The organism is candidate division WWE3 bacterium, assembly GCA_026396615.1.
Taxonomy (GTDB): domain Bacteria; phylum Patescibacteriota; class WWE3; order JAPLWK01; family JAPLWK01; genus JAPLWK01.
On the sequence record JAPLWK010000008.1, the window covers coordinates 1 to 57,671 of the forward strand.

The 57,671-nt window shown below is 44.9% G+C and carries 55 protein-coding genes, 5 tRNA genes and 3 rRNA genes (1 of these 63 running past the window's edge); 39 read left to right on the forward strand and 24 right to left on the reverse strand.

Going from position 1 to position 57,671, the window contains the following annotated elements; translation table 11 throughout:
• The first annotated feature begins 190 nt into the window (after positions 1-190).
• Positions 191-1,309, forward strand: a complete 1,119-nt coding sequence (locus NT141_01535; GenBank protein MCX6783738.1) for a protein phosphatase 2C domain-containing protein — start codon at positions 191-193, stop codon at positions 1,307-1,309.
• A 50-nt stretch (positions 1,310-1,359) separates the two neighbouring features.
• Here the strand turns inward: NT141_01535 and NT141_01540 are convergent, their stop codons facing one another.
• Positions 1,360-2,496, reverse strand: coding sequence for a S1 RNA-binding domain-containing protein (locus tag NT141_01540; GenBank protein MCX6783739.1), 1,137 nt, complete (start codon positions 2,494-2,496; stop codon positions 1,360-1,362).
• A gap of 651 nt (positions 2,497-3,147) precedes the next feature.
• On the opposite strand from NT141_01540, the gene NT141_01545 reads away from it, so the two are divergent.
• Together NT141_01545 and NT141_01550 are read left to right on the forward strand one after the other, a co-directional pair.
• Positions 3,148-3,603 carry a hypothetical protein gene (locus NT141_01545; protein ID MCX6783740.1) on the forward strand — a complete coding sequence of 152 codons (456 nt, stop codon included), beginning with the start codon at positions 3,148-3,150 and terminating at the stop codon, positions 3,601-3,603.
• Positions 3,604-3,664: 61 nt separating this feature from the next.
• Positions 3,665-4,120: a hypothetical protein gene (locus tag NT141_01550; GenBank protein MCX6783741.1), complete on the forward strand. Its 456-nt coding sequence runs from the start codon at positions 3,665-3,667 to the stop codon at positions 4,118-4,120.
• Positions 4,121-4,393: 273 nt separating this feature from the next.
• Here the strand turns inward: NT141_01550 and rrf are convergent.
• The 3 genes from rrf to NT141_01565 form a co-directional block, all read right to left on the reverse strand.
• Positions 4,394-4,498, reverse strand: a 5S ribosomal RNA gene (gene rrf / locus NT141_01555).
• Positions 4,499-4,620: 122 nt separating this feature from the next.
• A 23S ribosomal RNA gene (locus NT141_01560) occupies positions 4,621-9,706 on the reverse strand.
• 161 nt (positions 9,707-9,867) lie between these two features.
• Positions 9,868-9,944 (reverse strand) — tRNA-Ala (locus NT141_01565).
• A gap of 193 nt (positions 9,945-10,137) precedes the next feature.
• Between NT141_01565 and NT141_01570 the strand changes: the two genes are divergently transcribed.
• The 4 genes from NT141_01570 (at position 10,138) to NT141_01585 (ending at position 10,868) form a co-directional block, all read left to right on the forward strand.
• Positions 10,138-10,212, forward strand: a tRNA-Ile gene (locus NT141_01570).
• The gene (locus NT141_01575) at positions 10,182-10,685 is read left to right on the forward strand and encodes an N-acetyltransferase (protein MCX6783742.1); all 504 of its coding nucleotides are present in this window, start codon (positions 10,182-10,184) and stop codon (positions 10,683-10,685) included. Before NT141_01570 ends, NT141_01575 begins: the two co-directional genes overlap by 31 nt.
• Before the next feature lie 30 nt (positions 10,686-10,715).
• Positions 10,716-10,787 (forward strand) — tRNA-Ala (locus NT141_01580).
• Positions 10,788-10,796: 9 nt separating this feature from the next.
• Positions 10,797-10,868 (forward strand) — tRNA-Gln (locus NT141_01585).
• Positions 10,869-11,032: 164 nt separating this feature from the next.
• Here NT141_01585 and NT141_01590 read toward each other — a convergent pair.
• Positions 11,033-11,647: a class F sortase gene (locus tag NT141_01590; protein MCX6783743.1), complete on the reverse strand. Its 615-nt coding sequence runs from the start codon at positions 11,645-11,647 to the stop codon at positions 11,033-11,035.
• 155 nt (positions 11,648-11,802) lie between these two features.
• On the opposite strand from NT141_01590, the gene NT141_01595 reads away from it, so the two are divergent.
• Positions 11,803-12,822, forward strand: a complete 1,020-nt coding sequence (locus NT141_01595) for an ATP-grasp domain-containing protein (GenBank protein ID MCX6783744.1) — start codon at positions 11,803-11,805, stop codon at positions 12,820-12,822.
• Between the two features lie 98 nt (positions 12,823-12,920).
• On the opposite strand, the gene NT141_01600 is transcribed toward NT141_01595, so the two are convergent.
• Positions 12,921-13,352, reverse strand: coding sequence for a GtrA family protein (locus tag NT141_01600; protein ID MCX6783745.1), 432 nt, complete (start codon positions 13,350-13,352; stop codon positions 12,921-12,923).
• Positions 13,353-13,719: 367 nt separating this feature from the next.
• Between NT141_01600 and NT141_01605 the strand changes: the two genes are divergently transcribed.
• Positions 13,720-14,496: a hypothetical protein gene (locus NT141_01605; protein ID MCX6783746.1), complete on the forward strand. Its 777-nt coding sequence runs from the start codon at positions 13,720-13,722 to the stop codon at positions 14,494-14,496.
• Here NT141_01605 and NT141_01610 read toward each other — a convergent pair.
• Positions 14,485-15,618 carry an ATP-binding protein gene (locus tag NT141_01610; GenBank protein MCX6783747.1) on the reverse strand — a complete coding sequence of 378 codons (1,134 nt, stop codon included), beginning with the start codon at positions 15,616-15,618 and terminating at the stop codon, positions 14,485-14,487. The genes NT141_01605 and NT141_01610 overlap by 12 nt on opposite strands.
• Before the next feature lie 324 nt (positions 15,619-15,942).
• Between NT141_01610 and NT141_01615 the strand changes: the two genes are divergently transcribed.
• The 7 genes from NT141_01615 to NT141_01645 all read left to right on the forward strand — a co-directional run bounded on the left by NT141_01615 (position 15,943) and on the right by NT141_01645 (position 22,681).
• Positions 15,943-16,491, forward strand: coding sequence for a YdcF family protein (locus NT141_01615; GenBank protein ID MCX6783748.1), 549 nt, complete (start codon positions 15,943-15,945; stop codon positions 16,489-16,491).
• Positions 16,492-16,566: 75 nt separating this feature from the next.
• Positions 16,567-17,502 carry an NAD-dependent epimerase/dehydratase family protein gene (locus NT141_01620; GenBank protein ID MCX6783749.1) on the forward strand — a complete coding sequence of 312 codons (936 nt, stop codon included), beginning with the start codon at positions 16,567-16,569 and terminating at the stop codon, positions 17,500-17,502.
• 170 nt (positions 17,503-17,672) lie between these two features.
• Positions 17,673-18,011 carry a hypothetical protein gene (locus NT141_01625; GenBank protein ID MCX6783750.1) on the forward strand — a complete coding sequence of 113 codons (339 nt, stop codon included), beginning with the start codon at positions 17,673-17,675 and terminating at the stop codon, positions 18,009-18,011.
• Between the two features lie 126 nt (positions 18,012-18,137).
• Entirely contained in the window at positions 18,138-18,473 is a 336-nt protein-coding gene (locus tag NT141_01630) for a hypothetical protein (protein ID MCX6783751.1), read from the forward strand.
• A 176-nt stretch (positions 18,474-18,649) separates the two neighbouring features.
• Positions 18,650-20,020, forward strand: a complete 1,371-nt coding sequence (locus NT141_01635; GenBank protein ID MCX6783752.1) for a glycosyltransferase — start codon at positions 18,650-18,652, stop codon at positions 20,018-20,020.
• An 86-nt stretch (positions 20,021-20,106) separates the two neighbouring features.
• Entirely contained in the window at positions 20,107-20,853 is a 747-nt protein-coding gene (locus NT141_01640) for a hypothetical protein (protein MCX6783753.1), read from the forward strand.
• Positions 20,846-22,681, forward strand: a complete 1,836-nt coding sequence (locus tag NT141_01645; protein ID MCX6783754.1) for a hypothetical protein — start codon at positions 20,846-20,848, stop codon at positions 22,679-22,681. The genes NT141_01640 and NT141_01645 overlap by 8 nt, the downstream gene beginning before the upstream one ends.
• Here the strand turns inward: NT141_01645 and NT141_01650 are convergent.
• The 5 genes from NT141_01650 to NT141_01670 all read right to left on the reverse strand — a co-directional run bounded on the left by NT141_01650 (position 22,647) and on the right by NT141_01670 (position 28,399).
• Positions 22,647-23,813 carry a glycosyltransferase family 4 protein gene (locus NT141_01650; protein MCX6783755.1) on the reverse strand — a complete coding sequence of 389 codons (1,167 nt, stop codon included), beginning with the start codon at positions 23,811-23,813 and terminating at the stop codon, positions 22,647-22,649. The two genes, NT141_01645 and NT141_01650, sit on opposite strands and share 35 nt — an antisense overlap.
• 143 nt (positions 23,814-23,956) lie before the next feature.
• Complete coding sequence (locus NT141_01655; protein MCX6783756.1) at positions 23,957-25,009, reverse strand: hypothetical protein; 1,053 nt, start codon at positions 25,007-25,009, stop codon at positions 23,957-23,959.
• A 211-nt stretch (positions 25,010-25,220) separates the two neighbouring features.
• Positions 25,221-26,513, reverse strand: coding sequence for a hypothetical protein (locus NT141_01660; protein ID MCX6783757.1), 1,293 nt, complete (start codon positions 26,511-26,513; stop codon positions 25,221-25,223).
• A gap of 9 nt (positions 26,514-26,522) precedes the next feature.
• A complete protein-coding gene (locus NT141_01665) occupies positions 26,523-27,734 on the reverse strand; it encodes a hypothetical protein (GenBank protein ID MCX6783758.1) in 1,212 nt (403 codons plus the stop codon).
• Positions 27,735-27,826: 92 nt separating this feature from the next.
• On the reverse strand, positions 27,827-28,399 hold the full coding sequence (locus NT141_01670; GenBank protein ID MCX6783759.1) for a hypothetical protein: 573 nt from the start codon (positions 28,397-28,399) through the stop codon (positions 27,827-27,829).
• A gap of 584 nt (positions 28,400-28,983) precedes the next feature.
• Here NT141_01670 and NT141_01675 point away from each other — a divergent pair.
• Positions 28,984-29,223 carry a hypothetical protein gene (locus NT141_01675; protein ID MCX6783760.1) on the forward strand — a complete coding sequence of 80 codons (240 nt, stop codon included), beginning with the start codon at positions 28,984-28,986 and terminating at the stop codon, positions 29,221-29,223.
• Between the two features lie 826 nt (positions 29,224-30,049).
• Here the strand turns inward: NT141_01675 and NT141_01680 are convergent.
• The 6 genes from NT141_01680 to NT141_01705 all read right to left on the reverse strand — a co-directional run bounded on the left by NT141_01680 (position 30,050) and on the right by NT141_01705 (position 37,482).
• Positions 30,050-31,027: a PIN domain-containing protein gene (locus tag NT141_01680; protein ID MCX6783761.1), complete on the reverse strand. Its 978-nt coding sequence runs from the start codon at positions 31,025-31,027 to the stop codon at positions 30,050-30,052.
• Between the two features lie 241 nt (positions 31,028-31,268).
• Positions 31,269-31,640, reverse strand: coding sequence for a hypothetical protein (locus NT141_01685; protein ID MCX6783762.1), 372 nt, complete (start codon positions 31,638-31,640; stop codon positions 31,269-31,271).
• A 171-nt stretch (positions 31,641-31,811) separates the two neighbouring features.
• Positions 31,812-33,218, reverse strand: coding sequence for a DNA repair protein RadA (gene radA, locus NT141_01690; protein MCX6783763.1), 1,407 nt, complete (start codon positions 33,216-33,218; stop codon positions 31,812-31,814).
• 140 nt (positions 33,219-33,358) lie between these two features.
• Positions 33,359-33,682, reverse strand: a complete 324-nt coding sequence (locus NT141_01695) for a hypothetical protein (protein MCX6783764.1) — start codon at positions 33,680-33,682, stop codon at positions 33,359-33,361.
• A 734-nt stretch (positions 33,683-34,416) separates the two neighbouring features.
• The gene (locus NT141_01700) at positions 34,417-34,830 is read right to left on the reverse strand and encodes an LAGLIDADG family homing endonuclease (GenBank protein ID MCX6783765.1); all 414 of its coding nucleotides are present in this window, start codon (positions 34,828-34,830) and stop codon (positions 34,417-34,419) included.
• 299 nt (positions 34,831-35,129) lie between these two features.
• Positions 35,130-37,482: ribosomal RNA gene (locus NT141_01705) — 16S ribosomal RNA — on the reverse strand.
• Between the two features lie 380 nt (positions 37,483-37,862).
• Here NT141_01705 and NT141_01710 point away from each other — a divergent pair.
• The 5 genes from NT141_01710 to NT141_01730 all read left to right on the forward strand — a co-directional run bounded on the left by NT141_01710 (position 37,863) and on the right by NT141_01730 (position 40,221).
• Positions 37,863-38,255 (forward strand): hypothetical protein, encoded by a 393-nt coding sequence (locus NT141_01710; GenBank protein ID MCX6783766.1) that lies wholly within the window; start codon positions 37,863-37,865, stop codon positions 38,253-38,255.
• A 118-nt stretch (positions 38,256-38,373) separates the two neighbouring features.
• Entirely contained in the window at positions 38,374-38,796 is a 423-nt protein-coding gene (locus NT141_01715; protein ID MCX6783767.1) for a hypothetical protein, read from the forward strand.
• A 100-nt stretch (positions 38,797-38,896) separates the two neighbouring features.
• Positions 38,897-39,265: a hypothetical protein gene (locus tag NT141_01720; protein ID MCX6783768.1), complete on the forward strand. Its 369-nt coding sequence runs from the start codon at positions 38,897-38,899 to the stop codon at positions 39,263-39,265.
• A 180-nt stretch (positions 39,266-39,445) separates the two neighbouring features.
• Positions 39,446-39,796: a hypothetical protein gene (locus tag NT141_01725; GenBank protein MCX6783769.1), complete on the forward strand. Its 351-nt coding sequence runs from the start codon at positions 39,446-39,448 to the stop codon at positions 39,794-39,796.
• Positions 39,797-39,807: 11 nt separating this feature from the next.
• Positions 39,808-40,221: a hypothetical protein gene (locus NT141_01730; GenBank protein ID MCX6783770.1), complete on the forward strand. Its 414-nt coding sequence runs from the start codon at positions 39,808-39,810 to the stop codon at positions 40,219-40,221.
• A gap of 60 nt (positions 40,222-40,281) precedes the next feature.
• Here NT141_01730 and mnmA read toward each other — a convergent pair whose 3' ends face one another.
• A complete protein-coding gene (gene mnmA, locus NT141_01735) occupies positions 40,282-41,505 on the reverse strand; it encodes a tRNA 2-thiouridine(34) synthase MnmA (protein MCX6783771.1) in 1,224 nt (407 codons plus the stop codon).
• A gap of 78 nt (positions 41,506-41,583) precedes the next feature.
• Here mnmA and NT141_01740 point away from each other — a divergent pair, with 78 nt between their 5' ends.
• The 13 genes from NT141_01740 to NT141_01800 all read left to right on the forward strand — a co-directional run bounded on the left by NT141_01740 (position 41,584) and on the right by NT141_01800 (position 52,730).
• Complete coding sequence (locus NT141_01740; protein MCX6783772.1) at positions 41,584-42,144, forward strand: hypothetical protein; 561 nt, start codon at positions 41,584-41,586, stop codon at positions 42,142-42,144.
• Between the two features lies 1 nt (position 42,145).
• Positions 42,146-43,222, forward strand: a complete 1,077-nt coding sequence (locus NT141_01745) for a Fic family protein (protein ID MCX6783773.1) — start codon at positions 42,146-42,148, stop codon at positions 43,220-43,222.
• A gap of 92 nt (positions 43,223-43,314) precedes the next feature.
• Positions 43,315-45,129 (forward strand): ATP-dependent DNA ligase, encoded by a 1,815-nt coding sequence (locus NT141_01750; GenBank protein ID MCX6783774.1) that lies wholly within the window; start codon positions 43,315-43,317, stop codon positions 45,127-45,129.
• 140 nt (positions 45,130-45,269) lie between these two features.
• The gene (locus NT141_01755) at positions 45,270-45,578 is read left to right on the forward strand and encodes a DUF4870 domain-containing protein (GenBank protein MCX6783775.1); all 309 of its coding nucleotides are present in this window, start codon (positions 45,270-45,272) and stop codon (positions 45,576-45,578) included.
• Positions 45,579-45,586: 8 nt separating this feature from the next.
• A complete protein-coding gene (locus NT141_01760; GenBank protein MCX6783776.1) occupies positions 45,587-45,934 on the forward strand; it encodes a hypothetical protein in 348 nt (115 codons plus the stop codon).
• Between the two features lie 183 nt (positions 45,935-46,117).
• Positions 46,118-46,414, forward strand: coding sequence for a hypothetical protein (locus NT141_01765; protein ID MCX6783777.1), 297 nt, complete (start codon positions 46,118-46,120; stop codon positions 46,412-46,414).
• Positions 46,415-46,518: 104 nt separating this feature from the next.
• On the forward strand, positions 46,519-47,049 hold the full coding sequence (locus tag NT141_01770) for a hypothetical protein (protein MCX6783778.1): 531 nt from the start codon (positions 46,519-46,521) through the stop codon (positions 47,047-47,049).
• Between the two features lie 131 nt (positions 47,050-47,180).
• The gene (lgt, locus tag NT141_01775) at positions 47,181-47,939 is read left to right on the forward strand and encodes a prolipoprotein diacylglyceryl transferase (protein ID MCX6783779.1); all 759 of its coding nucleotides are present in this window, start codon (positions 47,181-47,183) and stop codon (positions 47,937-47,939) included.
• Positions 47,906-48,679, forward strand: a complete 774-nt coding sequence (locus tag NT141_01780) for a thioredoxin domain-containing protein (GenBank protein MCX6783780.1) — start codon at positions 47,906-47,908, stop codon at positions 48,677-48,679. The genes lgt and NT141_01780 overlap by 34 nt, the downstream gene beginning before the upstream one ends.
• A gap of 68 nt (positions 48,680-48,747) precedes the next feature.
• Positions 48,748-49,866 carry an FAD-dependent oxidoreductase gene (locus NT141_01785; GenBank protein ID MCX6783781.1) on the forward strand — a complete coding sequence of 373 codons (1,119 nt, stop codon included), beginning with the start codon at positions 48,748-48,750 and terminating at the stop codon, positions 49,864-49,866.
• A 117-nt stretch (positions 49,867-49,983) separates the two neighbouring features.
• Complete coding sequence (locus tag NT141_01790; GenBank protein MCX6783782.1) at positions 49,984-50,622, forward strand: hypothetical protein; 639 nt, start codon at positions 49,984-49,986, stop codon at positions 50,620-50,622.
• A gap of 1 nt (position 50,623) precedes the next feature.
• Positions 50,624-51,526: a hypothetical protein gene (locus NT141_01795; GenBank protein ID MCX6783783.1), complete on the forward strand. Its 903-nt coding sequence runs from the start codon at positions 50,624-50,626 to the stop codon at positions 51,524-51,526.
• Between the two features lie 55 nt (positions 51,527-51,581).
• Entirely contained in the window at positions 51,582-52,730 is a 1,149-nt protein-coding gene (locus NT141_01800) for a hypothetical protein (protein MCX6783784.1), read from the forward strand.
• A gap of 132 nt (positions 52,731-52,862) precedes the next feature.
• Here the strand turns inward: NT141_01800 and trpS are convergent, their stop codons facing one another.
• The 3 genes from trpS to NT141_01815 all read right to left on the reverse strand — a co-directional run bounded on the left by trpS (position 52,863) and on the right by NT141_01815 (position 54,447).
• Complete coding sequence (trpS, locus tag NT141_01805; GenBank protein MCX6783785.1) at positions 52,863-53,855, reverse strand: tryptophan--tRNA ligase; 993 nt, start codon at positions 53,853-53,855, stop codon at positions 52,863-52,865.
• 18 nt (positions 53,856-53,873) lie between these two features.
• Positions 53,874-53,948 (reverse strand) — tRNA-Met (locus NT141_01810).
• Between the two features lie 139 nt (positions 53,949-54,087).
• Positions 54,088-54,447 (reverse strand): septum formation initiator family protein, encoded by a 360-nt coding sequence (locus NT141_01815; protein ID MCX6783786.1) that lies wholly within the window; start codon positions 54,445-54,447, stop codon positions 54,088-54,090.
• Between the two features lie 259 nt (positions 54,448-54,706).
• On the opposite strand from NT141_01815, the gene NT141_01820 reads away from it, so the two are divergent.
• The 4 genes from NT141_01820 to NT141_01835 all read left to right on the forward strand — a co-directional run bounded on the left by NT141_01820 (position 54,707) and on the right by NT141_01835 (position 56,727).
• Positions 54,707-54,943 carry a hypothetical protein gene (locus NT141_01820; GenBank protein ID MCX6783787.1) on the forward strand — a complete coding sequence of 79 codons (237 nt, stop codon included), beginning with the start codon at positions 54,707-54,709 and terminating at the stop codon, positions 54,941-54,943.
• A gap of 165 nt (positions 54,944-55,108) precedes the next feature.
• Positions 55,109-55,354 (forward strand): hypothetical protein, encoded by a 246-nt coding sequence (locus NT141_01825; GenBank protein ID MCX6783788.1) that lies wholly within the window; start codon positions 55,109-55,111, stop codon positions 55,352-55,354.
• A 412-nt stretch (positions 55,355-55,766) separates the two neighbouring features.
• Positions 55,767-56,402: a hypothetical protein gene (locus NT141_01830; protein ID MCX6783789.1), complete on the forward strand. Its 636-nt coding sequence runs from the start codon at positions 55,767-55,769 to the stop codon at positions 56,400-56,402.
• A 1-nt stretch (position 56,403) separates the two neighbouring features.
• Entirely contained in the window at positions 56,404-56,727 is a 324-nt protein-coding gene (locus NT141_01835; protein MCX6783790.1) for a hypothetical protein, read from the forward strand.
• Positions 56,728-56,880: 153 nt separating this feature from the next.
• On the opposite strand, the gene NT141_01840 is transcribed toward NT141_01835, so the two are convergent.
• Both NT141_01840 and NT141_01845 read right to left on the reverse strand, forming a co-directional pair.
• A complete protein-coding gene (locus NT141_01840) occupies positions 56,881-57,639 on the reverse strand; it encodes a nucleotidyl transferase AbiEii/AbiGii toxin family protein (protein MCX6783791.1) in 759 nt (252 codons plus the stop codon).
• Positions 57,618-57,671 carry the 3' portion of a hypothetical protein gene (locus NT141_01845; protein MCX6783792.1) on the reverse strand. It continues 522 nt past the right edge of the window, so 54 of the gene's 576 nt are visible here — the last part of the coding sequence; the start codon falls outside the window, past its right edge; the stop codon is at positions 57,618-57,620. Before NT141_01845 ends, NT141_01840 begins: the two co-directional genes overlap by 22 nt.

Genomic DNA, 57,671 nt, shown 5'->3' on the forward strand with positions numbered 1-57,671 from the left:
CCGTCAAAGTCACCACAACCGTATAAATAGCTATAATGACAACCAACAGGATAGCTAATACTTTCTGCATGATTTATCTCTCCAGTATTTATGATTTGTAGCAGCATTTTAGCAACATAATCCCCATTTTTCAACTATAGGTTTCTATAAAGTCGTTGACTTTATATATATACCAGCACATAATTAAACTATGCCCTTCTGGGAACGACAAGCCGACTCAGCATCAGCCGAAAAACCTCAAACCGACGAAGGCCGACGCTTCGGGGTAGAAAGTGGTAGTTGCGCCTATGCTTATCAAAAAAAACAGGAACAGGACGAGCACCCCAGCAACCAAGATCGTTATTTTACTGCTGGTCGAGCATTTGGGGTTTTTGACGGAGTCGGCAGCCTGGCGGAAAGTGGCACCGCTGCCGAAATGGCTCGAGACGCTATAATCAACAAGTTCCAACAATATCCCCGTAAACTAAATGTTAGTGAGGCGCAAAATCTGGCGCAACAATCGTTAGAAACTGCTCAAGCGGCCGTAATGACTTTAAGAGGAGCCGGCGAAACCACCGCGGCCATCGGCGTAATTGCTTACAAAGAAAATGGGGAGCGCGCTCTTATAGTTGCCCATGCCGGTGATTCCAGAGTTTATCTACGCCGGCAAATTCAAGGAAAATGGCAAATATATTGCCTAACGGTTGATGATAGTGAAGCTTCAAAAAATATGAATCAAGCTGATGCTGTGAGATTGCAAAATAAATTAGATGAAGTTGTAGATATTGAAGAGGCAGCAAAACGGGGGCAGGTTACTCCTCAGGAATACACAGCTTACAAACAGCGACACGTAATGTCGAACTCCGTTGGACCGCACGCTAAAGGACTAAATATTTCGGGAGCTTGGGATATTTTCACCGGAGACGAAATAATTATAGCCACCGACGGGGTCCATGATAACTTAACTAACTCAGAAATTAATAAAACTTTAACTGAAGGCAAAAACTCTCAAGAACAGGCAATAGCTCTAAACAACGCCGCCTACTTACGCTCTCAGGATACCAGGCATCCCCGACATAAAGCTGATGACATTACCTCGGTTGTTACTAAGGTAGTCGCAGAAGATCTACAACCTGTTACTCCGGAAGCGCCCACAGCCCCGACAGACATAAAAGCCGGTGGGCAAATTAAAGGTTGGACGGTAATCGCAAGAAATGGCGACTTTGCTATTCTTAACAAGCCCGAATTAGATGAAGTAGGAAAAGAATATACTCGTACAAGGACAGTCTATTTACCGAACTACCTCCAAGGATTGGAACAAACTGACTGACACTGTAGGGGCCCGCCTGAGGCGGACCCGCAACAGATGTAATTTTGCCGTTACTTCAAGCTTTGTAACCTCCGTACACTCAACCCCAAGCGACGCGCGCCAGGCTCTACACTCACGACGACGACCTCCACCTCTTCCCCTTCTTTAAGAGGACCGACGGTTTCGGAAACGTGGATTAAGCCATCAACGCCCGGTTCCAAACTTACGAACGCCCCAAAGGGAGCGATTTTACTGACTATACCCTGCACGATCTTGCCTTCCGGGTATCTTTCGGATACACCGACCCAAGGATCGGATGCGAGAGCTTTAATGCTTAAAGCCAGCTTCCCGGAGGCGGCGTCGACTGTAAGAACCCGCACGGTGACGCCATCCCCTACTTTGTAGAGTTTAGATGGCATGGTTACTTTATCCCAAGCCATTTCCGAGACGTGAACTAATCCTTCCACCCCACCAAGATCAACAAACACGCCAAACGGTGTGACGCCGGAGACGTGACCTTCCAAATCGGAACCGACGGTGATCTCCAGAAGTCGTGACGCCGCGGCTTTTTTGCCATGGGACGACGAGACTTCTTTTTCGGAAAGCACCAAACGATTATTGGTCTCATTGACCTCAATCACTTTAACCATTAACGTTTGGCCAACTAAAGACTCCGCTTTTTGGGCCAGGTCCGCTTCACTGCCAGCGGCTGTGCTGGAATTGTCTTCAGCGAAATGGGCCCCGCGATCTAAATGACTTAAAGGTACAAAGCCTTGCACTCCGAGAACTTCGACGACCAGACCACCTTTATTATATTCGGTGACCTTGGCCTCAAGGATAGTGCCTAGATTTTCGTACTCTTTAAAATCGCGCCAGTGACGCTCTTTTTCGGCCCGGCGTAATGATAACACCGTGTACCCGGAATCGTTCTCCGACTGGATCACTTTAGCCAAAACCGTGTCTCCAACCTTTAAATTTTTGACGGTCCGGTTAGTGTCCTCCAGTTCCCGGCCAATAACGATCCCCTCCGACTTGCCACCAATATCAAGAAGTAATCGGTTGTGAGCCATCGAAACCACAGTGCCTTCAACGAGCGTACCATTCTTAAAAACCCGGGGCTGCACCTTCGTATGTTTTTGAAGGAGCTTGTCCATCGGATTTTCAGGATCACTAATTTTTTTTGATTTTTGAATTTTACTAATTGCCATAAAATTTAACACCTCCAGACTACCTCGACTGAGATAGAGACATCTTATCACAACAACAATAATCAATGTAGGGGCGAGGCGAGTAGATATGTCATTCCGGGCTTGACCCGGAATCCAGTAACCTGTAGAAAGATAAACTCTCGGTTACGTATATTTAACCGAGAGTTATTTGAGCAATCGTTATACTGGCTGCGCGAAGGACTCATGATAACGAATTACATGAGACTATACGGTATACAGTGAAACAACTCCGCTTGAACGATTAGCAAGTCGTAAGCCATGCCATTGTAGTTAAACCCGACTATATCATTCCTTTTTTGGATAAAGTCAACGAATAAGTTGCTTAAAAAGCAGCTTACGACTGTTGAGCCCCGGGCTATTTCGAGGATCTTGTTACTAAAGTCAGCACTCAGTCTGCCTCCACAGCAAACTACCAGCGCCTGCTGTTTTCTAAGGTCATTCATCTCTATCTCCTTGCTAAAAATCCGATTTCCCCGATTATACTCCGCTTCGCGACTGTTTGCCGATTGCCGAAAGCTGCTGGCTGGTCTATAGTGTGGCTTAAAGATTGAGAAAAGGAGAGCGAACATGATAATTTATAAAACCCTCGGAAAAATAATCGAGGCAGAAAAAGTCTTAACGAAGTAGTTGATGAAATCATCGGGCTTTTTCAGAAACTTGGCGATGATGTCGACGAATTTGCTTACAAAGCCTCTACTCGAGCTACTGAATGAAACGCAGTATCAATACGAGTACCCACCGACGAATTTAGCTCTACAGCCAGCGCTCTTCCCGCTGCCGGAAGCAACACCAGTCGTCAAAATTACTACCCGCCTGCTGCCGCCAAATAAAAGGTTTGAGTTTGACGAGAGTATTTGGACAAGAAGCTTCCCAGTTATAACAGCCACACTTGATTTACCGGCAAACTGGAAAGAACTATCGGAAGTCGACAGATACACTTATCGAGAAATCGACCAAATGTTTAATCAAAGTACCAAAAATTGGAAGAAGACTGAAGAGACTGTTGGCAACGTAATCAAAGTTACCTGGACTTATTGTTTTAAGGGTAAGCTAAACAAGTTTGACTACAGGAATCAAGAACAATAGAACCAAAAACCCCGCGAAGCTTTTTTAAGACGCGGGGATTTTCTTATGATAAAGTTAAATAGTGCGGATCGAAATAGACCAATCGTGGAAAATTGAGAAGTTTGATAAAGCCACTATTATTGCTTTCTCTAATGGCACAAAAGGATCGGTGCGAATTTCACAGCGGGCAAAACGGGAAGCCTTTGCTCTACTGGAAAGTCATTATGGTAAAAGCACTCTAAACATCTTTAGAATCTTCGCGGCTGTTATAACCCTACTACTAGAAAAATATAAGCTACAACCAAATAGGATAGTTATTGACGAAGAGTATAGCGGTAACGGTGACCTAATTATCAAGTACATTAAATCATCTTTGTCCGATGAAATTGACATCGTTTCCGGAAATATTGGAAAAAGTTCTAGGGCTCATGTTGAAGCTTATGAGGTTTTTAAGAAGAAAAGGCCGGCGGGTTTTAATATTCTCGAATCTGAAATTCTGAAATTTCTTCGCGATAAGTACCTAAGAAACAAAAAATGACCGGGAGCTTGTGACTCCGTCTCGCTTTAGCGGATGTATTACAACCCGGGTCGGCGAGCCCACGGTCATTCTTTATTATAGTTGAATTTTACAATAAATCAACTTGGATATTCGGATTAATTGGGATGCGGCGACGAAACTAAAGGCTAGATAAACTTTGTCCTAACAAGCTTTTCTAATATAAAGCATTACTACAATTGGCGCCTCGACAATTGGCAGCGAGTGAAACGAGCGTCTATTCGGATTCATTCGGACGATAAATGATTCTCACTGTGCTGGCGGTTACCTATCTTTCCCGAAAGTATTTTCGGCGACTTTGGTCTTAACTTCTCTGTTCGGAATGGGAAGAGGTGTCTCCCCAAAGCCTTAACTACCAGCACGGTAGGAACCAAGGTGGTTCTATTTAATTTTCAATTTACAATTTAAAATTTAAAATTTACCAAGTGGAATCTGAATAGAACGCTGCCGGTATTTTAACACCAACAGAAATTTAAAACGAGTAATTCAACAGATATTGGTCATTAGTACGGCTTGACTTAAACTATTACTAGCCTTACATCTACCGCCTATCTTCCCCAAAACTATCACTAGTCGTGAGGAACCACCAAATGGTGGACCAGGTAGTCTCCCTGGAGACCTTAAGTTTAATCTTGGGGTGTGCTTCGTGCTTAGATGCTTTCAGCGCTTATCACGACCCAACATAGCTACCCGGCAGTGCCCTTGGTAGGACAACCGGTACACCAGAGGTTAGTTCACTCCGGTCCTCTCGTACTAGGAGCAAATCCCCTCAAACTCTCACGCCCGTTGTGGATAGAGACCGAGCTGTCTCACGACGCTCTGAACCCAGCTCGCGTACCACTTTAACCGGCGAACAGCCGGACCCTTGGGGCCTTCTTCAGTCCCAGGATGTGATGCACATTATTCTACAATTACTTGCAGTGTAGACTATACCTTCATCCTCCGTCGCGTAAAGCTATGGAGGAGACTAGCGTTTGATAAATGGTCAAAGACCATAAATCTCACTACTTTTTCTCTCACTTAAAGAGAAATTTCGATCAGTCGTTACGGGGTCAAGCAACTTTATATCTCATAGATTCAACAACGTACGGCGAGATTAACTCCCGCAATTTTGTCATTGAACTTGACGGAATATAAATTACAAATGTCTTTTTATGATGTTGGATTCGGGCTTCCAGCGAAAGTCTTTGTAGACTTTTCTGGATCAAAAGTTGTTCCGCGTAAGAATACGCCTGAGTATTCAAGCGCAGCGCGTTACAGTCATTTCTTTTATAGCCATCATCCATCACCCAAATTGCCAACATTCGCGGATTTATAACATTTGGAAGATTCGCAGGAATTATTCGGTGACCGTTCCGATAGAATAGGTCAAAATATTCCTTAAAAATAGGGGCGGTTTTTGTTCTTAAAGTAGCATAGTGGTAACTTTTATTAGTTCGGGCGTCTAAACGCTCTGTGACAGCTAAAGTCGACGTTAAAGGTAGCAACATCTGCTGCTTCCATTTGACGTATTCTAACTGTTTTAGCGAGTGGCCCATCACCAATCTAAAGTTACGACCGTTTTTCTCTAAGAAACCGTCACCTAAAAGTGTTCCAATTATTAAATCCTGTTGCCGACTTCCCACGGTATTGTCCATAAGACCTGAGTTCAATTTTACATCTTATGGAGTCCACCGTTATGAGCTAGTTTTTTAAATCATGCTCGATTGCTCGAGCCGCGACCCTAAACTCTTCGTTCAAGCCGACATCGAGGTGCCAAACCTTGCCGTCGCTATGGACGCTTGGGCAAGATCAGCCTGTTATCCCCAGAGTAGCTTTTATCCATTATGCTCCGCCCTTTCCATACAGTTGCGGAGGATCACTAAATCCTACTTTCGTATCTGCTAGACTTGTAGGTCTCGCAGTCAAGCTACCATATGCTTTTGCGCTTACAACCTGATTTCCATCCAGGTCAAGGTAACCTTTGAGTCCCGGCGTTACTCTTTAGCCGGGAACCGTCCCAGTTAAACTGCCCACCAGACGTTGTCTCAAACCATTGTAATTGGTCTGGTTAGAGTTAAAGTTCGGAAAGAGAGGTGTTTCATTGGCGCCTTGCGGCTCCCTCCTACGCTACACAAACTAAACCTCAACTCAATGTCAAGCTACAGTAAAGCTTCATGGGGTCTTTTTGTCCTACAACGGGTAATCCGCATCTTCACGGATACTTCAATTTCACCGAGCCCACTTTCAAGAGAGCACTCCGGTCGTTAAGCCTTTCATGCAGGTCGGAACTTGCCCGACACGATTTTGTTAATCCTCGATATTTAAATCGAGTTTTGCGATCATTTCTGTCGCAATCCTTAAGTCGCCTTAAGGTCCAGACTATATCACGTTCCTCCGCCAGCCGGCGGAGGACCTTGGCGTATAGTCGTTGAGGAGCCGTTGCAAATCTTCCAGACGTCGCTTGTTTTTAGCAAGCTTGACTGGACAATTTTCTAAAAAGAAATTGGCTAAACTCAAAACATCAACTTGTTTGCCAGTTTCGAAGTGATAGAGTTTTTCGGCCGGACGATAGTATTTATGACCAAAACCGAAGTATTTAAGAAATAAATCGATAATCGCCTCTTCACGCATTAGAACACAAAAGTATGGCTGCAATCGGTCACCCGACTTTCGCCAACCCATTGATCCTTCCGCGTCAACTATCCCCGCTAAAAAATAGCCTATCTGCTTTCGATTATGCTTTTTACAGGTAAAATGTTTAGTCGCCTTTGCCGTTCTTTTGATTTCCTTAAGCCTGTCTCGCAACTTCTCTATCTCTTTAAAATCGTAAACGCTAGATAATAGCGCGACGCCATTGACCAAAATAGATATCTTCTCGGAAGTAATATCGCCAACAATTGGCGGATACTTCTGGAGAAATGTAATAGCAGTTTTGACTTTATTCTTTCCCCGAATGGAGAGATTAAAACCTCCCTTAATCGAAGTTATAACTCCATGCCCACCCGCAATCACTTGATTAGATTCTTTTAAAATATCTAAATCAGCGTTGCTAATTGTGAGGTCTGGAGTGTAGTAAAAACCACGACCGCCTTTATTTGTTGCTTTGATTAGACAAATGGAACCTTCTCCGGTTAGAAAACCGGAAAAGTAATACAACGTTTCCTGCTGATTGTCTGCACTTGACGCATTGTCACCCGACATAAATCCATGTTAATAGATTTTGCCTGGTAGCGCAAGATACACCAGATGTTCCAGCATACAGCCAAATTATTCAATCCACCTTACGGTGAAAGGTCCCCTGTTGGAGGAACTTCGCTACCTTAGAACAGTTCATGTGTGTTAGCTCATAATCGCTTATGAGATCGGACTATATCATCTACGTTCATATAACTGAATGTAGGTCGACGTGTAGTCTCTGAGGATTCCCTTAGATTTCTCTAAAGGCCTTTCCTGCTGATTGACCGCGCTGGACGCATTTTCAGTCGCTCTTCGCAACTAGCTCCAGATACTTCAACTATTTAAAGTACGGTTATTCCAGCATATGGTCGACTTTTGCAACTTACACAGATTTTTGTAAGTCGGAATCTTTAGGCTTATGTAAAGATTCTGTAACTACAATATTGTTCATAGTTACTGCTGCCGTTCACCCGAGCTTGGCTCAGAAGCGTTAACCTCCGAGTTTAACTTACGGGCACTGGGCAGGCTTCAGCCCTTATACATCCCCTTACGGGTTTAGCAAAGACCGGTGTTTTTGATAAACAGTCGCCAGAGCCTCTTTAATGTTGGCCTTACGCTTGCGCGCAGTCGCCGCCCCTTATCCCTAAGTTACGGGGCTAGATTGCCGAGTTCCTCAAAAGTGGTTATCTCGTTCGCCTTTGTATATTCAACTCGAGCACCAGTGTCGGTTTGCGGTACGAATACAAATGGTTCTCGCTAGAGGTTTTTCTGAGAAGTCTAAATTGATTACGTTGGCCTTGCGACCTTCCCCGTAGCTCATATAAACGAATTGGCGGATTTGCCTACCAACTCTGACTTGCTACTTAGATGACCAACCATGCGATCACGTAAATCTTCAAACTTCGTCACCCCATTGCTGTAACGAACCACCTGTAGTAACGGAATATTAACCGTTTGTCCATCGCTTGCGCCTTTCGGCCTGGGCTTAGGATCGACTAACCCGCCAACGATTGACGTAGTGGCGGAAACCTTGCTCATTCGGCGGGCGCGCTTTTCACGCGCCTTACGTTACTCATCCCAGCATTCTCACTTCTAATCGCTCCAGCATGCTTCACAACACACCTTCGCAGCAATTAGAACGCTCCCCTACCAGACAGCGCTAATAAATTAGCACTGAATCCATAGCTTCGGTTTATAGTTTGAGCCCCGTTTATTGTCGGTGCAGAACCGTTAAATTAGTGAGCTGTTACGCACTCTTTAAAGGATGGCTGCTTCTAAGCCAACCTCCTAACTGTCTTAACAATTCCACTTCCTTGTCCACTTAACTATAAATTTGGGACCTTAGCTGATGATCTGGGTTGTTTCCCTTTAGAACCAGGCGCTTACCGTCCAATTCTCACTCCTAAGAAGTACGCCCACGTATTCGGAGTTTGGTTAAGCTGAGTACCCTTGCGGGCCTCGGGCTCATCCAGTATCTCTACCCCGTGGGTTTAACGCTTAGAGCTGTACCTAAATACATTTCGGGGAGAGCCAGCTATCGCCGAGTTCGATTGGCATATTACCTCTAACCACAAGTCATCCGAGCATTTTGCAGCATACACCGGTTCGATCCTCCTCCCGATTCTCATCGGGGTTCAATCTGCTCATGGTTAGGTCACTCGGCTTCGGGTCTAATGTTGGCAACTAGGCGCCCTTTCAGACTCGCTTTCGCTACGCCTTGGTCGCAAAGCGACTTTGGCTTGCCACCAACAATAACTCGCTGGGTCATTCTTCAATAGGCACGCCGTTACCCCACCTCTTGCGAGGAGGGCTCCGGCCGGTTGGAGGTGTGCGGTTTCAGTATCTATTTCACTCCCATTCCCTGGGTTCTTTTAACCTTTCCCTCACGGTACTAGTTCACTATCGGTCACTAAAAGTATTTAGCCTTACCTGATTGGTCCAGGTAGATTCACGCAGGATTGGAGCCCGCGCTACTCAGGTAGAAAACAGAAGGTCGATTCTTTTAATTTACGGGACTGTTACCCTCTATGGTCAGCCTTTCCAGGCTGTTCTGCTAAGAATCAACTTGATAACTTCTTCACATTAAAGTGAGTCTTCCCCTACAACCCCCTCCATAGCTCCTTACGGAGCGACGGAGGGTTTGGGCTTGGCCTCTTTCGCTCGCCGCTACTAAAGGCATCATTATTATTTTCTTTTCCATCAGTTACTAAGATGTTTCAGTTCACTGAGTACCCTTCCCAAATTACAAAGATGGGATTTACCGGTTTTACCGGTAAGTGTTTCCACATTCGGAGATTCCAGACTATAACGCTTCTATGCAGCTCATCTGGACTTATCGGAGCATTGTCCGTCCTTCATCGGCTTTTAGTACCAAGGCATCCACCACACACCTATTCGTATCCGTTGAATTACCCTAATTTTAAATTATTTTTCATTCTATTCAGATTTCAAAGGGCAAACTCGGAAATTTACAATTTGAAATTCGAAATTTTAAATGTGTTTAAATTTTTGATCATTTAAACATTTCAAATTGATTTCAAATTTTAAATTGAAAATTTCAAATTTTCGGCTGGTGGACCAGGTGGGATTTGGACCCACGGTCTCTTCGTTGCAAACGAAGCGCATTAGACCACTATGCTACTGGCCCGTAAGGCCGTAGTATAAATTATTTTTAGGAAAGTTAAAAGAGGATTTGATATCCTCATGCGTCACAAGAGGAAACAAAGTGTTTCATTGGACTCGAAGTGTGTTTTTTATACGTTAAAAACGGTCGCTTGTCAACTACTTCTACGAGGGATTGAAATTTGTAGCTTTTACCCGTAAACTGCATGGGAAACCACGGGCGGTTAGCTCATCGGTAGAGCACTTCTCTGATAAGGAAGGGGTGAATGGTCCAACTCCATTACCGCCCACCATATTTATAATGATCATTCGCAACGCCACCACTAAAGACTGGAAAACCCTCAAGAAGATTAAGCCTGGCCTTACCGACGCCGCCATTGAACACCGTCTCAAAGAACAGAGTGACGGACTGGCGGATTTTATAGTGCTGGAAGACGGGGGCCTAAAGAGCTGTGTCGTTTTGACGTATTACGGTAAACCCACTCACCCCGAGTACCCCGATATTGTGGACCTGTTTACGACGGAAGCATCGAGACATCAAGGTTACGGTCGCACTTTAGTTAACGAGTGTTTAAAAAGAGCCCGTGACCGGGGCGCAAAGAAGATCGGACTGAGTATTTATAAAGACGCCGACCCCAGAGTACAGAAATGGTACGAAAAGCTTGGTTTTAGAAGATTGAAGGAACTTCCATACTATTATATAGTCAAAGGAACTAAAAATTGGGCCAGGGATTTTACCCTTGACATCAAGCCATCTAACTCATAAAATGACAACCTGATTGAAATTGAGAGAGAACGGGGTGAAGCACAGTGGTAATGCGGCGTCTTTGCGTGACGTTAATTGAAGGTTCAAATCCCTCCACCCCGATAGTAGTTAGAGCCCGTAGCACAATGGTAATGCGAGAAACTTTGAATTTCTAGATTAGGGGTTCAAATCCTCTCGGGCTCTTCGTCAGATCCTGTTCTGACACGATTCTTGCGGCCGACGGTAACTGTATTCCCTCCTGTACAGTTACCGTCTTTTTTGATTGGCTACTTAACGAGCAAAGCGAGTTTAGGAGCCATCAATCCTCCGAAGCCTTGGCGTAGGAGGATGTTTTGAATTGATTTGAGTTAAGAAGAAACTAAGATAGCCTTAACAAGCAGACGTTCACTATAGTTATGCACAATAGGATTCCAGACCCCACCGCAAGTCACCAACATTAAACCCGGTTTACCAAGATTTTCCATTAGCGGCTCACCGGAACCGTCAGGAACGTAGGCTGACCCAATGACGCGGTAAGTAAAGATCCGATGCCCATCGCTAACGTTAATCTCGTCTCCGACGGTGAGTAATTTTATATTCCAAAAAGCCGCCGGCCGGCCGTAATTATCATCCAAATGACCTACTATAATAGTATTGCCAGTTTCTCCCGCTTTAGCGCTACCGTCATAATAGCCAATCCCCATCCAGCCACTGGGCACGCCAATCCGATCATTCACAACGCCCACTTCTTCTAAAGCATCATTAATCCCCAATTTTCCAATCTGAATCGTTTTGGGAGCTAAGTAAATTGGAGTTAACATGGAGCTAAACTGGCTGACCGGTTTGATAGACTCCTGCTTATAAGTTAGTCCAGTACTAGTATGACTGTAAGTATCAATAGCCGAAACCACTTTTGGCGCCACCAAAATCATGACCAAAGTGGCGATTGTTGAAGTAATAAAAATCCGGATAGATTGATTCATAAATAATGTTGAGCTATTATATCTTATAGTCGCCTATATGTCTACTGGCATTGTCTTTGTCATTCCGGGCTTGACCCGGAATCCAGTAACTTCGATCCAACCAATCATAAATCCCCTCTTGACGCTAAGGCCTCTTTTGTTAATCTAAGTTTTACATGAACATCGCCTTCGTTTACAACGTCCGCCACCTTAAGCCGGCCTTAAATGACCCCAAAGCTCAGGCCGAAGCCGAATACGATACCCCGGAAACGATTGCCTGGATGAAAGAGTCACTAGAAAAATTAGGGCATACGGTGCACGAGGTAGAGGCTACAACTGCAACGTATGAGAAGCTTAGGGCCCTTAAAAAGTCCTACTCTGACCTACTAGTCTTTAATTATTCGGAGGGAATCGGAGGTAATGACCATGAAGCCCAAATCTCGGCAATTTGCGAAATTCTTGACCTCACTTACACCGGCAGTAGCGTTTTAACCTCGGCGATTATCCTCAACAAAGCCCGCACCAAAGAGATTCTAAAAAATTACCACATTCCCACCCCGGAATGGATTATTATTAACCCTATCTCCCTTATCACCCCTATCGCCCTTAGCTACCCACTTATCGTAAAACCGAATTCGGAAGGCAGCAGTAAAGGGATATTTAATAATAACGTGGTAAATAATCTAGAAGAATTAACAAACGTAGTTACCAAGATCCGTGACGGTCTACAAGGCTCCGTACTTCTGGAAACCTATTTGCCCGGCCGCGAATTCACCGTCGCTATGCTGCGTGATCAAGATGCCTGGCGAGTGCTCCCAATTATCGAAGTTAAGTTCGATGAGCTTCCCGATGGCATGTATCCCATTGATTCCTATGAAGTTAAGTGGATCTACGACAGCCCCGAAAACAAAATCGAGCCCCTAGAGTGCCCAGCGAAAATTGACGATAAATTACGACAGAGAATCAAAGATATCTGTATTCGGACTTGTGAGGCATTAGAGGTGCGCGATTACTGCCGCATTGACGTTCGTCTGGATGCTAACGACAATCCCTACGTACTAGAAGTTAATTCACCACCGGGAATGGCTCCCAACCCCGCCGAGAACTCTCGCTTCCCGTATGCTGCTAGGAAAGCTGGAATGACGTATGAAGAGTTGCTGGACAAAATCATTCAATCTGCCCTTAGGCGACGTTAATCGCCATCGAGGACGGGGCATGCCCCGTCCCTACAGCCGTGTTTCAGGAGGCCTCCTTAAGATCATGTAGGGACGACGCATGCGTCGTCCTCATTCGATTATTTAAATACCCAAAGTTTGAAAAGAGGAAAATTGTTCCCCACCACCACGAACATAATCAAAAACTTCGCCACCACAAAGTTAAGGTGAAAAACTTGGACCAGCAGAAAAAGCCCCAGTGACGTAATCAAATTGTTCTCAACGATAATACAAGCGTAGCGAAATAATTGCTTTTTCGTAAACGTCCGGTTCCTAAAAGTAAAATATTTTTGGACTAAAAAGGCGTAGGTAACGACGACGGGCGCTTGAACGATTGGCGTTAGACCGGCCGGTACGTGTAGATAGTGATATAGCAAGTAGCCGGTGGTTAAATCTAAAACGTAGGCAGACAAGCCGCCAATAATGTACCGCACTAGCTGCCAGGGATGATGCCAGGTCTCGATGATGAAGCTCATCAGCTTCCCCCAAACTTTTTTAGCAACAGAAATCACAGAAGTGAGTATACAATAAATTAATCCGTCATTCTGAACTTGATTCAGAATCCAGTAAATCAAAACTAATTTTCAATTTGAAATTCGAAATATACGCTCGCTCGGCTCGCTACCAATTATCGTGACGATAATTGTTGAAAATGCTTAAAAATTGAATTCAACAATTTGCCACAAATTGGTAGTGAACAAAGTGAACGTTTATTTTAAATTGTAAATTTCAAAAAATTGGTAGTGAACAAAGTGAACGTTTATTTTAAATTGTAAATTTCAAATTATAGCAATTACTGGATTTCGGCTCTGAGGCCGGAATGACTTGTAGCCCATAACCATTTGACATCTAACCTCTAGTACTGTATAGTGCCCCCATATGAAATTAAACCCAACCACCACCAAAGTTTTAACCTACGTCGTTCCGGCTTTACTGGCCGTGCTTTTGGTTGGTGGCGTTTCCTACTTTTTAGGCCTATGGGGTCCTAAAGCCGTCACTAATCAAACCGATAACACTACTCAAGTGGTTAATAAAATCGACGGTGCTGGTATCGCCGTTGCCGGTTTAAAAGCCGGTCTACCCTACGGTTACAAGGGAGCGCCCCAAATTTACACCGCCAAAACCGATAATATTAGCGTTAAAGTCGATTTTGCCAATCCCAATAGCAACGAAAACATTACTAAGAATTTAGAGACTCGAGTCTATAAATTTACCAAGATTATTGACGGTAACTTGGATTTGACCAAAAACGCCGCTTTTGACGAAGCGACGCTTCAAAAAATCATCAATAAGACCGAAGGCACGTTCGAGTTAGATTTGTACCCGGTTTACTCTAAAGAGTTTAAGGGGATCACTTTTGGACCAAGTGAAACTAAGACTTTTGAAGCTAGCTTTACGCCCACCGAAAACGGTTATTACGAAGTAGTAATTGCCGAAAGCGATTACTTTACGACTGGTACTGGTGCCAAATCGATCGGCTTTGTAAGGATTGGTGAGAAGTCTGCTTTAGCCGTAGTAACAACCCCAACGACCAAAGGAGCCGCCACTACCTCGGGAACGCTTCCCAAGACCGGCGCGTCAGATATGATTGTGACCGTTCTCGCCAGTATTTTAGGCCTCTTCGGCGTGACGCTGAAGAGCAAGTCAAAGAAATAAAAGAAAATCGGTAAAGTTATTGCGGTTTATTACCTTTACTTCAGAATCAGGGTAAGCTCGCACAAATTCGTCCGCGGGGTGAACGTGTTCGTCTTTCCACTTAAATTCCACTCCGTGAAGTTTTCCGCAGTACTCTTCCACCAGATCAACTTCTTTCCCGTCGTAGGTCCGCCAAAAATAGACGTTAGCGTAAATTTTTTTATACTCGCGGGTTTTAAGGCGCTCGGCAAACACGAAATTTTCCCACAGTTGCCCTATATCGTTACGATCTGCTAGGTCGTTAAATTGTGAAATCACGGCGTTGCGGATGCCATTATCTAAAAAGTAGTATTTTGATTTACTTTTGACTTCGTCTCGCAAGTTCCGGCTTAGAGCACCCACTCGCTTTATTACAAAAGACTTTTCCAAAAGGTCCAGGTACTTCTCCACGGTTTTTCCGCTTATAGCTAAAGCGCTGGCCAGTTCATTAATGGAAACTTCGGAGCCGATCTGGAAAGCCAGTAGTTTAACTAGATCTACCACTACTTTAGATTTGCGCAAACCATCCAAGGCTAAAATATCTTTAAAAAGATAGGAGTTAGAAATTTCTTCCAGTTTGCGGATTTTGTCGGTTCGGTTTTCGGTGGTCAGCACTTCCGGATACATTCCTAAAACCAGGAAGTCATTAAGCTGCCGCATTAGCTCCAAAGGAGTAAATTTTTGGGATAATTCCAAGAAAGATAACGGATAAAGAGTGAGGGTGTTCTTACGGCCGGTTAAGGGTTCGCCCACTTTATCGGCAATGTCAAAACTGGAAGAACCGGTGGCAATAATTTTAAGGTTGGGAACGTAATCGGCTAAAATTTTTAGGCCTTGACCAACGTTTGGAATCAGCTGCACTTCATCCAGGGCAACTAAATCATAACCTTCCACATATCTTTTAATGTCGTCTAGCCGTCCCGAGCCTAAAAGCTCGGCAAATTTAATGTTATCGCCGGTTTCAAGCAGGTATTTAAAGGTGGTTTCGGCCAGATAGGACTTAAGAATAGTGGTCTTACCTACCCGCCGCGGACCGTAAATCACCAGAACGCGGTTAGGCTCTAGATATTTTTCCAGATTATCGTAAATTCGGGGATAGAGCATGGTTTAAGGGTAGCATAGTTTAAATATTATGTCAAATATTAGTACTTGTGTGTGAAACTTTTAGGTTAATTTTAGCATTATTGCGGAGTTTTAGTAACTATCTAGACAATCCCTGTCGAGGTTCCCAAATTAATCGCTTCGATCCTCGGCCTCTTCGGTGTGACCTTGAAGAGTAAGTCTAAGAAATAACCCCACCACTTTGTCATTCCGGGCTTGACCCGGAATCTAGCAACAAATAAAAATAATAGTCCAACCCCTCCCCCGCTTTGACTATAGGGCCATATTATGCTATAACCTCCTCACAAATATCAAGGAGAAGAAAAATTGAAAAATATACTAGTCGTTCTTGGCTGCGGAGTGAATCAAGACGGTAACCTCTCCAGAAGGCCTCGTGCTTCAATGAACGAAGCGCTGTCATTACTTGAAGATGATTACAATTTCCTCTTCCTCACCGGCGGCGGCAGTATCCACGGCACAGCAGCTTTGGCAATAACTGAAGCTGCGGCTATGAAGAACTACGCCATAAATGAGAGCGTTCATGAGGCGATGATTATCATTGATGAAACGGCGCTAGACACTCTTGGTAACTTCCAAGCCCTAAGATTGAAGTTTCCCGGCAGTGATTACAACTTCACTGTCGTAGTGAGTAACTCTCAAATGGCTAGGGCTAAGCTAGTCGCCCACCAAGTGTTTGGTGGTACCAACAATTTCTATTTCGTGGGTGTTTCGGAGAATTACTTGACGGAATGGCAACGGTTAAAACGAAATAGCTACGAGACTATCGCTTACCTACTGCAAATATGCCCGTCGCTTTACAAAATTGCGACAGGAATTGTAAAGATCGCGACTCGTCCCTTCCGCAACTACGATTGACCGCCAAAGACTCTCCACGTTTCCCGGAAACTACGAGAGTCTTTTTGTTTTATCTATAAAACGTATAATAAAAACATGCGCATCCTCATTACCGGCGGGGCCGGCTTCATTGGCTCTCACCTTCAAGATAAATTAATTACACTTGGCCACACTGTCAGCGTGCTTGATAACTTCCGTTCCGGCAAAAAAGAAAATGTAAACCCCAAAGCCTCGTTACTAGAAGTTGACGTTAGAGATGCGCAAGGCGTTCTTAAAGCCTTTGAAGACTTTAAACCGGCCGTGGTTTTTCACTTGGCGGCCCAAAACGAAGTGCCCTACTCCATGAGTCATCCCGAAGAAGATATCAATATCAATATAAACGGCATGTTTAACATTCTGGAAGCTTGTCGCCAGACAGGCGTCAAAAAGTTGGTGTACTCTAATACCGGCGGCGCTTACTACGGCGAGGTGGCCGAGGACCGCTTGCCTATTACTGAAGACGAACCGGTCGCTCATCCCTCTTCTTTCTACGGCGTCTCCAAAGCCTGTGCAGAGCAGTACTTAAAGCTTTACGGCACTGTCTATGGCCTTAAGTGGGTTGCTCTTCGCTACGCTAACGTTTATGGACCGCGCCAGGACGGCAACAAAGAGTCCGGCATCATCGCCGTGTTTACCAACAAAATGCTTAAAGGCGAACGGCCGACTATAAACGGCGACGGTTCTCATACTCGCGATTATGTGTATGTTGACGATGTGGTAAAAGCCAACCTTTTAGCCCTATCGTATAACCAAAACGACTACTTTAATATTTCCAATGGCGCCGAAGTGACAAATCGGGAGGTTTACGACACCCTGGCTAAAATCTTAGACATTAAAGCTGACCCCATTTTTGGACTCGCTCGACCCGGCGACGTCCTCCGTAACGTGCTTGATAACACCAAGGCCGCCAGACTTCTAAACTGGCAGCCGGAAGTGAGTTTGGAAGAAGGCATCCAAAAAACCATCGCCTACTACAAAGAAAACGAGTCCTAAATTATTTTTTCGTCTCAATCTAACTTCGCCGTAGCAAGTTTCGCCCAAGCGAAGCGACGGCGAACGAAGCGGAGGCGAGTTGACTATAAGATCATATTTAGCTATAATCCAAAAGTTAATTAACCAATGGCCACTTCTGGCCGCAATTCTCTCAATTTGGAGGAAATCTCGTGAAGATACTAAAAAATATCAGTCGAATCGTGTCAGTGCTCGCAGTTTACTTAACCGTGATCCAGTCGGCAAATGCCGGAGCGGTCAATGTTGGTCAGCAGTATGACATCACCCCAGCCGCCAACGGCCAAAGCGTCTTTTGGGAAGTCCATACTGTACCCGAAGGATCGTTTGTAACGTTTTCTTTCGTGAACGTTCCAATAAACGCCACCAGTGAATTCTCGCTGGCTTTGAACATCTGGAATGCCCCTAGTGCCAAAGCGGTGTTAACGAAGGACAATGTGGTACTACCGTTCACGATGACTCTGCAAACCAATGGCACGGAGATCTGGTGGTAAACCAGTCCTCAGTATCAAAGCGTCATTGTGGCTCACGATACGGTTTTGACCCTGGAACTAAAACATGTAACTTGGTTGAACCTAACGTATATATTGGGAAAGCCGCGGTTCCAGTATCGACAGTTCATGCCGTTCGTTACCCAACCGCCACCGGCCCCAGTGATTAATCAAATCTCGGTAACCCGCGACGGACTGTGGCACGATACTGTTGGTATAGCCAACACCGACTTTGTGGAAGTCCACTTTAGTCAGACCGGAACTTTCAGCTGGGACGCCAATGTCTGGACCGTTGTAACGCCAACGGTAACACTAAACAACGTTGTCGTACCAGTCCAATGGACATTCGACGTGTTCTACCAGCCAGTCGCGATTCAGAGCTTTAATGCTAAAATTGGCGACGTTCTTAGGATTAACATTTCTGGCGCGACGTGGACGAACTTATTCTACAAGTTCACGCCGTAGCCCAAAAGCCCGAACCGTCTCTTCTCAACCTTGAGATTAGATTGTTCGGGTTTTGCTATTTGTAACCGATAATCAATGTTAAAAGGCCATTTATCACCATTAAAAGCCACTGCGACAACTAGAATACCTCTCTATAGCACTTGACATCTTATAGCAATTAGTGTATAATACGACCTATGATTTTAGATAAGCGTGTCTCGATCGTTATTCCGTGCCGTAATGAAGAGGGCAGTATCGCCCGTATTGTGGGCTCCGCTCTAAAGTACGGCGATGAAGTAATCGTCGTTAGTAACTGCTCTACCGATAACACTGTTGCGATCGCTACAGCGGCCGGAGCCAAGGTTTTAGTGGATGACCGGACTCTGAATGGTATCGGTTATGGGTTTGCTTTAATGACTGGTATCGCCGCTGCGACTGGCGACCTGGTTGCCACTATTGACGGTGACGGTAGTTGCCCAGTAGCTCAGGTTCCAGAGGTCATTAAGTACCTGCAAGATAAACGGCTTGATTTCGTTAACTGTACCCGCTTTCCGGTTAAGAATCTCTCGGAAATGCCTCTAATCCGGCAAATCGGGGTTCATGTTTTAAACATTGTCCCGGGAATTCTGTTTGGAAAATTATCAGCGGATATCTTAAGTGGGATGTGGGTTTTTAAGAAAAGCATCACTGGAAGCCTTAATCTCCGTGAAGGGGATTGGAATCTGTCACCGGAAATTAAGATTAGCGCCATGACTAACCCAGATATTAAGTACGGAGAGTTTCGAATCAATACTAAAGCGCGGATCGCTGGAAATAGTAAGCAAATTATTTGGAAAACTGGTATTACGCACTTAATGTATATCGTAAACAGGCGTTGGAAGGAGGTGAACATCGCCACAAGTATCGCTGTGGCAAAAATTATGAACCAAAAAATTACAAGTTCAAAGGTGGCAAAAGTTGCAGGTTTAGCTATGGGAATCTTAGTTTTGGCCTTTCTCGCCAACAAGAGTGCCTTTGCAGCTGACTACGGTGGTGGTGTCACTGGGGCGACTGGGGCTGCTATTAACAAGCAAGTTCTAAATTCCGTCAATGGGAATTGGCAGGACAACGTTGCGGCCTCTGATCATACGTTTGTGACCGGAGACTTAGTTAAGTACCGGATATTTTACCGAAATAACGGTAATCAGGACCTAACTAGTGTTAGCATTGTTGACCGGCTTCCCACCGGAATGGTTTGGCAGAGTGGTGACGGTAACTACGAAAAAGGTGACAATACTGTGACCTTTGACGTTGGAACTTTAAAGGCCGACACCGGTTGGAAAGAAGTCGATTACACGGCCGAAATGACTCAAGTAATCACTAAAACGTCCTGTGGTGATCTTACCAACATCGCTATTTTCAAGTCTGGAAGTAACGAGTTGGATCGGGATAGCGCTAGCATTAACGCTCGTTGCACCGTGACCACCCCGCGCCTTCCTGAGACAGGTCCTGAGGTAACCTTCGCTATGACTGTGATCAGCTTAGCTTTAGGGGCGGTTGGGGTAAGTCTGAAGAAGAAATCTGCTTAAGATTGAGATCATAAGCCAGAACTGAAAGCAGTCGCCAAACGCGGCTGCTTTTTGTTTTTAGGCGTTTTTAGACTAGAATAAGATAGATGAAAAAAGACTTGCTCTATTTAGCTCTTCTTAGCATAACGTGCCTCCTAGGACTCGGAGTGGTGCTTAAAAGCCCCTATATCGTCCCTAAGATCTCTGTTGGACCTTTCTTTGCGGCCTCCTTCCCCTACGACATTTCGCTGTACACGACCGGAATTAAACCGGCTTACTATAAAATTTCACCGTATGACGACTTTGTGCTCTTTAAAACTGGAGGGACAGTTCTCCGAAAAGTCATTTCCGGCCCCACCGACATTCGAAATGAGGAATTTATTAAGCAGTCATCCGGTCTTTACCGGACTTGGGAATTAGTTTCCTCAAAACTCGGGCTCCCCCTTCCAATTATTTATCAGAAATCGCTTGGGGACTACCAGGTTAATTATCGTCTAGTTCTAAATAGCTCGCTAGAAGAAATTACTATTCACAAAGTTATTAGCGGTTTTTCGGAGCCGGTGTACGGCTTTGGAAATACGTTAATATTTAATAAAGATGATCGAATTTCTGTGGGAGCTAATTTACAGAATCTTTCTGATATTTCAGCTAGCGCTTCGGGAAAAATGATTCTCTCTAGCCCTGGCTACATTATGATTAAGAACCCTCGGGAGCGAGGTTCTATAGGAATACCCGTTTCGCCATTTGATAAAGTAACAATCGACTTTGATTATAAACTACTCGAGGTTACTAGAGCCTTTCCTGAGCCTCAAAAGGGTGTAGACATTACCTGGGATTTAGATATTTATGATTAATTTAGTGCAAAACTTTTTAGCCGCCGTTGGCTTCTTCATGTTTCCGTTTTTAATCGGAAATGTTTTGACTTTGCCATTCTATAAGTTTCGGCGCAACTGGCTCTTAACAACCAAGTGGGTCGTTGGCGCCTTGTTCATTTTTAGCTTTTTCTTCGTTTACCAAGCGATCACTAAAGTTACAGGATACGACGCGCTAACGTTTCAAATGGCGACGCGAGTAATCGCCGCCGTCGCTTTAATCTGCAGTCTATGGCAAATCATAAAATTTAGACCACAGATTCGTAACCTTAATCGCCGTCATTTGGGAATTTTAGTACCAGTGATCATCGGCGTGTCATTGTTAGCACTATTTATCTGGAGAAGTGACAGCCCCTACCCTAGTACTCTTACCTGGGACTTTTTAGAGCACCAAACGTTGATTAATCATGTCATCAATAATCAAATTAACTTCCTAACTTCTAAAATGTCAGCGGCGTTTTTAACTAATAGTTATCCGCCCACTTTCCACGCTTTAGTCGCCTTTACGGAGCTGGTATTTGACGTGACGGCACCCCAAAGCCAAGGACTATGGTGGATACTGGAGTTTTTGCAAGTCGTCTTAGTAGTAACGACGAGCGCTGCAGTTGCCTACAAATTTACGAAGCGCTTAAGTATTTCAGTGATAACGGCCATAATCAGCGGCTTAGTCTTTCAAAGTTCTATGAGTTATTTACCCTTCGTGCTCATTCCTCAAACTTTCGCAGCGGTCCTTGGCATCTACGTTCTAGCCGAACTGTATCACTATTTAACCGAGCCCCACCGAAAAGAGTTGCTGTGGTCACTGCTTCTGCTACTTATGATGACTATTCTGATCCACTATGTAATTGGGGCCTTGTCTCTTGTCATCGCCATAAATATGTGGCTAATTTGGCGATGGCAAAGATTTGGGAAGTTTTTGCTGATAATTGAGTTGATCACGGGAATCGCTGTTGTCGCTGTTAGTCAAAACCTGGTTAGCTTAAACATTCTGAAGAGTGTTGAAAGCTTTTCGTATCAATACTCACTAATTCAAAAATTGACTTTGCTAACCCAGTGGTACGGCTACAGCTTGCCGGTTTTTGGTCTAATTGGACTCTATCTGATAATAAAAAGAACGCACGGGATCTTAATCCTAGCCGCTCTCTTACCTTTGATAGTACTAATACTGGCTAACGTGCCATATTCTTTAAAGTTTTTCGCAGTTGGTGGCTTTTTGGTAAATTTAGTTTTGGCCTCCGGAATTTCGTTTTTTATTGACAGGCTTAAAAAAACTTATTTAAAAATCGCAGCCTTGGCAATTATTATTGTTAGCTTTTTAGTCCTTCTGATAATAAACGGCTGGGTTTATAAAGATGTTCTTTGGTACCACGGCACCGCTACCCAAATTTCTCCAACCGAAAATGAAGCTGCCGCTTTCTTAAATAAAAATGTCTGTAATAAAGAAACTATGACAGTCCTCAGCGACCCGGCCACCATGGGAATCCTCGAAGCCTTATCGACTTGCCCCTCGCCTGGCGGCGTTTTTGCCAGTGACCAAGTCCGGCAGTCATTAATAAGTCTAAACGCCGAATCCACTTGGTCAGCCCAACCAAAAACTTTACTGGCTTTAAGTGGTCGTTTCTTTAAATGGCGGGCCCTGCCTCGTGATCAAGCGGTTGACGTGACTGTCAACATTTGGGGGCCGACTGATCTAACCGACAACGACAAAGCGTTTATTGAAAAATTTAGTACCAATAACCCGCTTCTTTCTGAAATTTTTAGAAACGGCAGTATGGTTATCTTTGCTTCAGCAGCAGCTCGTAAAAACTAGTCGCCGACTTTTCCCAATCATAGTTAGACTGGACATGAAGTCGTAAATTTCGACCGAATTCGGTCCGCTTAGCAGGATGGGCCAAGAACCAGTTGACAGCCTGATCAAGGTCCGTTTGGCTACCGGGGGTCACCAGAAGGCCACTGTAGCCGTCCACAATGATCGCAGGGATCGCCCCCACGCGAGAGGCAATAACAGCCAGTCCCGCCGCTCCGGCCTCCAATACAGTGGTAGGTAGGGTATCGCGCCACGAGGGATTCACAAAAATATCACTAATAGCAAACAGCTGCTTAACTTGAGCGTAATTAAGGTCACCAGTTAAAAAAACATGATCACCCATGCCATCGACCTTAATCTTTGCCTGTAATGAAGACTCTAAATCACCACTACCCGCTAAAATAAAATAGACATTCTTCTGGCTTAGTAAGACCTCTTTGGCTGTTTCGTACACATTTAGTACCCCCTTAAGCCAGGTTAGCCGCCCCAGGAAAGTAATCACAGTGGCCCCAGCCGGCAGTGTAATTTCTATTTTGGGAATGACCCGCGCCCCCATCCCCAAAGCAGCACTAAAGCTGGCGGCGTCAACACTGTTAGGAATTTCGGCCACTACCTTAACCCCCAGGCTCTCCACAAAGGCTTTGTTAACCGCACTTATGGCCACCACACTATCGTAGTGACGTAAACTCCAAGCCCCAATAGTCCTTGCGATCAGCTTTGACGCTATTGTTACTAACTTTGAGGCGTGCGGGGTGAAGCCAGAGGCGTGCTCAAAGTGCAGGCTTTTAGCCTTGATGAGACGGGCATAAGCCCAAGCCCACCAAGCGTAATCAAAAAAGAAGACCGAGGAAATTACAAAATCGAAATGAAGCTGGGAAAATTTTAATAAGGCGGGAATTAAGAAGAAAGGATTGGCAATCACGAATTGGCCGGGAATAAGTTGGATACACGGGATACGGGTGATATGGAGACCACGATAAATTTCAGAGGGTGCGGCGTGGTCGGTGTTATAGGTGAGGACGTGAACCTCGGTGTCTGAGTGACTGGCGACAGTACGGGCTAGCAGTTCTTCCAGGTAACGTTCGCTACCGCCGCGATGGGGGTAAAAGAAGGCGTGAATGGCCAGGATTCGCATGCCTCAATCGTAGCTTAAGAAACGAAAAAGGGCCAGACGAGCTTTGTTTTGTTAAACATTGCTTATCTGGCCCTTGCTAACTATTTGATCACGACGAAAAGTGGCCTCATTTGCGCTTTCTTTTCGTCATGATCCTAGATTATCTAACCTTTGCCGGCGAAGTCGAGGTACTTGGGTTGGACCCAGTCCTTATCCTGCGCACTCCAACCGACCACTCCAATCTCAACGTCAACGAAACTGGAGTTGTTGAGGTCAAAGCGCAAAATCACCGGCGGCTCGTTGCAGATCCCATTGTCTTTTGTGGGAGTGCAATGAATGCCAACGCCGTGATTCCCAATTGAAAGATCGGTATCGACGCCCTGTACCTTATCACTTGCGTAAAGTACCGTCATCTTTACCAATCCCGGACCGCCACCACCGACCCAAGCCACCAATCCCGGTGAATCTTTGGCCGTGTACGACTTCCGATGCGCCTCGTAACCGGCTGTGTCGCCACGCAACGTCAGCGTGAATACGCCTGTGCCCGAGAAGCGGATCAGTCCGCAATTGGGGGCCAGAACAGTCACGCTGCCCGACTTTGTAGATTGGAAATCAGTACTCCAAGTACAAGACGGGTCCTGACGCTTATCTGGCCGATTGATGATGTACCACTTCAACCCCGCGGTATCTGTGTACACCACCATATCGTACTGACCACTGAAAACGCCATTGTCGACCATCTCGTTCGTCCACGTCGAGTATGACAACGAGTACGGCCCGGCTGCCACAGCTGTCACCGCTGATGCGGGTGTCGGCGCAGGCGCTGGCTTTTCTGCCGCAACCGCTGCCGCAATCGTCACCGCCAAATTGGCAATGCCCGCATTTTTAGCCGAGTCCACGACGTATGCACTAACGTTGAACGTACCAGCGGTGCTGTAGTGGTGAGACAACGACATCGAACCGGAAACAACCGAACGTACCTCTTTCGAACCATCACCGTAATCTAATGTCACGGTAAGGGGGCCAGTACCGGTGGACCGCATGTTAACTTGCACGGTACCAACGGGGACCGTGGCTGACATGTCGAATTCCAACGATACTGTAGGGGCCGCAGGTGCCGGTACCGCCGCTGCTGGCTTGAACACGCCAGGGAACGTCTGCGAAACAAACGTGCCGACGTTACTCGCCAACTCTGGACCATTCTTTGCGATAGACATTCCAGCTCCTGTAAAGAACAGGCATGCCAAGATTATCGCGACCACGAACAACAGAACTTTCACTGGATCATATCGATTCATTTTCTCGTCTCCTATTGAACTTATATTTGTCTATTTGTAACCGTGACGCTATTATAACAGAAAAAGCCCTTATTGTCAAACTACGGGTTACGTAGATTTATATGACAATAAGGGCTTGGGAGGCACTAGTTCAGCATGTCATTAAATTTGCAGCGCTGATTCCACTGTATTTACCAAGCGTCTCCAAAGCTGCCAGTTCATTTGCCGAAAGCGTTGGCGGTACTGACTCAACTTTAGTTTCTGTTAAGTTTGCTTCGATTGTTTGAGCAATAACAGCTTCAGGTACATAAATCTCGGGGTCGCTCTCTTCGACCGTAACTGCTGTTGCTGCAACTACTGGTTCTTCAACGACAGGCATTGGGACTAAAAAAAAGATTGATCCGTCATCTTCGGGGTCGTAGCTTTTATCACCACGCGCACCTTCAAACCAACTTACATCATCTTTAAATCCCCTTACTACAGCATCAGCCGGCCGCTGTAAAACCTCTAGTAACGACAGTTTGCCAATCGTCTGAGGCGGTACACGAAAACCATCGCAGGTCATCGCAAGCACTCCAATCGGTCGCATATCCGCTTCCAGAGTTTTTACCAAATTCTTCGAGTCATAACCAAGTAATTTTCCCTGAAACGATACATCTTGATCATTACCTCGAAGTCCAATAACCTGTGCTTCACCTTTAGTACTCGGAATCGCCAGTGAACCCAGATCACTCGTAGCGCCTAAGCATAAACAGCTAAGCTGCATTTCACCGGGCTTTCGAGTCGACATCCGTGCTGTTAACATCTGGCCAGTCGTTCCCCCCAAAACATTAATGTAATCGGGATTACGATCAACATGCGTCAGCACAAAATCAGCCACCAACGTTTCGTCCATCCACACTAGTCGCGGCGCATTTCGAGCAAGTACTTCCGCATACTGTGGGCTACCAGCTGCTCCAATAAGAACCTTCTTACTCTTGCGCTGGATAATTTTTACTCCTTGCGGTTCGTGGCCTTCAGGCAACCAGATATTGGAATTGCCGTCAGCAATGATCCCGCCAAATGTAATATCGCCAGAAGCGGTGTCTTCCATAACAATCGCCGCTTGGCAATCACCAGGTATATGATGTTTACCGACTGCGGGGCGGTAAATCTGAACCACGCGAAACGGCTGTGGTTTTGTAGCATAATCGTATACTGCTACCCAAGCCACACCGCCTGCTAGATCTTCCCGAGCTACCGGCCGCTTAAATGAACTAAAGCCGTAACTGGGAACAGTCTTATGCAACTGAAGGGCCGAAATCCCAGCCTCACCAACGTCGAAGTTAGTGGTGACAGTAAAATCAGGTACCTTCAATATCGATCCATTTCCACGTAATAGCGAGCTGGGAACTTGAATAGTAGTTAATTTACCAGCTTGCTCTTTCGAACTTTTATCTGCCATTTCTAACTCCTACTTGTGAACAGCCTTCAGTGCTCTAGCCGTTAGCCGAGACTGACGCTCACTAATCTTTTCCGAGGCAGCACGCTTAGAAGCCTCAAAGGTTGCCATTGCTCCACCCATCACGGCATCCGTAACGATCGTATCAAAGGCTTTAAGATCTAACCAGGGATGTCCGGTTAATTCACCCTTAGCGTACTCCTCACGAAAATTGCGTAAACGCCCCTCCAAAAGAGTCTCCTCATTAGGAAGGTAATCTACTGTAGCAAAATCCTGACGAGCGCCTTTGATAATGCTGGAGCCAGAGTCCAGAAGAACAATTTCCCCACTAGACGTAAGTCCGATATTTTCGGGCTTTAAGTCAGCGAAGCAAATGTCTAAAGAACCAAGCACTTTAAGCATTGTTTTAACATTCTGCAACTTAGTAATTGGGCAGTGCTGACTAACGTAGTAAGCAATACCACGTAGAATTGTTGCTTGATCTTCTACTCCTCGGTAGCGGTTCATGTGATCTTCGTAACCTTTAAGCAGCAACTTTTGCAAACTGTTGGGAACAAAGTCCATAACCAAAAACATCCGACCGATAAAGTCGCTCAACGGTCCCGAAACCTTGTCGTCAATGATCCCAAAGAACGGGATCTTTGGAAAAACTCGGCACGGAAAGCCAAGTACTGGCCAGCGATTCGCCACATAACCAACTAAAGTGTTGATATACGAAGCGAGGCCACCTTGGTAATCATTTGGGAGAGTAAGCAACCTACTACCTTGCAATTCCTCCGGAATTGGCAACCCCCTCTCTTCAAAGGAGTGCCGAACGAGTGTTGTGAACCCACTAAGATTAATTTTACGAAAATCGACATAGGAGCGTTGTAAGCTCTCCAGTTGATAATCGCTACCAATCCCCATGTTTTCCAACTGCTCCTGTGCTGTATTGAGTAGCTCCAGTAATGCGTTCCGACCGTAGATCTTGTTGGCCCAACGAGCGTTAGTGGCCACGATCATTGCCGGTGTAGTTAACGCAAAGAGCTGCTCCTCAAAACTTCCTGTAGGCTTTGGTTGGTGAAAAATCTTAACTGCCACGTCTTTCCAACCGTTCGGAGAGTTGCAAGAGGAAGCAAAAACCTCACCCTCACCACCAATCCCCAAACGATGCCAACTGCTGAAATTAGGAAGTTTATCAAGTAACTCAACCCGTAAACCCAGTTTACGATTTGGATATAGCATCTATCCTCCTAAAAACAAACAAGGCCAATGGAGAGAGAATTAAATTCTTCTTCATTGGCCTTAACGTGACTAAGCGATGGGTTTTTAAACCTTTAGGCTTCGTCACTCGGTTCGATCACAACGTTCGCAGGCGCGACGACAGGTGCCAAAGCGGGCGCCGTGGTGGTCGTGGTCGTGGTGGTTGCGGCTGGGGCGATAGGAGCAGCGGGTGCCGGTGCTGGTGCACGTCCACTCATTGCTGCTGCCACCATGCCCATCATTTGCTGCATCATCAGCTGATTCTGAGCGGCTTGTGCTGCCAAAATCGCCTGGATGTCAACCGATGGTCCGGCTGCCGGGGCTTGCGCTTGCAATCCTGCGAGTTCAACGCGCATCTGAGCAATGAGCTCGGCGTTGTTCTTCTGCATTTCTGCCTTGTGAGCGTCGTCCAAAGCCTGCACCGGATCGATGTACTTGCTCAACATCAACCGTAGTTTGCCCTGATCATCAGCGCCCAAACGAACTTTGGTCGAGGTGAAAATGGCGTTAACTGCTGACTCTTGTGCGGCGGTGAGCAAAACACTTACCGCTTTCTGTGCGTCGATGTTAGCTCCAGGCTTAATGCCTGCGTCACGGAGTGCACGCTGAGTAGCCGAAGTATTCTTCTTCAAAAAATCTAATGCCATGATAGAAACCTCCTAGGTTTTTCTGACTGAATTAACTAACAGGTTGCTAGTGCTCCTGTATCCCAATTTAACTCTTAATCGTTATTGATTTTAAGAACTAAATCGGGATAAGGAGAAGACTATCGATTTTTGAAGTTTATTTGCCTATTTGCTCGAGACGGTGTCTCAATGGCAAACACTATAACATAGTATCTATATTTTGTCAACTATTGTTTCTCTCAATAAACTTTCCTCAATTTTCAAAGTACCACCAGTAAGCACTAAGGCACTCTGCCAAAGACTTAAAGTGTTACCAACTAATTTCTGCTAACTACAAGTTAGAAGATATTAAACGGTAAAAACGTTATATTAATTATTTGAGAGTTTATTTAATCGTTAAGCTGGTAGGGGACTTAAGCTAAAAGAAGTTAACTCTCTCAGCTCCATTTCAACTGGAAGCACTATAGCATAAGTCATCTATTTTGTCAACTATGAGATGCTGGGATTTTCGGTTAGTATAGTGTCTGGGCATGCCTGCCCGCCTTTGGAGGGCCCCGCCCTAACTAAATAATCCATAAATTAATATTTCGTTATAGAATTAGAAAATGAAAATGGACAAGAAATCTAAAAAAGCTGATCAAATCGGCAATCTTTATCGCGCCGCGCTCTATTTAGCCAAAGATGACGTCGATCAAGCGATCCGATTCATATCTAGTAATCCTTATCTCCCTAATCCCCCTTACCACCCCTATCAAATAGAGGAACTTAAAGCAGAACCTAAAACTAGACTTAAATTTGCCGAAAAGCTTCTCGATTTATACAAACTCCAACTCCGATTACCCTAAATAATGTACCAACCACGCCATAATCATCACATGACCCCCAAAATAAGTGACAACCATCATGCGGGAAATTAATTCGACCACTCTCTCGGAAATAGGTCAAACTATGACAGCTACCTTTTGGATAATTTTATAAAAAATAGCAAAATTAATTAAGCGTAATTCCCTACCCATGTTTTCAATTTCCAACGAATTCCGGAGGGACTATGACACGGCCTATAGCATGTTTGGGATTTATTAGGAGCAGGTCGTTAATCCTGTGGTACAAATGCACACGTCGCAAATCCACCAATTCCCGCAAAGCCAAGTTTTCCACATTTCCACGTCATTCCGGGACAAGACCTGGAATCCAGTAAATCTGATTTATCAATTACTGGATTCCAGATCGCGGCGTCTGGAATGACAAGTTAGATGACCTACCTTCCCTACTTCGTAGCTATGGAGGAAATTAAAGAACCGCACCATTCTCAGGGGCATACGCCCTAAGTGCAGTGCGGAATAAAAGCATCCTGGACAGAGGACACTATTGATATTAATAGTATAAGAACCACCGCCGCCGTCAAGAGGATTTTTAGTGGTTAGGGCATAGGTTTATGAAGGATAACTAAAATAATAAACAGTGGGGCTGTGGAAATGCTGAGAGATAGATTACTTTAAATATGTCATTCCGGGACAAGACCTGGAATCCAGTAAATCTAAAAAGGCCAATTTCCAACAATTTGCCTAGAATTGGTAGCGAGCAAGGTGAACGTTCTTTCCAAATTGGATATTGGAAATTTTACATCTTGTTTTACTAGATTCCGGCTACGGGGCCGGAATGACAAGGAGGTTACGGGGTCGCTATTTTTCCAAAGAACATTTTACCAGCTTGCGTTTGCAGGCTACGAGTGATCTCAATCTCTACATCTTGCCCAACCTGCGATGCTCCGGCTTCAATCACGATCATCGTCCCGTCCTGCAGATAGCCAACGCCTTGGGTGACGTCTTTACCAACGTTGACAACTTTAATTTGATGTTTTTCTCCTGGAAAAAAGACCGTTCGGAGTCCATTAGCCAGTTCGTTGACGTTTAAGACCTTAACGCCATGAGCTTTGGCGACTTTGTTGAGATTAAAATCGACAGTGATGAGTCGCCCTTTTAGGTTCTTAGCCAGAATCACTAGGCGCTTATCGACCGGGTCATGATCCTCGGCACCGTTGATATTGTTCACAATAGTGGTCCGAATATCTTTATATTTGGTGAGTTCGTTGAGAATCGACAGGCCGTAACGCCCTCTTTCGCGCTTGAGTTTATCGCTATTATCGGCCAGGTGCTGCAGTTCATCGATGACGCACTGCGGAATAACCAACGGATTTACCCAAAAGCCGCTTTGGACGATCGACCAAATCCGGCCGTCAATTAAGGCCGACGTATCAAGGATCCCTGAGTAGAGTCCGCAAAGCTCGTCGAGCTTGGCCTTTTGGGCCGCTTGTGATTCTTTTTGGGCCACTCTCATTAAAGCTTCAACTTTCCGCCGTTCCAACCTTTCGGCCTTAGCTTTTTCGGCCAGTCCCCTACTCTCAGTTAAACGCCGGTTTTGCTCCCTAAAAAATTCGGCCATCGTCTGAGTGATTAAGTGGGTAAAAAAGTTAGTGACAGATGTTCGCAAATAAATAAAGGCATTCGGCAACCACACAAAGATTGCCGCCGCCAGCAGTCCCCCAATTATGGTAGGACCTAAATAACGGATATTTAACAAATGAAAATTATTAAATAATAAATTACTAGAGATGTAGAAGCCAATAAAAAAACCACTCGTTACAGTCACCAAGCGGAATATCAGTAACTTTAATCTAAATTGGAAAACCACTTCTCCATCCTAACACGCTAAAATTAATAATTCCTGAAGTTTCGCTGAAATGAAAAAGGACATCTTTATCGGATCAGATAAAAATGTCCTTACGAACTAATGCGCATGAGCGTTACACCAATGGACGATGTAGCGCCGGCTACGATTCGACAGTGGAACCCCATCAACATAACGATCCCACCCAAAGAACGACCGAACTTTAACCTTTCTTCTTTGGCTTTGGCCCTGGATTTGGGCAACGTGACGAACCTCCAAAGATCATCACCACAAAAGACGATGTCCCCATGAACGCCGCCACCAATAACATTACGACAAATTCACAACAAAACACCGTTCCCTCGCCTATGACCTGAAAAGCTTCGTAGAACGCTAATCCGCTGCCACCAATCGAAGAAATAATTAGAGCGACAACAACAGCTACAAAAAGAGCCGCCACCACAATACTTTCAGATAGCCCACGACCCAAAAGGTAATGGTAAATAAGGCCGAAGACTACCCATAGCAAAACAACATCCAGCACAGGCAACACGACGACCCAAAAGCGTCTAGAATTTTCGTTATTTGATGGCACTTTCTCTCCTCCTTTTTCGAATTCGAACGATTAATGCGCTGATTATGCCACCTTTTATCCAATTTGTCATTCCGGGACAAGACCTGGAATCCAGTAATAAATTCGATTTTAAATTTTGAAAATTAATCATTAATAATTGATTAAAAATTAAAAATTAAAAATTTATTTAAATTAATTTGATTTACTGGATTCTGAATCAAGTTCAGAATGACGAATGAGGCTTTGCAACGCTTTGTATACGCTCTTATAACCATCACTACTCACATTTTTGGTAAATCCCAGCTTCTTGGATTCGTTTAAACGGCGGCTCGCTTGCGGCACTTGACGCAATTCTCCCGAAAGACCAACTTCACCAAAGACGACCGTTTTGGCGTCAATTGGTTTATTGGCGACACTACTAGCGACGGCCGCGCAGATTGCCAGATCAACCGCTGGTTCCGAGGCGGTAAAGCCGGAAGCAACATTAATGTAAACGTCTTTGTCTGACGTTTTAACGCCACAGTGACGTTCGAGTACTGCCAGTAGAAGATTGACGCGATTAATGTTAACACCGGATGAAGTACGACGAGGGTAACCAAAAGTGGTTTTTTGCGTTAAAGCTTGAATTTCGACGAGAAGTGGCCGCACGCCTTCAAGAGTGACAGTGACCACCGAGCCGCTCTGGTTAGCCAACCGTTCCCCTAAAAATAAGTCGCTGGGATTGGCGACTTCTTTTAGACCTTTTTCGACCATTTCTAAAACTCCAACCTCAAAAACCGCCCCAAAACGGTTTTTAGTGGTTCGTAACAAGCGATAAAAATGCTGGCCATCGCCTTCAAAGCTTAGAACTGTATCCACAATGTGCTCTAATACTTTGGGACCGGCGATATCGCCGTCTTTTGTAACATGGCCAACGAGGACAGTTGGGATCCCAAGGCGCTTGGCGGCGGCGGTTAACCGAGCCGCACTCTCTCTGATTTGAGCGACAGAACCGGCAAAACTGGAAAGTTCCGAAGTCCACATCGTTTGGACGGAGTCGATGATAAGAAGACCTAAGTTTTGACGGGATTCAAGAGTGGAAATAATATTGTCTACATTAGTTTCCGAGAGGATTTCAATATTTTCCGACAGTGACCCAACCCGTTTGGCCCGCGAGGCAATCTGGCTGGCCGATTCCTCCCCAGCCACATAAAGCACACTGCCGCTATCACCCATATCCCCCTTATCTCCCTTATCGACTAAACCCCCTATTTTACTGGCGATTTGAATCAACAACGTCGACTTTCCAATCCCCGGTTCGCCAGCGAGAAGTACGACCTGCCCCGGCAGCAACCCACCGCCAAGGACCCGATCCACCTCACCAAATCCCGTTGAGATCCGATTATAAGTCGTGCTCTTGACTTCGCTGAGTTTAACTGTTGACCCGGCGAGAGCCGATGATTCTGACGCCATGCGACTATTTTTTACTTTTACTGGAGCTTTAGCGCTTTTAGTCTGCTCTATTAACGTATTCCACTCACCGCATTTTGGGCACTGCCCAGCCCACCGCAGAGACTCGTTGCCGCAATTCTGGCACACAAAAACCGAAGACGATTTCATGAGATTAGTATAGCTCATTCACAAACCAACCAATCTCCGCCAAAGGCGGATTGATGCCTACTAGACTCGCAAAGCTCGTCAAGTAGTCAGTCAAAAAAAAGCAGGCGATTGTTATTAAAACTTTCGCCTGCCTTAAAATTTTAGAACATCATGCTAACTCTTGTAGACGAATGTCCTGATAATTTAATGTTTAATTCACAGACGGCAGCGCTGGCGATATTTTGGTACCTAATATCTTTTTTTCCAACCACCAGTTGAATAGTCACACGCCCGTCCCAGTACGTATTACGGTGCGCTAACACGTGCTTTCGAAGATCTCTGCATGAAAATCTTCCCAAGCCTCGGCCCCCACGAATATTCTGCATTACATTTTCGACAATTATGCCTGTCAGCTTCGCGTTTTCGGCCTGCTGACCAGACCAATCTTCGTCCAGACTCTTTGGAACGCCCTTAAATGGCCACATAGTCTCTCTCCTTAATTACTTAGTTTTGATCAAGCGCATTATAACCAATTGCCACTATAAGTCAAGGTAAAAACAAAAAAGCCCTCTTGCGAGAGCTCCTTTGTGTGCTTGCACCAGATTAGGTGATAGCAGGTCCATCAAACGAAATTATACACTAATCTATCGAGGACGGGGCATGCCCCGTCCCTACACGTATCTGCAGGAGGCCTCCTTTAGATCTGTAGGGACGACTCATGGGTCGTCCTCAAACCAACATTCGAAATAATTCGTATTAATTCGAATCAATTCGCATGATTCATATAAAGTCTTAAAGGTGGAAAGAACTATATGCCTTACGGGCATTACTCGGCAGTTTAAGCTGACTGCAAAACTGGTCGATCTAGCTGCGTGAGCAAATCTAGATTAAATTCACTTAAGCGCAACGACTAATACTCTTAAGTGCGAATCTCGGCTAAGGATTGAGCCTATATTCTAGCTAGTCCGTAATCAAAATGATCGCGCGACTTCTCAATCGTCTCGAAATTCTAAATACTCCCTAGAAAGGAGGTGATCCAGCCCCAGATTCCCCTAGGGCTACCTTGTTACGACTTAAGCCTGATCGCTAGACATAACCTCCCCCGATAAATCGGGGTTCAGATATCCCTAACTTTCCTGCCTTGACGGGCGGAACCGGGTACTTAGAAGTTTGTCCCGTCCCCACTCCGGCGAGCGGATTTCCCGCACCGGGCGAGTCCCTATGCTTTTAATGATCTAACTTCTTGTAGTCCTTCGTTGGTTAAGTGCTTTTTGTTTTTAATTAATTCTGCGACTTGGCAGAACTTCTTAAACTCAAAACGCTTCTTTGCTTGTGGTGGGTAACTTTGAAAATATGGAATTATTTTCTCAGAAATATCCTTAAAATTACTTACTTTTAACTTTACGTGCGGTCGCCATTTAGCGTAACGCTCATAATTTAAACGGTAAATATTTCCACAACCAAGAGATTGTTTTATTTCCTGTAAAATCGGTTCGTCATCTTCCCGCAGTTCAATCTCAAATATGAGACGAACTTCCGGAAATCTGTCTTTATGATTATTAACAGAAATACTAAAACAACCTTCTCCATCAACGAATCCAACTACATAGTTTGGATCTAACATAAGGTTCATCCCTTCATCTCCAGACTACCAAATAAAATACGAAGTAGCAAGAGATTACTATGGACTCAGCTGACTTCTCGTAAAGCAATTGCTTCAATCTTTACGAGATCTCTCTGGGTCATTTAGAAAACTGTTCCAGGCATCCGAACGAGAGTCACTTCCTCATGACACACCATGAGTCGATTTGACTATCCCTGTCAACGGGATTTCGGCTGCCTTTTGCCTCAGGCCCTCCAGACCAGCGCCTCGCGGCTCTGGACCTGCCATGTTATTTTCTTGACTACCACATTCAGTTTTCATGAACGTGGGATGGATTTTAACCATCTAGTTTTCTAAACTGCCAGACGCGCAATTAAATTTTTGTGTGCAAGACCCGAGAACGTATTCACCGCAGTATAGCTGACCTGCGATTACTAGCAACTCCAGCTTCATGAGGGCGAGTTGCAGCCCTCAATCCGAACTAAGGTCCACTTTTGTGGGATTTGCTCCACCTTACGATTTCGCTTCCCTTTGTAGTGGCCATTGTGGCATGTTTCTAGCCCCAGGCATAAGGGCAATACCGACTTGACGTCATCCCCGCCTTCCTCCCTCTTGCGAGGGCAGTTCCACTAGAGTGATACAACTAGTAGTAGGGGTTGCGCTCGTTGACCCACTGAAGGGTACGTCTCACGATACGAGCTGACGACAGCCATGCAACACCTGTGATAGCCTTCTTGCGAATTTCCCGCGTTTCTGCGGAATAGGACGCTATCATGTCAAACCTGGGTAAGGTTCTTCGGTTATCATCGAATTAAAGAACATGCTTCGCTGCTTGTGCGGGTCCCCGCCAATTCCTTTGAGTTTTAAGCTTGCGCTCGTACTTCCCAGGCGGTCGACTTAACGCGTTAGCTTCGACGAACAATCCACCTTGCGGCGGGCCATCCATCCAGTCGACATAGTTTACGGCGTGGACTACACGGGTCATCGTGTATTTTAGCTCCTATTACTAGGAGGATCGGACTATATCATTCACTGAAATGTTTGTGACGACTTTGCTTATCTTTAAGATAAAATCGCACCACTTCTTCCGAAAAACCGGAAGACGTAATCACTTCAGAGATCCAGCGTTGCTGAAGAATTGAATCTTTGTATAGAAGCAATACTTTAGGCAACATTTGAGGAACTGGTACATAAGGAATTATGAGCCTTAAGAATTTTTTTAGTTCTTCTACAGAACTTAAATAAACTCTGCTATAGACCTTATTAACCAACGGGCGATGGACAAATCCAACGCTCGTGTTAATACCCCAAACGATTTTAAAATATCTTTTAATAATTTCGGCTTCTTTTAAGGAATAGCCATCTGTACAAAAAACCCCTTTGCGTTCCCCAATGATAGAACCATCATCAAACCACCAGATTGCCAGAGCAAGTGGGGTTAATTTGTTCAACCATCTTCGGGAAACAAGCTTTTTTTGCCTTTTTGTAACCAAGTTATAATAACCGGTTAAAACTGGCAAAGCTAAGCTTTGATAACGCAACTTAGGATTCTTACTGTAACCATCAGCTGGTTGCTCCCAACAACAAGAGTCGCTTGATATTTCCTTAAGTTTAGACATTTTCCACCAAAAATATTCTTTCTGGTTTATTGAATGCCTAAAGGATAATCTCGCGTTTTTGTAATTAGGATTTACAGCTATTGAGGCATCTCCTAAAAGAGAACCTAAAACCACTGCTTCACATTCTTTTGACAAAGGTGTTAGCTTCATTAAGCTATTTTACACCAACTGTCGTCAATTCTTCATAGTCTCTACGGGAGTCGCCTTAGGCGACCTTCCCTCGGGATTGACCTAAAATAAATTTAGGGTTTCCCCGATACAGCTGAATGCTCATCTCGATATCGCTATCGAGAGGGACACCATTCCCCCGATAAAATCGGGGACGGACTATCTAATCCGTTTTGCTCCCCACGCTTTCGTATCTCAGCGTCAGAAAATTCCCAGGTAGCTGCCTACGCCTTTGGTGTTCCAAGTGCTCTCAACGCATTTCACTGCTACTGCACTTGTTCCGCTACCCCCTAAATATCTCTAGTCTAGAAGTATCACAAGCAGTTCCAAGGTTGAGCCTTGGGATTTCACCTGTGACTATCTAAACCGCCTACATAACTCTTTACGCCCAATAAATCCGGATAATGCTTGGATCCTACGTATGACCGCTGCTGCTGGCACGTAGTTAGCCGATCCTTCTTAACGTCGGTTTACGACCCGAAGGCCTTCATCCCGCACGCGGCGTCGCTGGGTCAGACTTTCGTCCATTGCCCAAAATTCCCGATTGCTGCCATCCGTAGATGTGGGGGCCGTGTCGCAGTCCCCCTCTGGCTGGTCATCCTCGTGAGACCAGCTACCCGTCATAGACTTGGTGGGCCTTTACCCCGCCAACTATCTGATAGGCCGCAGGCTCATCCTAAAGCGGCTTGCGCCTTTACTCTTAACTTTTTACAGTCAGAGACTATTGGGTATTACCTAATCTTTCGACTAGCTATTCCCATCTTTAGGGTAGATTCCTACGTGTTACTCAGCCGTCTGCCGCTACTTAAACCCTTGCGGGTCTAAATCGCTCGACTTGCATACCTTAGGCACGCCGCCAGCATTTATCCTGAACCAGGATCAAATTCTCAAAAAAAATTCTTTCCACCTTTAAAACTTTACTTTATCAATGTGATGTCACTTCAATCACGATTTAGTGACACCTATTTGGTTATCAAGGTGCATACCCTTACTTGTCATTCCGGGCTTGACCCGGAATCCAGTAAACCAACAGTCCGAAACATCCTAATTAATCCGAAATGGTATCCGAATTAATCCTAATATCGGACGGGTCTTAAAAACAAATAAACCCCAGGTCTGCCCTGCGGTTTTTATGTTTAGCTGTAGTAGTATCCCAAAGGACTTACTAAAAGCGTTTGGTAGAGTTACTTTTAACTTATGCAGGGAGGTTTGTCAACGGCCAAAAGAGGTGCTAAAGTAGCGCTCATCTGAATACTCAGAAAGAGGAGACAAGAAATGAATAGTTCCTGGTCATATCAACCTATCATGGACGGCATTATCCGTTATGTAAACGAAAAGGAGTTGCGAAGGCTCGGACTGGAATCTGCTTACGTTCTAACAGTTTCCGCTAACCTAGCAACAGTTAGGTCTTCCTGTATTGGCATAAGCCCGCTAAATGGACGGGGCTTTTGCGGCAATGTTACTTTCAGAATTAACGGTCGTGACGGTGTTAAAGTGTCGAAAATAGAAGTCGTTTGGAATGGCTACACTAACACCGAGGTAAGTGGCATTGATAAACCACGCCTCCTAGAGATGCTTCTCAAAGTGGTCGCTTTGCTACCAATGGATCTAACCGAACCCGGCTTTTCCAAAAAATGGATGCAGCACCTTAAACAAGCCTGGGAATAATAAACCACTCTTAGTACACCCGATCTTGTTTTAAAAGCAATTTCGGGTGTTTTTGTTTGATCTAAAAGCCTTAAAGTGCTAAAGTGCGGTCACCAAAACTTTAGAAGGAGAAGATTAAATGAGTATCTGGAATGCTGACGATGGCAGTGAGGTAAGGCTCGTCGACAAAGATCGCTTGAGAGAGCTTGGGGCGCGTGCAGTTAGTATTATGGCCTGCCGAACAGATTGCAGATTAGATTACTTGGAGCTGTTATTTACAATCGCCTACACGGCAAGTGATAACCAAAGCCTAATCTTTAGCGCTGTGTTTGTACCAAATGGCCAAAAAAACAAAGTAACCAGTGGATTAACTTTCCGCAGACTTGGTTACTGGGAACAAGATTCAGCAGAATTAAAGATAGAGGCCTTAAAGATCGTAAAAGCGATAATGAATCTCTACGTCCAAAATCAAGCCTACTCAGGATTTCTAAACTCAAGAAATATAGAATTGCTGAAGATGGTTTGGGATAACGCATCAGTTTCTAACATCATCGAAAAATAGTCGTTACCTACCGCACACCCGATCTTGTTTTAAAAGCAATTTCGGGTGTCATCTTTTTTGATCACTGACAAAATTTGCCGATCGGCATAAAATGTCGGACTTGTCTGCTGGCCATGCCTTGTTGCAGCAGCATTTCTGTGCTACCATTCTGGGTGTTATGAAGGTAGTTCTAGTTGCCTTAACCTCAAGCTTATTTTTATTGGCCACATCGGATCAAACTTTTGCCAAGAGTTACAGTGTGAACACTTTTAAGGCACCAAAAATAACAGCTCCCAAGTCATACGTTTATAAAGCACCAAAGATACAAACTTTTAAACCCACTACCTATCGTAACTATACAGGCGGTGGAACCTTAAAATATCAAAATGGTTACTTCAAGCCATCTACAGGTACGTATGTTCAGGGATATCTTAAAACTAAACCCGACAACTACACCTGGAACAACCGCAAGTCTCTTTACGGCTATTAAAAAATTAGTAGTGCGTAATTCTCCTTTTTCCACCTAGGCTATTTCTTTTTCAACCACGGACAAATAGCAGCGGGTGCAGTAAATTGTCAATCGCTACCTCTTCGGTCACTATGCTTGTACTGACGATGTTTCTGTGCTACCGTAAGCGAAATCAATCGAATCTAATTAAGGAGAGGAAAAATGCATAAACATAAAACTGTGGCCGCTAAAATTCCGGGAGACTCGGGATCGTATGGCATCATCAGAGATACAGCTGTCTTGGAGATAGCCGCTAATTCCCCAGAACCATTCGCGTACTTTGAAGTCGTTAGGCAGTTTGATAATCCCACTGACCCACCGACCGGGAATCTACCCAATGAAAACATACTGGCGATTGCTTTTATCTATGAGGATTCAACCCACCTTCACGACTTTGAAACACCAGAGGAGCTAGCCCGTATTAAAGAGCTTTATTCAACAGATTGGTACTTTTGTTATGTGGAACTGAGGCCGCTGCCCGACGTGCATGCCGCCCGTCAGTTATTTCGTTAAGGAGACTAAAAATGGCTACGAAAACGATTGAAGTTTTGGCGGGTATTATTGCCTGTGTGCCCACTGTTCCCAACGCCATACCCAGAGTGGTTGGCACTCGCGATGAGCTGGCTCAGGTAGTGTCTGATTTTGGACATAGAGTGAATTTATTTCAGCTGCAGCACCTATCTAAATTAGAAGTGAAAATGGCCGCTGAAAGCCAGAAAAGTGATGAAGCCGCAGAGGTTAGTGCCGGAAAGTGGGCAGTTAAGATCAGCGATCGCGGAATCACTAGTTTAAGAGTGTTTAGCGACTTCTTTGAACGCTACAACGTTATGGACAATACCGCCAAGAAATCAACGCAAGCCAAGTTTGAGGATGTGCGGCTAATTGCTGTCAGCCACGAACAAGCTTCATGGCATTTGGCAGAACCCAGGCGCTGGTAAATAACAAGTCGAACCACAAGTTAGCGCCCTTAGATTTATCTAAATTTAAGGGCGCGTTTGTTATTTAAAAGTAATAACTCCCCCGCCAATTAATTCTTCGCGAAAATAAAAAACAGCACTTTGCCCCGCCGCTACGCCAAAAAAAGGCGTTTCTAAAGTAACTTCAATAATCCCCCCAATTTTCCGAATCTCCCCAACCTTAACAAACTCCCCTAAATGACGGATCCTCACTTTTAGATCTTTAATTTCTAAAGGATCTTTTAAGAAATTAAAATCCTGGACCGATAAAATAGATATAGAAGCATCTTCTCGACTACCAACTACAAGTCTATTAGCGGCCACATTCTTGCTAATAACATACTGTTGTTGGCTATTCGCTGTCTTGTTATTTGTTATAAAGCCATGGCGCTGCCCGATTGTGTACAAAGGTAACCCAATGTGACTGCCTATTACTGCTCCAGTAGTATTTACTACCTCTCCTGGTTGTAACTTAGCGCCCGATAAATGCTTCTGTAGAAAGCTTTTAGTATCGTCATCGGGAATAAAGCACACGTCGTAACTTTCCGCAGCGTCTTTCATTGGCAATGACGATGCAGATGCCACCTTACGTACCTCTGGTTTGTTCATTTCTCCTAAAGGGAATATTAGTGACGATATCTGATCCTGTTTTAAAGTCCATAAAAAGTAGCTTTGATCTTTCTTCTTATCGGTTGCCATAAACAAACGGGGAATTGATTCCCCACGATCCGATTGTAGGGTTGACCCTATGTGGTCAACCTCAATCCGATCGACCCCCACATTCTGTATTTTGGCATAGTGCCCTGTAGCCAAATAATCAAACCCCTGCTCTTTTGACCACTCTAAAAGCCGCCCAATTTTAAGGTACTCGTTACACCTAATACAAGGATTAGGCGTTAAACCAGCCTCGTAATCCGCAATAAAACGGTTAAACACTAATTCCTTAAAATCAGCCGAGTAATCCAGCACGGTTAGGGGGATATCTAGATGCCGGCAAAGCGCTACCACCTTCTTAAATGAGGATAAATCACAGCATTTATTGTAGTTTTGGTCCGATAGTTTAAGGTGAACGCCATGCACCTCGTACCCTTGATCCTTTAATAGTAAGGCAGCCACCCCACTGTCAACACCACCGGACAGAGCAACGACAACTTTTTGACGCTTTTCTAAACTCATAAGTGGACATTTTAAAGCAATAAACCAAACAAGACCATACGTAGGGGCTTGATTTATCAAGCCCTCAATCCAATCGATCGAGGGCGGCATAAATGCCGCCCCTACGTTATTATTCGAGCACATTCGGAAACCATTAACAATTCCCGCAGAATACCGTATACTATTTATATGGATCTACTGGCCATTGGCAGCTTAATTTATCTATTTGCCGGTGACATTTTGCCTGCCGCACCCAAAGAAGTCTTAATAACGCCCTTCAAAGACGCCGCAGGCCGCTACGTTGAGCGCGCGGACTTAACGGCCTTGTGTTTAACCGCGGAACTGTTTGACCTGCGGCGTCAAGGTTTAATACTTATTGAAGGCAACGGCACCGTTACCTACCTTAAAAAATCCGGTAGCAATCAAATGCCCAGTCCCATCTCCGATCTGGCGATTAGAATAATCGACGCTCTAAAATCTGAGGCCGTAAAACTTAGCGATTTCGTAAAGAAGTTTGAGAATACTAAAGACACAATTTCTATAATTTACGAAGATCTAAAGCGTTTGGAATTAGTTAAGAAAGTAGAGGCTAAAAAGTTTTTGTTTATAAAATCGCCGGACTTTGAATTTAATCGCCAAAAAATTGAACCTTTAGAAAACCTGGTCCCGCAAGTTCAAGCTAAAATCGAGAATTATAAATTAGATCCCGGCTTTAATGAGATTTTAGCCCAAATCAAGGGCGTTATCTAGTATGTACGAGCCTAAATATATTATCTCACCAAAGCTTTTAAACGTCATTGGCAAAATCGAAGCGGCTAAAGAAGTTATTGAAAACGCTCCGTTAGTGCCCCAGTGGGAACGCCAGTTCATGAATGATGCTGAGGCTCGGACCGTCCATTTTTCGACGCATATTGAGGGCAATGCCTTAGAGTTTAGTGAAGTTAAGAAAGTGTTAACCGGCCGCGGTGAAGAAGTGGTGGCCAGAGAGCGTGACCTCCAGGAGATTCTTAACTACCGCGAAGTAGTTAAATACATCGAAAAAATGTCAACACCTACCCAACCTATCGTACCTATAATACCTATGGTACCTACCAACCCAACTATAACTGAAAGCACTATCCGCGAGCTACACCGTTTAATTACGAACCGCATTCTTTCTCCAGAGAAACAAGGAAAATATCGCACCCAGATTGCCAGTATTCGCAATTCAATTACCGGCGAAGTCAGCTTTGTGGCCCCGGAAGCACCACAGATAAATATTTTAATGACCGACCTTACCACTTGGCTGACGACCGAAGCCAAGGACGTCCATCCCGTACTAAAAGCCGGCATGGTGCACTACGAACTGGTGCGGATTCATCCGTTTGAAGATGGGAATGGCCGCACAGCTCGGGCTCTGGCGACCTTGTCACTTTATCTGGATGGCTATAATATCCGCCGGTTTTTTAGTTTAGATGAGCATTACGACCAAGACGCCGCCGCTTATTATTCAGCTTTACAAGCGGCCAACAAAGGGGAACTCACAACCTGGCTGGAATATTTTAGTGAAGGACTGGCGATAGAACTTAACCGCGTTAAAGAGCGCGTCTTAAAACTTAGTCATGATAGTAAGCTGCGGAAGACGGTTGGCCAAATTGCTTTGTCGGAGCGCCAAGAACGGGTCATTGAGCAATTGCAAGACGTCGGCTACGTCCAAAATAAAGATTTTAAGAATATCTTCCCCGGCATCAGTGAGGACACGGTCTTAAGAGAGTTAAAAGACCTCGTTATTAAAGGCCTGATCTTTAAAAAAGGTAGTACCAAAGGGGCAAGATATGTACTTCGGTAGTTGACTCATTAGTCATTAGACATTTGGCATTTCGCCATTAAATCATTGAACATTAATGAAAAATGGTTAAATGACTTAATGACTAATGTTAAATGGCAAATGAATCCAATATGACTTTCTCTAAACTCACAGAATATTTTCAAAAACTGGAATCTACCCCAAAGCGCTTGGAGATTACTTCGATCCTTGCGGAGCTCATCAACGAAGCAGATGCGACTGAAGTCGACAAGATTCTCTATTTGACCGAGGGACGGCTCGGACCTCTTTTTGACAATGAGGACTTTAACCTCGGCGATAAAATGATCCAACGAGTCCTAAGTACTGCCTACAACAAAGCAACTGAAGAAATAACCAAGCAACTAAACACTGCCGGTGACCTTGGTGACGTCGCTGAAAAACTATCAAACTTATCGCCCTTACCTCCCGCATCTCCCTTAACCGTAATCGAGGTATTCGATCAACTAACTACTATTGCTTACGCAAGTGGCACTAACTCTCAGGATCGTAAAGTACAATCACTTGCTTCTCTACTAAGAATCAGTGCCCCGGTGGCAGCTAAATATTTAGTTAGGATTCCCTTAGGAAAGTTGCGTTTAGGGTTTTCCGATCTTACTGTTCTTGATGCTCTCTCTTACACCATTACCGGGGACAAAGCCTTAAGAAACCAAATTGAAGCCACCTACAACATTTATCCGGATATCGGGCAAATAGCCAAAGTGCTAAAAGAATCCGGTACCGATGGCCTTAAAAAAATTAAACTCACCGCGGGAGTCCCTATTCTACCGGAGCGCTGCTCATTAGTTGAAAGTAGTGTGGAAATGCTAGAACGATCGGAGGTCTGGGCAGTGCAACCCAAGTATGACGGTTTAAGAACGCAGATTCACTACGGCGTAAAATCGGCCAACCACGATTCCCTCATTACCTCAATTCCCCTTATCCCCCTTAACACCCAAACCTCCCATATAAAAACCAAAATCTACTCCCGAGGCCTGGAAGACATTACAGCAACGATGCCGGAAATAGTAGCAGCCGCGGAACAACTAGCTAACGAGTGTCACTTGAGTAGTTTTATTTTAGACGGTGAGGCCGTTACCGTAGATCCCACTACCGGTAAAATAATGCCATTTAACGATACCGTTACCCGCAAACGGAAGTATGATATTGCCGAAAAATCGGCCAGCAATCCTTTGAACATTTTCGTTTTCGATTTACTCTTATTAAATGGAGAGGACTTAACCAACGAACCCTACACCGATCGATACGATCGTTTATCCAACCTATTACACCTACCCAACATATCAAACTTAACCAACCTGCACTTAACCCCCCAAACTGTTTTAAAAGACGCGGCGGCTATTTCGGCCCTATTCCAAAAAGACATTAAAGAAGGCTACGAGGGGATTGTGGCCAAAAAACCAAACAGTACCTACCACGCTGGTGCCCGTGATTATTCTTGGGTTAAACTAAAGCGGGAGGGCGACACCTCAGGCCTAGCCGACACTATCGATTGCGTAGTCATGGGTTACTACGCTGGTGAAGGGAAACGCAACGATTTTGGTATTGGCGCTTTTTTAGTTGGGGTTTACGATCCTAGCGATGACACCTTTAAGACACTGGCTAAAATCGGCACCGGACTTACTGACGATCGCTGGCGTGAGCTTAAAGCCAAGTGTGATCAAATAAAAACCACCAAAATGCCCACTCGTTACGTTACCCCCGCTTCCCTATCACCACACGTCTGGGTGACCCCCAGGCTCGTCGTCTCGATCCGAGCCGATCAAGTTACTAAATCCCCCAGTCACAGCAGCGGCTACTCCTTAAGATTTCCCAGACTTCTCGACTACCGCGAAAAGCTTCCGGAAGACGCCAACTCTGTAAGCGACATAGAAAAATTGTTTAAAAAATAAATCAAAATCTTATTCGTCCTATTCTACCTATCAGACATATCATACCTATATAACCCAACCAAACCCCCAGCACTAGAAAAAACCCAAAGAACTGCTACACTATTTAGATAAGATTATGTTTGTAAAGGTGGTGATTATTAATGTCTGAAGTAACTGCAACCCCCGTAGCTAAAAGTGACAGTAACCTAATGGCCGCTATCTCCTACTTATGGATTCTTTCCATAGTAATGTATTTCGTTAAGAAAGATGATGAATTCGTGAGATTCCATGCTAAACAAGGTATGGTACTTTTTATAGCTGAGTTAGTTTGCACTATCATCCCGGTTATCAACTTTTTCGCCTGGATTGTTTTCTTAATAATCGCCATTGTTGCCGCGTCTAAGGCTTACAAGGGTGAACGCTGGGTAATGCCAGTCGTTGGAGGAATCGCCGAAAAGATTAATTTCTAAGAGGTTTTATGGGTGATGAGCATCCGTTTAGCAATGAAGCCCTAAAAAAGGCCGAAAAAGCCCGCAACTTAAAGGCGGCAGTTTCTTATTTGTGGCTGGGATCGCTTTTCACGATGCTGACTAACAACGGCGACGCTTTTGTAGCCATGCACGCTCGTCAGGGAGTAACGATTACTCTCTTTACCGCCCTTATTTTTATTCCGGGACTGACGCAATTCTTCCTCCCCTTTGTGGGAGGAGCTTGCGCCATTATGTACGGCTTAGGTTTCTACATGGCTTATCAGGGACGTGAGTTCAAAATGCCGGGAATTTGGGACCTATCGCAGAAGATATTTAGGTCACAGTACATAGGATAAAGAATGTCATTCCGGGCTTGACCCGGAATCCAGCAGCTCTAATAATTTGAAATTTAAAATCAAAGTTTAAATTTGAAAAATCGACGCTCATTTTGTTCGCTACCAATTCTTATAGAATTGTTAAATTTTTAAGCATTTCAAATTGAATTCAAATTGTAAATTTCAAATTGAAAATTAAGATTAATGAAATCTATTAAAGAAGTTTTATCTGTTAGAGATCCAAAAAAAGGAAAGTACTCCAAGAACGAGTTTCAAGTGTTCGGCTACTATCTCGCTACGAACTTAGAAGACACCGCCCACACCTCACTCTATATTAAGCTCTCCAAAGACGTTGATCGCAACTTGTTGGAAAAGGCTTTAGCGTTTGTAAAAGACAGCAAAGCCCGCTCTAAAGGGAAATTATTCATGTGGAAACTGAAAGAACTGCGTCAACAAAATAAAACAAAGCAGACCAAGCCGGAAGAATTAAATCCAGTTTAATAGTTAGCTGACAAATAGGAGCACGTGCTAAGTTTTGTCAATATTAAAACCCGTCTGATTCCCCTTGCACTCTGCTTTGAATATATCTAATATTAAAGTAGCAAATGTTGACGTTTCTAAAGCACTACAAAATTAACCTCGCCATTGCTCTCGTCATGGCGGTTGCCATTATAATCATCCGCGGCGACTACGCGCTCATCACGATTATTTTGACACTGGTGGCCGCCAAATTGACCGTCTTTTTCTTTGACCTGGAGTTCATCTTCTATGCTTACTTCGCAGAACCAAATACCACCTTTAGCACGTCGCTAAGGACGCTGTTTAGTCAGAAAAACTATGTTGGTGCCATAAGTTTTATCGAGGCCCACGGATCTGATGCCAAAAATCCGATTCTTCGCAGTGCTCTCTTTCAAATACTTTTGATAGTCATTGCTGCTTATTTAGTCTTTTCCAAAGTAGGTCCTTTCGGTGTCACCTTTGCGGTGACCTTGCTAGCTCAAAGCATTTATTTGGGCTGGGAGAGGCGACATTTGGACTGGTTTTGGAACGTCAAGATGACCTTGACGAATAATGTTTATTATTTTTATTTCGGTGTTATTTCTGTAATTTCGGTTTTCCTGTTGTTGTCGATTTAGACAGTGTATTACTTGTCATTCCGGGCTTGACCCGGAATCCAGTCAACCCGATTGTTATTTGCTTTTTGTTATTTGTTATTTTGATCGATGTTACTGGATTCCGGCTCCGGGGCCGGAATGACGAATTGTTTATGAACAACTTACTCTACGGTTTCATCGTCGTCATCGGAATTTGGACTGCCACCACCGCGGTTAGTCTCATTAAAAGAAACACTAAGGTCGATATTTGGGGCGCGCTCGTCTGGGTTTTAATCGGTGGTTTAATAGGGGCGAGACTCTACCATGTCGCTAGTCTTTGGGGTTATTATTCTCAAAATCCCGGGGCGATAATTGCCATTTGGCAAGGCGGGTTGGGCATATACGGCGGCTTAATTGGAGGCGCCATTGCTCTCGTCACCTACTCTCGTCTGCATCATCTGCCTATACTACAACTACTTGACCTTGTCGCTTTAGGTTTACCGCTTGGACAGGCAATAGGCAGATGGGGCAACTACTTTCGCCAGGAACTTTACGGCCTGCCAACTCAATTACCTTGGGGCATCTACATCGCCCCGGAAAATAGATTATGGCAAGTGATGCCTTTTAGCCACTTTCATCCGTTATTTCTCTACGAATCCCTCGGCTGCCTAGTAATATTTGGCATTCTAGTGGGTCTTGCCCTGAGCGAGGCCGCCCCAGGCGGACGAGTCGAAAGGGTTGACGGAGCCCTCTTTTTAATTTATATTGCCTTATACGGAATTTTAAGGTTCACTTTAGAACCTTTGCGGATTGAGAGTTGGACTTTAGGAAGTGTGAACGTCGCGGAGGCCATCTCGGCTTTGTTAACAATTACAGGCATCGTTTTATTAGTAATTTTATGGAAGAAAAAACATCCGTCAAAACTTACTTAACTCCCGTCGCCGTCGTCGTGGCAGGAATAATAATTGGTTCGGCGATTGTATTTAAAGATAAAATAGACATTAAAATCGGATCTAAAGGGACTACCGCCGGAACCCAAGCCACCGCTCCCACTCCAACTCCCAGTCCCACCCCAGCACCAACCGCCGATTTAACCGCTATTAAACCAACTTCGGCTGATACAGTGCTCGGTGACAAGAATGCCAAGGTTCAGATTATTTCTTTTAGTGATTTTGCCTGCCCGTATTGCTCCGCCGCCGATGGTAAAAATGATGCCATGACGACGAGCTTAAAAGGGCAATTCCCAGACTGGCAACCGGCCCTCCCAAATATTATTAAAGATTACGTTAATACCGGTAAAGCCCAATTAGTCTTCCGAGAATTTCCAGTCCACGGTCCCATTGCCGCTAAAGCCGCCGAAGCCGCCATGTGCGCCGGTGATACCGGTAAATACTACGAAATGTCCGGTAAATTATTTGAGACTCAAACTGAATGGTCAAGCTTAGCCATCGCCGATGCCACGACCAAATTTAACGGCTATGCGACGGACCTAGGATTGAATATTGCTGACTGTTTAAGTAGCGGCAAACACACCGCTGACGTTTCCAAGGATCAAGCGGACGGTCAAAAGGCCGGAGTGACGGGCACCCCAACGTTCTTCATTAATGGTGAAATCCTTGTGGGTGCCCAGCCCTACAGTGCCTTTCAGAAGGCCATAGACGCAAAACTTTAACACCACATGTCATTCCGGGCCCCGAAGGGGAGCCTTTGGCTCTTGACCCGGAATCCAGAATATTACCCATGACTAAACCGTACGACGTTCTAATAATTGGATCGGGACCAGCAGGCTTAACAGCCGCCATCTACACCACCCGCTATAATCTTTCAACTCTCATAATAGGAGAAATCGTTGGCGGCCAAATGACGGAAGTCTCGGATATTGAAAACTATCCCGGCTTTGAATCCATATCGGGACTCGAACTCGGCCAAAAGATGCTGGAACAATCACAAAAACTGGGTGCGGAATTTCTTGGCGAGTCGGTGGAGGAAGCGGTCAAGCAGAACGACGGCACTTTCAAGGTGAAAACGTCGACCGGACAGGAATTTGTAGCTAAAAGTATCATTTTGACTTCCGGCACGGAGCCCAAGCGCCTTGATGTTCCGGGTGAAAAAGGGTTGCGAGGGCGCGGAGTGAGTTATTGCGTAACCTGCGACGGACCGCTGTTTAAGAATAAAACGGTGATTGTTATTGGCGGTGGCGACTCCGCTTTCATGGGCGCACTGGAACTGGCCGGTTACGTGAGGCAAGTTTATTTGATTCATCGCAATAATAATTTCAAAGCCAAGCCGGCTCTGATTGAAAGTGTCAAAAACAATCCCAAAGTAATAATTATTCCCAACACTAATATAATTAGTGTTGACGGTGATAAAAGAGTGACTGGGGTAATGCTTGACCAACCATTTGAGGGTAACTCAAAGTTATTAGTTGATGGAATCTTCGTCGAAATCGGCAGTCAGCCGTCTGTAAAACTTTCGCTTGACCTGGAAGTTTCACTTAACGAATATAATTTTGTCGAGGTCGCTGTGGATCAAACTACCAGCGTCCCCGGAGTTTGCGCCGCCGGCGACATTACCACCGGCAGTGACGGCGTTCGTCAGATAGTGACGGCCTGCGGTGAAGCTGCGATTGCATCAAGAAGTATTTATCATTACCTACAAGCAAAGCTGACCGGAGAAGTGATGACACCACATGCTACGATCGACCCCAAAAAATGCGTCGGCTGCGGCATTTGTACCCAAGTTGCTCCGAATTCATTCCAACTAAATGTCAAAACTGAGCTTTCCGAACTTAAAAAGACCGCGACCGCTGCCGAAATCAGGAAGGCAATTAAATCTTGTCCTGAAAATGCAATCCAATAAAAACATGTCATTCCAGGCTTGACCCGGAATCCAGTTACTGGATTCTGAATCAAGTTCAGAATGACGAGTTGGCTAGCACCCTTGACACCATCAGCCTTATAGCCTAAATTTATATTAATGCCCGATAACATTACAACGCCTACCACGCCACCAACCATAGTGACGATCCCCCAAAAATGCTCCAAAGTTAAGCCTTTCCTGGCTGGTTTTTGCCTCGGCGGTTGCCTAATGCTAATTGTCCCAGCCCTATTTCTGGGTTATAAAATCGCCACCTCCACCGCCAATAAAACAGCGACGACCGGCATTCCAAGTAGTTCCGGAATAACCAGTTTGCTGCGCGACGCGGTGCTTAAACAAACCATTGGCGCCCCAGCAACAGTTCCGACCTTACCAAAGACTGCCAAAGATTGCGGCCAGGATCTTCTGTGCATCCAACAAGCAACTAGCGCTTGCTCCCCCGCCAAAGCTGAGGTGACAGCTGGACCCGTCACCATGACTTATCAAATCGTTGGGCCAAGTTTAGTGACCAAAGGTAATTGCCAAGTCGCTTTTACAATCACTAAAGTCGACTCCACAAATAGTGCTCTAAGCCTCCTCGGCCTGCAAGGCCAAAATATGCTCTGTGACCTTAGTCCCGCGATCATTGCCGACCCAAGCACAATTGTAAATGCTCCGGAAAGTGCTATAAATTGTAGTGGTAGTTTATGGGGCCTTTTAAAAATAGTGAGGTCGCAGCAAACACCAACAAATAAATAATATGCCCAAAAAAGTTGTGAGAGCAAAAACGAAAATTAAAACAAAAGTTACTAATAAAAAAGCAACTGGCAAGTATTTTTTTGACCACAAGGCTCCCGATCTTCCCTTCTGGAGTTTCCTGGCCGTCTGCGCCATGGTTTTAGTGGTTTTAGCCGGTACGTTTGCCGTCAGCAAAAGAACAACGCAGCCTTCACCTATTTTACCTATCATACCTATTCAACATATAAAACCTATCCAAACCACCACCACAATTACCTCCGCCACCGATGCCACCCCCATAATAGTAAATAACAAACTCGATATAATTTATAAAAATAGCGTTGGCGGCTACTCGCTGAATAGTTATGACCTAAACCTCAACGTTCTTGACGAGAACCGCTGGCTGACCAACGGCCAGGTAATTCCCAACCAACAAGCTGCTAAACCGTATTTTTACAATAGCACCTGGTATCTGGCATATATAGGTGGCGATCGATATTTAAGACTGGGAACCTACGACGAATTATTTAATCGCCAACGCGAAGTAACATTCGTGACCCCGATTCCCGTTAGCAGTAATTACCAGATTTATCTAACAGCTAACGCAAACGGAACGACGACGCAAGTCGCCACCGCAACCTTCAAACACATTTATACCACCAATAATACGTTAGGCATTTCCGGTGACCGTGCTCCCGGTGAGCGAATTGCCCGGCGGCGAAACGTGTTTCTCGGAGAGCGTTCCGCTCGGTTACGGGACCTTCAATCTGCTGAAGCATGCCGGGTTTCTCCAGATGCCGGGCGGGGCTCCGCTGGAGACGGAGGCGGCCTCCAGCATCGAGCTTCGTGCGCCGCCGAGGTACTCGGTCCTCAGCGCCGTGGTGAGTGGGTCCACCACGTTCCGGGAAAGCCTCGTCAGGCGTGACGCACAAAACCACCCGTTGACAAATGATTTAAATATTTTAAGGTTGTAGTACCTCATGACAGATTTAACTCGCGCCCAAGAAAATTCCGATCAAGTTGAGCCCCCCAGTTTAAAGCCTAACCTGCGATTTGTTGGTATTACCTATTCCAAAGCCGACCGCAAATATTTTCACACCGAAGAAGAATTTATTTCCGAGGACGAAGTTTACGAACGAGCCACGGTGATCGCTAAATATTTAGAAAAACGCGGCATCGTGGTTAAACTTTACGCCGGCGATGAAACGATTGTCGCTGAATTACTCCGCGACCGGCCGAATCTGGTTATTAATTTAGTCGACACGATTCGCGGTGAGGAAACTTTAGAACCCTGCATTCCGGCCGCTTTGGAACTGGCCCAAATCCCTTATACCGGCAGCGGTATTTTGGGGCTTTCGATCGGTTCTAATAAATATTTAACTAAGAAACTGCTAGACATCGCTCACGTGCCTACTCCCAAATATCAATTTGTGGTTTCGCCAAATGACGTTATTGACCCTGAATTTAAGTACCCGCTGATTTCCAAGCTTAATCAGACCCACGGCTCTGTGGGAATGACCGCCGATGCCGTCTCCGCTAACGAAGCTGAACTGCGAAAGCGTTTACGAAGTTTAATTGGGACGTACAAACAACCGGTGTTAATTGAAGAATTTGTGGGGACGCGAGAAGTGTCCGTGATTTTACTGGACGGTTTGCGTAAGAAAGTTTACTGCGGCGAAAAAGTTTTTGACGCCGAATATCTTAAAGGATCCAAATACACTTTTTGCACTTTCGACGGCACTTGGCTTGACGAAAAATCCTGGACTTATAAAAAATACGACGACCCTAAATTAAACGAAGCGGTGCGGGCCGCCTTTGATATTTTAAAAATGGACGATTACGCTAAATTCGATATTCGTTTAAATGACGACGGCAGTTTTTACTTTATTGACTGCAACCCCAACTCCACTTTTGGCCCCAAGGAGATGGGCATCGCCCTGGGCAGTATTTTGGATCTTTACGGCATTAATTTCGACGAGATTCTAGACAGACTTCTCGCTAACAGCGTTCAGGATATTTTAGAAGAAAAGAAAGAGGAAGCCGAGTTGTTCGCGAAGAATTTAGAAAAAGCGGAGTCCAAAGTGACTTCCCTAATGGTTGTTCCCACTGATACGTCATTCCGGGCTTGACCCGCCTGCCCACCTTTAGCAGGGAATCCAGCCATCCCACTTGTCATTCCGGCCTTGAGCCGGAATCCAGTAACAGATTAAACGATTGAATCGATTTACTGGATTCTGAATCAAGTTCAGAATGACGTGTTTTTAATAATCAATTCCCATAGCAAATTTAACTAAAGCCAAAGTTTCAGCGGCAACCCGTTCGGCTTTCTTCGTCCCACTCATTAATATTTCCTTGACCTCTTCTGGGTGGGCTTCAAAATAACTGCGACGTTCTCTGATCGGCGCAATAAATTCTTCCAGAACATTAAACAGACGCTCTTTAACAGCTACATCGCCCACCTTGCCCGCTTGATACTGCAACTTAAGATCGGCGACTAAATTTTTGTCAGCGTCAAACACATCCAAATAAGTAAATACCATATTGCCCTCAAGGTGACCGGGATCAGTGGCGCGAATCCGAGTGGGATCGGTATACATTGATTTGACCTTGTTACGAAGAGTTGCGGTTGACTCGGACAAATAGATGCAGTTTCCCAGTGATTTAGACATCTTTGACTTGCCATCAATGCCTGGTAAACGAGCCACATCGCCCACTAAAGCTTCCGGTTCATTTAAAACCGGTTTATAAATCTGATTAAATTTACGGACTATTTCCCTGGTTTGTTCAATATGCGGCAATTGGTCCGAACCGACGGGGACCAAAGAAGCGTTAACGGAAGTAATATCCGCGGCTTGAGATACCGGGTACATAAAAAATCCCAAGGGAACGGATTCTTCCATCCCTTTATCTTTAAGTTCCGTTTTAACAGTTGGATTATGCCCCAACTGATTAACGCTGACCAAATTAGCGTAAAAAACCGTCAGTTCGGCAATTTGCGGAATGAGTGACTGGATAAAAAATGTGGTTTTACTAGGATCGATGCCAATGGCCAAATGGTCCATCGTGACCTCAAGGATATTGGCGCGAATCTTTTCGGGATGCTCAAAGTTATCTGTTAAAGCCTGGACGTCAGCCACGATAATAAACTCTTCGTATTCGTCTTGCAGTTTTAAACGGTTAGCCAGTGACCCCACGTAATGACCTAGATGTAAGTGGCCGGTAGGCCGATCACCGGTTAAAATTCTTTTCTTCATAAAGCTAGTATATAACAATGGTGGCAAGAGTGGGATTTGAACCCACGACCGACGGCTTATGAGTCCGTTGCTCTACCACTGAGCTATCTTGCCACGTGCCTCGTCATTATAACAAACAAAAAACTCGCATCAGCGAGTTGGTTGCGGATCCAGGTAACGCTCCTGGTTAAGCGGGATTATGAGCCCCGCGAGATGTCTTCACCTCCCACCCGCTCGCTCATTATAATTTAAATCACTGAAATATCAAGGCTACCCACTGCTTCCACACCGGCAAATCAACTTTCACCGTCGACTCTCCTAAGGCTGACCCAACAATCGCGAGCTCCTCCGGAATAATCACTAGCTTTTCACCAGGCTTAATCATTTGCAAATTATCGCGGGCCTGTTTTTCGATATGCCAGGGAGTCTGAGCTTCCGCTAGATCTTTGGTCAAAGCTATCTTTTTGTCACGCAAATTCTGAACCTCTTTAACCAAATTCGTATACCTAGCTTCTTTGACCCGCAGATCTAACAGCGTCTTACCTATATTAACGAGAGCGACAACGCCAATCACCACCACCGCCCCATTTCTTAATAAGATTAATTTAGACATAATAGTTAGTTAGTGTATAATAAACTAGTCGAGCTGATCCGGACCCTCGCCGTAAAAGCGGAGAGTGTGGCCGAATAATCTCGACACTTTTATTTTATATACAACCCAAAAGATCTACTACCTCTCTTTCTGTAATTTTACGAACAGTTGCATGCTTATGATAACGATGTAGCTGCCACTTTGATCAACTTCAACGGTCACTTTGCTCATGACTACTCTATCATAGAGTATAATTGGAAAAAATAAATTGGAGGAGAAGATGGAAATTCCAGTCGGTTACGTGCTGGCGGAGGTTATAGGCGTAAAAGCAAATCAGGCCCGCTTTGTAGTTGTTCCCGATCAATTGGGAAAATACGAAAAGCCTGGAGTATGGTTTCATGGTCAAAGACCTTCAACAACGCCTAAAGAAGCTCTAGCCAGGTTTCTTAATCATCCGAAAGTCGAAACCCAAAAATGCCTAAATGCTTTTAAAAAAGACTGGTGTGGTGCTAAGTAAATGCGAACTTTTGCTCGGGCCGACGGCCTTTTCTTTATGTCAACCCACTTGACAAATAACACTATAGGTGGTATACTGGCTGTACAAATATTGCCGCCGCAAAGTACAAGACTATTCGAATCCCACGGTGGCAATAGTAAATTACTAATATAGGAGAACAAAATAATGGTACGAAGCGAGATATCAGAAGAGGTCGTCGAAGTTACTGCAGTCGACGATACTAAGATGGTGGATTTTTGTGAGGGAATTTGGGAAACTGCTTTCCCTACTCCACCTGCAGAAGCCCAAACTCATAATATCGAGGAATTGGCCCAGCGTGTTCATGACGGATTTAACCCCGTTGATGCGGCTCTTGACATTGCGTTCCCGGCCACCGACACCCTTTACGACGACTCTGAACACCTGTTCTAAGAACGTAAAGGCGCAAGGCTCATAAAATCTATATAGAATTTTATGGGCCTCTAACTAAAGACTTTCGGACCGCGCTGGAAGGTTTTAGTTAGCAACCAAAACTAGTCATTCCGGGCTTGACCCGGAATCCAGTAAAAAATAAAACAGACGCAACCGGTTTCAACTACTTGACAATCCACACTATAGGTGTTATAATGTTAGCATGAAAACTGAATAGCTTTCTCCGGTAGGGCCATTCTATCGGTAAGTTGGAGAGAGACGAAATTTGTTTTCCTCTATCTGTCCCCTATTTGGGCGCAGGATGAGCAAAATAAATTACAAATCGCCAAAACTAGACTTTGGATAGCTTCGTCCAAGGAAATAAAACTAGTTACGGCAAATAGATGGGCCAACCGCCCGAAAGGAAATACAAATGAGTACGCAAGAAAATTACGCAAAGAAGAACGCCCGCGTGTTGTCGGCTCTTCAATCAGGCCAACCATATTGGTTGCTGAAGGCAGAGCAGGAGTACTACTCCCTAGTGCAGGTCGGTCCAGACCGATTGCCGATTCCGATTCTCAAGCAGTTACTTGGGAATGAGCACGGTGATCTGATTACGCTGATCGGCCGGGAACCGGAGCTGACTTTCGACCGCGACATGCGAGTCGCTAATCAGAATGGTTTGCTCCGAGAGATAGTAGGCATCATGCTGGCCAGTATCGAGGCAGACCCTAGTCACAAAGGTGAATGGGAAGTCACGTATAATGGTCTCAAGGGCCGGATTACGACAGAGTTCAGCAATCGGCCGGAATATTCGAGCAACGGTGGGGAGTACTTCTTCTACCGCAAGTTCCGAATTACTGTCGCTGGCGTGACGTCATTCGATGACTGGTCCTGCGACTTCTCGGATTATCAAAATCCAGGGCAGTTGCTTTACCGCATCGACCTGACAAGTCTGCAGCCAATTTTCGATCACGCCGAATTGATTGCGAAAGCAGTCATCGCCGGCGAGTGGAATTCTGTTTGCTCAGTGTGCGGTCACGTCTACACCCACACTCAGGAGGCCTAACGTGTCTACTATAATTCGCGTTGAGACACTGCTCGAGCCGGTCACCAAGAACGGTGTTGCTTATCAGGAACACGGTTGTCCTGAAAAGCCCGAAGGTTATGAAGATACTGACATCGTCGCCAAGGTTGGTGACTACGGTGATATCTACATGGCTATACCTATTGAGGTGATTCGGGAGTGGACAAAGTACTGGGAGGGCCAAGGTTACAAATTCGTCTTCCTTGGTTATTCCGGCGGTTTAGTCTGGTGGGGACAACTCAAGGATTTCGAGGAGTTACTAACCAGATTTAAGGTCGTCGGACAGTACGGTATTAATTTCTGCTAACACGAAGGCCTAAGGTAAGAATGGAATAAAATCCCTCTTCATACCTTAGGCCCGAACTTGAGAAGTTTAAGCAACTAGACTTTTGAAGTTTGGTTACAAACCTAACGCACGATTCCATGTACTGTCAAAATCTGTCAGTTCGGGTAATCGTGTTTAAAGTAACTTAATTATTTTATTAACCAAATCCAATTCTACCTTCCGGTAATTTTCCGGCAGAAACTTGTCTAGATCCAAAAGAAGCGACTTTTCCGAAAAATTGGCCAGACGTTTTTGCAATTCTTCTTTAGAAATTGTTTCGTGGTAGTAGACTAACTTCCTTTCGACAAATTTCCAATCAATTGCTTCACCTCTTCCCAGTAAATACCACAAATCAAACAAATCCCGACCGCGACTACGATGCATAATAGCCCTAATTTTCTCAGCTACAATTTCCCTGGCACTCAAGTGTTTTATAATTGGAAGAGGTGAAACCGGCAAAGTTGTCGTGAGAACGCTGGTTTGCGGCTCTAAAGCGTTTTCCCGAGTTGAGAAATCTAATTTAAGAAAAAGTTGGGATGCCGAAAGTGGTAGATTAGAAAAAGTTAATCGAAAAGAAAAGTTTGGTTTTATAGTTTCTATTAATGCTAATTTTCCGGTGATATTTTCATCTACACAAAGCTTGCGAAGCGCCTCTGTAGCCAACTTCTGGATAACTTCTTGACTACCTCCGGTTGTAAAATCCAAATCTTCGGAGAATCTAAACGACCCAAAAACTAACTTGATGGCCGTCCCGCCTTTAAAAAAAGTGGTTTCACAATTCGGCTGCTCATAAAAATTCTTTAGGAAGACCACTTGAAGATACTCACGAAGTAGTGAATACTCGTCGATCTTTTTGGCCGCGGCCAATTGTTTTACTTCCAAGGCGGTAAGCATAATTTCGGAAAGGCTTTGGCGTACTCACGGAG

Coding starts and splice junctions, on each gene's coding strand:
- NT141_01535 (MCX6783738.1), top strand. CDS start 191: ATGCCCTTCTGGGAACGACAAGCCGACTCAGCATCAGCCGAAAAACCT.
- NT141_01540 (MCX6783739.1), bottom strand. CDS start 2,496: ATGGCAATTAGTAAAATTCAAAAATCAAAAAAAATTAGTGATCCTGAA.
- NT141_01545 (MCX6783740.1), top strand. CDS start 3,148: ATGAAATCATCGGGCTTTTTCAGAAACTTGGCGATGATGTCGACGAAT.
- NT141_01590 (MCX6783743.1), bottom strand. CDS start 11,647: ATGAATCAATCTATCCGGATTTTTATTACTTCAACAATCGCCACTTTG.
- NT141_01595 (MCX6783744.1), top strand. CDS start 11,803: ATGAACATCGCCTTCGTTTACAACGTCCGCCACCTTAAGCCGGCCTTA.
- NT141_01605 (MCX6783746.1), top strand. CDS start 13,720: ATGAAATTAAACCCAACCACCACCAAAGTTTTAACCTACGTCGTTCCG.
- NT141_01610 (MCX6783747.1), bottom strand. CDS start 15,618: ATGCTCTATCCCCGAATTTACGATAATCTGGAAAAATATCTAGAGCCT.
- NT141_01620 (MCX6783749.1), top strand. CDS start 16,567: ATGCGCATCCTCATTACCGGCGGGGCCGGCTTCATTGGCTCTCACCTT.
- NT141_01630 (MCX6783751.1), top strand. CDS start 18,138: ATGCCGTTCGTTACCCAACCGCCACCGGCCCCAGTGATTAATCAAATC.
- NT141_01635 (MCX6783752.1), top strand. CDS start 18,650: ATGATTTTAGATAAGCGTGTCTCGATCGTTATTCCGTGCCGTAATGAA.
- NT141_01640 (MCX6783753.1), top strand. CDS start 20,107: ATGAAAAAAGACTTGCTCTATTTAGCTCTTCTTAGCATAACGTGCCTC.
- NT141_01645 (MCX6783754.1), top strand. CDS start 20,846: ATGATTAATTTAGTGCAAAACTTTTTAGCCGCCGTTGGCTTCTTCATG.
- NT141_01650 (MCX6783755.1), bottom strand. CDS start 23,813: ATGCGAATCCTGGCCATTCACGCCTTCTTTTACCCCCATCGCGGCGGT.
- NT141_01655 (MCX6783756.1), bottom strand. CDS start 25,009: ATGTCTATCGCAAAGAATGGTCCAGAGTTGGCGAGTAACGTCGGCACG.
- NT141_01660 (MCX6783757.1), bottom strand. CDS start 26,513: ATGGCAGATAAAAGTTCGAAAGAGCAAGCTGGTAAATTAACTACTATT.
- NT141_01665 (MCX6783758.1), bottom strand. CDS start 27,734: ATGCTATATCCAAATCGTAAACTGGGTTTACGGGTTGAGTTACTTGAT.
- NT141_01670 (MCX6783759.1), bottom strand. CDS start 28,399: ATGGCATTAGATTTTTTGAAGAAGAATACTTCGGCTACTCAGCGTGCA.
- NT141_01675 (MCX6783760.1), top strand. CDS start 28,984: ATGAAAATGGACAAGAAATCTAAAAAAGCTGATCAAATCGGCAATCTT.
- radA (MCX6783763.1), bottom strand. CDS start 33,218: ATGAAATCGTCTTCGGTTTTTGTGTGCCAGAATTGCGGCAACGAGTCT.
- NT141_01695 (MCX6783764.1), bottom strand. CDS start 33,682: ATGTGGCCATTTAAGGGCGTTCCAAAGAGTCTGGACGAAGATTGGTCT.
- NT141_01700 (MCX6783765.1), bottom strand. CDS start 34,830: ATGAACCTTATGTTAGATCCAAACTATGTAGTTGGATTCGTTGATGGA.
- NT141_01710 (MCX6783766.1), top strand. CDS start 37,863: ATGAATAGTTCCTGGTCATATCAACCTATCATGGACGGCATTATCCGT.
- NT141_01715 (MCX6783767.1), top strand. CDS start 38,374: ATGAGTATCTGGAATGCTGACGATGGCAGTGAGGTAAGGCTCGTCGAC.
- NT141_01725 (MCX6783769.1), top strand. CDS start 39,446: ATGCATAAACATAAAACTGTGGCCGCTAAAATTCCGGGAGACTCGGGA.
- NT141_01730 (MCX6783770.1), top strand. CDS start 39,808: ATGGCTACGAAAACGATTGAAGTTTTGGCGGGTATTATTGCCTGTGTG.
- mnmA (MCX6783771.1), bottom strand. CDS start 41,505: ATGCCGCCCTCGATCGATTGGATTGAGGGCTTGATAAATCAAGCCCCT.
- NT141_01740 (MCX6783772.1), top strand. CDS start 41,584: ATGGATCTACTGGCCATTGGCAGCTTAATTTATCTATTTGCCGGTGAC.
- NT141_01745 (MCX6783773.1), top strand. CDS start 42,146: ATGTACGAGCCTAAATATATTATCTCACCAAAGCTTTTAAACGTCATT.
- NT141_01750 (MCX6783774.1), top strand. CDS start 43,315: ATGGCAAATGAATCCAATATGACTTTCTCTAAACTCACAGAATATTTT.
- NT141_01755 (MCX6783775.1), top strand. CDS start 45,270: ATGTCTGAAGTAACTGCAACCCCCGTAGCTAAAAGTGACAGTAACCTA.
- NT141_01760 (MCX6783776.1), top strand. CDS start 45,587: ATGGGTGATGAGCATCCGTTTAGCAATGAAGCCCTAAAAAAGGCCGAA.
- NT141_01765 (MCX6783777.1), top strand. CDS start 46,118: ATGAAATCTATTAAAGAAGTTTTATCTGTTAGAGATCCAAAAAAAGGA.
- NT141_01770 (MCX6783778.1), top strand. CDS start 46,519: ATGTTGACGTTTCTAAAGCACTACAAAATTAACCTCGCCATTGCTCTC.
- lgt (MCX6783779.1), top strand. CDS start 47,181: ATGAACAACTTACTCTACGGTTTCATCGTCGTCATCGGAATTTGGACT.
- NT141_01780 (MCX6783780.1), top strand. CDS start 47,906: ATGGAAGAAAAAACATCCGTCAAAACTTACTTAACTCCCGTCGCCGTC.
- NT141_01785 (MCX6783781.1), top strand. CDS start 48,748: ATGACTAAACCGTACGACGTTCTAATAATTGGATCGGGACCAGCAGGC.
- NT141_01790 (MCX6783782.1), top strand. CDS start 49,984: ATGCCCGATAACATTACAACGCCTACCACGCCACCAACCATAGTGACG.
- NT141_01795 (MCX6783783.1), top strand. CDS start 50,624: ATGCCCAAAAAAGTTGTGAGAGCAAAAACGAAAATTAAAACAAAAGTT.
- NT141_01800 (MCX6783784.1), top strand. CDS start 51,582: ATGACAGATTTAACTCGCGCCCAAGAAAATTCCGATCAAGTTGAGCCC.
- trpS (MCX6783785.1), bottom strand. CDS start 53,855: ATGAAGAAAAGAATTTTAACCGGTGATCGGCCTACCGGCCACTTACAT.
- NT141_01815 (MCX6783786.1), bottom strand. CDS start 54,447: ATGTCTAAATTAATCTTATTAAGAAATGGGGCGGTGGTGGTGATTGGC.
- NT141_01820 (MCX6783787.1), top strand. CDS start 54,707: ATGGAAATTCCAGTCGGTTACGTGCTGGCGGAGGTTATAGGCGTAAAA.
- NT141_01825 (MCX6783788.1), top strand. CDS start 55,109: ATGGTACGAAGCGAGATATCAGAAGAGGTCGTCGAAGTTACTGCAGTC.
- NT141_01830 (MCX6783789.1), top strand. CDS start 55,767: ATGAGTACGCAAGAAAATTACGCAAAGAAGAACGCCCGCGTGTTGTCG.
- NT141_01840 (MCX6783791.1), bottom strand. CDS start 57,639: ATGCTTACCGCCTTGGAAGTAAAACAATTGGCCGCGGCCAAAAAGATC.